This window comes from Dickeya zeae NCPPB 2538, from assembly GCF_000406165.1.
Lineage (GTDB): Bacteria > Pseudomonadota > Gammaproteobacteria > Enterobacterales > Enterobacteriaceae > Dickeya > Dickeya zeae.
Genome location: NZ_CM001977.1, coordinates 1,844,814 through 1,902,484, shown reverse-complemented (window position 1 = coordinate 1,902,484; position 57,671 = coordinate 1,844,814). Strand labels below are relative to the sequence as shown.

The window sequence follows — 57,671 nt, the reverse complement described above, 5'->3', positions numbered from 1 at the left end:
CGGAGTTAATCAAATTATACATTAGGATAGATTTTATGATAAAGACTGATATCCGATGGCGTGTCAATCTCTCCCCATGGATATTCATTCTTAGTTCCAAACACATGATGACCACTATTGATGAGTTTAGAAAATAGATTTGTCATGTCGATGTTCTCTATCTCATGTTGACTCAACGATGAAATGAAATTTTCAATCCAACTCCATGCTTGCGGAGTGATTTTGAAAAGCCCCATGTATTGGCCCTGAACTTCATCAAGACTTTTAATTCGTCCTCCAATGCCTACGATCCTTCCATTATCTATTCTGAAGCTTTCGAGATCAGATAGTGGATCTTCGTTTCGCTTCTTCCATAACTCCACTGCATTCGGATCATAGGTCAGGTTAATATCACCAGTACTTTTTATTAAGGATTCAACCAAATGGTGAGAATAAAAAATATCGCCGTAACTTACAATGCAGGTTTCTGTCTTGAGCCACTCACGGGCGCATAGTAATGAACTAAAAATACTTGTTCTTTCCCAGTTTTCATTGATAAATAACCGGTCTGCGTAAGGTTCAATCATCTCACTGCGATAACCACCTACGGCTGCAATATTATCAACCCCGCCTTTCTTTAAAGAATCGATCGCGCGCTGTAGCAATGATTGACCATTTAGTTCAACCAGTGACTTAGGTTTTTCATTTGTAATATCACCAAGGCGGCTCCCTCGGCCAGCCACTAACAAAATACCTTTCATGCTATTCCGCTCCAAATATATTCTTGATTATTTTAACATCATGAGGCATGGCAATATTTTCTCTCTCAGGGTGCCACATAATAAGATGTATCTTTCTTTTTCTATCACTAACAGATTCAATGGAACCGTCTGCGGTCTTGCTTGTAACAGTGAATCCTTCAGGAATATGTCTAAACCCATAATTATGAAAAGAGTTTACTTCTATTTCTGTATCTATTTCATTATCGTGAATTGAAATCTTATGACGAGTAGCTACGTGTCCAGTAACAGGTATGATGGCACCACCAAAATGGCTTAGTACAGCTTGCATACCCCGGCAAACGCCATATATAGGTTTAGAATATTTAATAGCCCACTCCAGAGCACGAGCTTCAGTCAAATCTCTTGCATCCTGCTCGCCGCTTATTGCGTAACAATCACCGCCGCCGCTGAAAATCACGCCTTCAGGTTGAGATAACAGTAATATTTTTTCTGCTAAATCGGCATCGTTTGGTAGATATAGAGGTATCAGTCCACATGTCTGCATGAGCGACAACCAACGCTGGTCGAGAGCATCTCGCCATTCTTGACGTGAAGGCTCATACAATCGCATCATCGTAATAGCGACATGTTTCATGAGAGTATCTCTACTCGGTTGGCCGCACAGTCCATCAACAACCGTTGCGCACCCGCAAGGCGGTTTAGCGCCCTTTCACCTATACCGATAACGGCAGGAATGCCGAATTCTCTGGCTCGGATAGACATATGTGAATTTTCTCCGCCGTAAGCCGTAATGAACCCACTGATGCGACGGGTGAAAATCCAGTCAAAGCCGGGATCTGCATTTTCAATTAAAACAATAGTCCCCTCTATATCGTCAGAATGTGTATTCCCTGCTTTTAGAACCCGCACAGATGCTTCAGCCCTTTCTTTAGTGATGAAATTAGGTTTGGCAACGTTAATTTCATGGGCGTACAGTGCATTAGCTGAATCAATAATCGAAGGAGATCGTAAGCTACTCTTTGACTGCCAAATACGTTTATTTTCCTTTGCAACTGCATCGATACCATCGATATCACAGTATTTCTCATTGATGAAGTAATTGAGTGGACTGTGACTCAGTGTATCCCGATCAATGCGATGTAGTGCTCCCCATGCAGTAAGCGCGCTCAAGGCTTCAGAGACGAAAGCACCATAAAGATATTTGACCTTTTCTCGTGCCTCTACTGCATTGAGCGCAAAAGTGAAGAATTGTTTTACATGTATGTCCATTCCACAATGATGAAAAGCCTTTTGGATGCTGAGTAACAAGTCACGAGAATCAGATGTATTTTCCACGGTTCTCACTGGTCTGGCTGGTGGCGATAGCCAGTCAAAATATGAATCTGGATTTTCGTCATAGCGAGCAACGCGTATATCATAAGTACCTGGACGAATATGACCATGTTTTCTCAAAAACAGCTGTTTATCTAAAAGGCAGAAATCATCGGATAATTCCTGGCCAACTGTGCGGGCGCGCGATAAGAAATTATCGGTATATCCTTGCGGAACAACATTTTCCTGCTCTAAAGATTTTAATATGCTGGTAGCAATAAAGGCAGCTCGTGCTGAGCCAGCAAATATTTCGCCTATAACACTGGCATTACTGAGTGCGATACGGAAGTGCTGTAATGGGTCTGTATCGCGCAATTCTTTTTCTTTTAACTCATTTAAATTCTGCTCCATTCTGGGGAGCAACCGAAGATCGTTAGCGAATGGACCATTGTCTGAAATGATATGTTCCGTCAACTTCAGTAATTCATCCAGATATAGTGAAACCTCTGCTTTACTTAAATTTTTTAACGCTGGTTGTGACGATGCACTTTTCAATGTGAGAGAAGGTGTAAAGCAAGTTGGTACAATGGCAAACTCAATTTTGTCGTGCAAAGCTGGATGCTGAGCAAGATGATGACAGCTAGCATTTACTACAGAAGAAACGATATCGTGTGGCATTGACGCCGGAATGAATGACTCAATGCTATAGGGAATGGCGATATAGGGTGTACCCGCAAATGATGACATCAGCTTGTGACCCCGCATATCACGGTAACCATAGCGGAAACGCGCTGAAGCCCAATTTAGGTCGGTTATTAAGTATTTATAAAGATCAAACGCCAGTGTACGCGGCTTGACACCAATAATTTCTGCCGGATTCCAGTCGGGCATTATGCCAAACAACGCGATTCTTTCCGTGTGTCCTGCTTGTAAGCGATCACATGCCTCTTTCAGCGACTCCGCCTCTTTTCTAATGAGTTTGAGAAATTCATGGTCTGAGCCAAGAGTGTCAAGCGCTGTCATTGGGCGAACCTGAAACAGCACCGGACCTTCTTTCGTTATTGCAAATTCAATGTCCAGTGCAGTCTGGGTTGTAATCAGTTGTACCTCCTGCAACAACGCTATCATGCCTTTTAATACAGGGGGTTCATTTGCCACTTCATCTTTCAATGCAATCCATGACAATACGTTTTCGCTACCGGAAGTTACACCGTCAGTCTGCCCGTCAACAGTGTAGTTTATGACATAATAGGGCAAGCCGCTTTCAGGATCGCGCGTCATTGCTACACCACAAGCTAAAACATCCTGAGCCATTTGCTGTACTAATACTTCGTCCTCTGCAATGGCACCATTATATGAGGCGATAACGTGAGATATCGCTGAGTATAATTCAGGCTCACCATTCACATTTGCAATAGAGTCATATGCCCCCGCTCCTGACTGCCCAGACCGATCTTCATTTCGGCAACTTGAACGAACAATCAGATTATCAGCCCCCAGGCTATTGACGATATTTTCAATGACCAGTGCTGAGTTTTCTTGCCATTTTCTGACAGTAAAACGGTACAACGGCATTATTGTTGCGCTACTGAGAATTGGCGTGAGTTTTGCCAACGTCCCAGCTTTACCATCAAAAGAGAAGGTGGTTAAACGGGTGGACTCCATTTCTACTTTCCTTTTAATCTCATTGTGAACGTCAGGTGACGGAGGAATAATGGCTTGGCTAATTATTCAAAATACTTTGCGAGTTCAAGACCATAAATTTCATCTAACTCACACAAGAAGCGGTGTCCTTTACGCGCAACTTCATAAGGGTCATCACCAAGAACAATAACATGACCAATAGTGCCAATATTTCCAGTATACACATTGACCTTTTGGCCGGGTTTTACCCATGCTGAGCAGAAATCAATATTGTAAGATTTCAACAGTTTTTCAAAACGAGCCTGGTTATAATCGCTACTGATTGCGCCACCATGACGTGAAGCTATCGTAACAACCGTACCTGCTCGCGTAAGCACACTATCATTAATACTGATAGGTTCATCCAGATGAAGACGGATCAATAACTCGAAGGGATCGATATCTGTAATCATGCGATACATTTGAGGTGCAACACTACCCATCATGCGCGCATTAATTTCAACAAGGCATGGACCTTTTTCATCTCGTAAAAGCTCAACGTGATAAAGACCCACATCCAGTTTTAAAGCGGAAAAAATTGACTGTACATACTCTTTTATTTCATTACGTTCATCAGCATTGAGACCTGACGGCATCGTAGCGGTCATTTCTAGCATTTCACTATAAACGGAACGGAAGCGTACTGTGGTGGCGTAAACCTGCACGATGCCATTTTGTACTATTACTTCAGCGGAATGTAAGCTTCCATCAATATACTCTTCAACCAGATAGTCGCGGCTTACCAGGGTATCGATCATACGATCAGATTCTGCACGACCCTCGCGTAATGTTTTAATGAACGACTCAAAATCTTCGCTGGTATAGCAGATGGCAGAAAATTGTTTTGCAAAACCTCTCGTCGGTTTAACCACGAACGGGAGTTCAATGTGTGGGGTAACACCCGATACCAGTTGTTCTTCACTCAAAACCTGATATTCAGGTGAGCGGATACCATTTTTTTTCAGTGTTTCGCGTAGCTGATTTTTTTGCACTGCATTGTTTAATGCAGAGAGGCTAGGATAGCGTAGATTAAAGTGCTCTGCTTCTCTGGCTACAGGAACAATTCCAGCCTCAGAGGTGCTAAGTAATGCATCGATTGGGCGTTTCTCATTGAGGCGCACCAGCAGATCATGAAACTCCTCGCCATCCAGAGATTCAACTTCCAAAAATTGGTCGACGAATTCTAAGTGTGGTTTGAGCTTACTTTCATCATTACCGATGGAAATAGTCAAAAAAGAGGCATCTTTCTGTCTGATGAATGTGACATAACAGCCCATTCTTTTGGCTGCCTGAAAAGCCAGTAAGCCGCTTACAGTGCTATCTACAAAAATAACATGCTTCATTTAAACGTTTCCTTATAGAGAAATAAAAACTCTTACTGCGACAAAAAGAATCAGGAATACTGAAATTGTCGGTAACGCTGCATATTTTGGTATTCTTACATTGATTATCTGAATCAAAGCAATAAACAGGTTAAGCCAAATAAGATAAGGCAACGCTACTTTATTGTATGCAACTAGCTGGAAAAATAATGAATAAATAACACCTGCATAGGTTGTTGGCAAACCACGATAGCTACCTGGATGACTGCCACTGATCACACTAAATAATGAGAGCCTGAGGCAACCGGACAGCAACAGCATCATTCCCGAAGCAAATGACGCCCAACCTGGAATAATGTGGAAAATAATTAAAGCGGGAGCTACGCTAAAATTTAAAAGATCAGCAAGGCTGTCAAGCTGCTTGCCAAATTCCCTGTTTTGTTTTTTTTCAGTTAACCATGTACGAGCAATATAACCGTCTAGAAAATCTAATACAGCAGCTGAACATAATGCAATAGATGAAAGATAAATATTATCTGTATATGCAAGATAGATTGATGAAAGTGACAATCCCACATTAATAGTGGTCAATAAATTAGCCAAATCCATAAATTTCACAAACGGAAATGCTGACGTTATTGCGCCCATATACTTTATCCTTTATTACTTATAGTAATTTCGCCTGCTTAGAAAAGCAGGCATTGATTTATTTTCTTTCTTTACTGAGTGATACGTAACATAAGAAGTATGCTATCGTAAAAAATATGGCTACTACATAAAGGTGTGAATATTGTGTCAGTACTGACCCAATGAATATTGAAGTGATCATTCCAATATAGACGCCAGCATATTGCATAGCGGCAATCATTGGCATGTCTTTGACATTACTCTTTAAAACGATATCTGCCTGTAATTTAAAAAAAGCAAGTTCAAAAAAGAATATATAGAAGAAATAGCTTAGATAGCTGGTTAACACATTAACACCGAGCGATGTGATAACCATGAATAAGGCACTGATGATTGCCATGTATAACGGATTAAACTTCACTCCCTTTCGATTATAAATGAAGTAAAATACCGCACCAACCAGGGCAGCACCACTATTGACCAACTGAAGATACCCAACAAAATTTTCAGGCAAATTCAAAACATGCGATGGTAATGTAACGCGGGATACATTAAAAAACCCCTGAAAGAAAGTAATAAAAACGATGAAATTAAGGAATGCTTTCTTTAACGGCGCATTATCTGAGAGTAGAGCAACAAACGATTTTAATGATCGAGCCTGTGCTTTCCCTTCCTGATGTAAATTGAGTTTAGGTAAAAGGAATGATGCCAGTACCGAAGCGATGAACAACACTGAAATCATCGACATTGCTAATTGTGGCGACATTTCACCTTTAATACTTCCCATCAACATTCCTGCCAATCCACCAGCGATAAACTGTGCTGTGAGGGTGAGCGGTACTGTGGTTTCGATTTTGTCTCCACTAAAATAATACTTAATGGCAACTATGCGACCGACACGTTGAAGTGCGTCAATTGAACCAATTAATAGTCCCCCAAGCAGTGCGAAGGTTGGTATTCGGTGAATCAAACTGAATATAATGAGTGTACAAATAGCAGCAACAAGATTACTCATCATAAGCAGTTTGCGAGGAGAGGTTTTTTCCGCAATACCCTGTACTTGATTTACAAAAATTACGGGTAAAATCATCGGTGCATAAAGCACAGCCTGTGAAAGTATAATGTTCTCGGTTGCATGATAAATATACCATGAAAGGTATATATAACATAAAGTTGAGGCACTTATTGAGCAGAGATTAACTGCCCAAATTAATCGGCTTATCCATACAGATGAGTACGTTTGCAGTGCGCGTTCTTCCATGGCGGCAATCCTAATCAAATTTCCGCCATGTCATCGAAATGAAACATAAGGCGTTTAAAATTAGAAAATTCAGTTTCGTTAAACTATCTGCTTAAACTTTTTATGTCAATTAATGTAATCATTACATTTTATTATTTTTTATGATAGCAACGCATAATGCTAAAAATTTACCTGATTCTATGATTTAGTCTGAACAAATAATAATCCTAATGATTTTATTCTGACTGGTCAGGTTCTATAAGAACATTACACTTTTCAGGTAGTAAGTCTCCGATACTAATCATAAATTTAATTATGGTGGCCTTATGATTAACCTTACTAATGAGGTCTTTTATCTAATGAATCCATTTGATGCGTATCGTTTCCGTCCTCATAGCATGAAAGAGTGAGTCTAGGGATTTTTGTTAGATGTTTCCCTGAGTGCGTAGAATCAGTCGGCACTGCTAAGTACTCTCAATTTAATACCTTCTTATCAATCAATTACTGTTACTTAGATTGTTATTAAACGTCAATGCTTATTATTTAATAATAAATTACTTTATTATTACTAATACCTTTATAAATAGTCTGTCTCTTGAATAGAATCCAGTCCGAATTATGCGACCCGGTAACCGCATTGAGTTATGCCGACCATAGCAGTTATCCCCGACGGATAACCGTCACCGAGATCACCAGAATGCGTTGCGCTGTGTGTTCCTCCATCGGGAGGATGGATAGGTAGTCATTTCGTTCCCCCTTGAACTTCATCTACAAACTGGCTGGTAGCTTATGGATCGTCTTGCGCGATATAGCGGTACTTGCCATGACCACGAACACTCGATGTACACTGAAGCCGAGCAGTACGGCACAACCGTTGCGGCGGGGGAAGACACGCAAAAAGATGTTGGTACAGCAACCTATGATCCCTTTGTCGATCTAAAGTCGATGCTTAATAAGAAGAAATAGTGCCAGTAACATCCGCTTTTGGCTAAGTCCCACAGGCATTGAAGCAGGGCTACCACGAGCTAACAGCGGAAGTTATCCTCCTACGGATAATGAATTGTTCATAAGTGAACGGTTCGAATTACCGAAACACTTAGCTTTCAAGTGCAGCAAGGATTGTGGCTTCTATTTTCTCTGGGGTGGTGAACGGTGCAAAACGCTTGAGCGGTTTACCGTCGCGACCGATCAGGAACTTAGTGAAGTTCCATTTGATCCGTCCACCCAGCACACCGGGCAATTCTCTTTTCAGATAACGAAACACCGGGTGCGCAGCGGCTCCGTTGACTTCTACTTTCTCGAACATCGGGAAACTCACGCCATAGTTAATGTGACAAGTCTGCGCGATGTCGTCGGCGTTGCCGGGTTCCTGTTTACCGAACTGGTTGCAGGGGAAACCCAGCACTACCAAACCCTGGGCGGCGTATTTCTGATAGAGCGCTTCAAGGCCGCCGTATTGTGGTGTAAAGCCACAATGGCTGGCGGTATTAACGACCAGAACCACCTTACCCGCGTAGTCGGCCATCGAGATCAGTTGGCCGCCCAGACTGGTGGCGGTAAATTGATGAAAGGTAGTCATATCGGAATCCTCAAAGCAGAACCAGTTCGACGTCGACATTGCCACGTAGCGCGTTCCTGTTGGGGCACAGGGCATGGGCAGTGAAGAATAGATCCTGTTCCTGATGTCGTGGCTGGTCTGGAATCGTGTGCGATACATCTTTGCAAAGTCGAACAAAAAGAACAACAAACAGGCGACCTTTACCCTACTCTCCCTGATTAACACACTATGAAGTTCGTTGAGCGCGTTGGGTTAATCAATCACGCTCCTGACTTATACCACGTCCGACTCGCGCGCGTCGTCGAACCGTTTATGTGCTTCAGCGATGGTGAAACGGTTGTCATTTGCCCAATTCACAAGCGCCATCACAGGCACTAACAGCGTCCGGCCCAGTTCGGTGAGTTCGTACTCGACCCGTGGCGGAATGGTCGGATAGACCGTCCGGGTAAGAATCCCATCGCGCTCCATACCTCTCAGGGTCAGCGTCAACATACGCTGGGATATGCCGTCAATTCTGCGCTTCAATTCGTTGAAGCGCAGCTTGCCATTGGCCAGAGAAGCAATGATGTAGAGGCTCCATTTGTCGCCAATGCGATTCAGTATTTCACGGGTGGCCTGGCAACCTTCTGTTTCAGCAACCGGAAGCGCGTCAGGTAAATCGGTGTGACTAAGTGACATAGTTGTGCCTTCTTGTGAAGTTCTGGCAGGAATTTTAGTATCCCAGGTAACGATCAGTAACCAGGAATAGAAGTATTTCCTAGTAACTAATTTATACCCCAAATGGAGCCACTATGCGTAAAATCCTGCTGATTACTTCCAGCCCACGTGGGTCTGAGAGCCTGTCTACCCGCTTTGCCACCGAAATTGCCCATGGACTTCTGGCTCAGGGAAGCAGCTCACTGACTGTTCGTGACCTTGCCGCAAATCCGCCACCACACATTACTGAGGACTATATCAAGGGCCGTACTACCCCCCTGGATTCACGCACAACAGGCCAGAATGTTGCCGTTGAACGCGCCCGTGAGTTGGTTGATGAGTTATGTGCCGCCGACGTAATTGTCCTTGGTTCAGGCATGATGAATTTCGGCCCCTCTTCGCAGCTCAAGGCCTGGATTGACAATGTCATCTGGCCGGGAGTCACCTTCAGTTACGAAACAGGCGTACCCCAGGGCCTGCTTACTGGCAAGAAGGTATATCTGGTCACTGCTGCTGGAGGTGTTTTCTCGCAGGGAGTCTATGCACCTTTCGATTTCCAGACCAACTATCTTCTGCACATGCTCGGCTTCATCGGATTGACCGACGTCGAACTCATCCGCATCGAGGGCACAGTGCACGGCCCAGACGCGGCAAAGGCTGCCATCGCCAATACTGAGGCGGCGGTGAAAAACCTGTTGGCGCAGATGGCATGACCATGACGACGACGAAGACCGTCATCCTGTTGGTGCGGGTAAGGTCCCTGCACGCAACGCTGTCCTCACACTTAACACACAGATTCTGCTGTCGTTACCTGCGGCTTAACGGTGGAGGTGACTCTCATGGGCACATGGACTTTTGATGATATTCCGGCTCAGACCGGCCGTACTGTCATTGTCACTGGCGCGAATACCGATATCGGCTTCGAAACGGCTCGCATGTTTGCTGTCCGCGGCGCGAAAGTCGTGCTTGCATGCCGAAACCCCAGCAAAGGTGAAAGCGCATTCAAGCGAATCGTGGATGAGAAGCCCCCCACGATGCCGACCCTAGAGGCGCTTGATCTTGCGGACCTCGACTCCATTGCAGCCTTTGCAGAGCGGTTCACTGCAACGCATGACAGGCTCGACTGGACACTGGTGAGGATTCCGAATCTCAAGGATGGTCCTGCAAATGGCCAGGTTGATGTGGGTTGGTACGGGCGGACCAGGCTCAGCATGAAGCTGTCCAGAGGCAATCTGGCTAAGTTTCTTGTGGACCAGGTTGCGAGTAAGACGTTCGTGCGCGCCGCGCCGGGTATCGCTAAATAGTCACTAAAGAAGGAAACTGGGATCATGTTGCGAATCGACCTCTATACCGAGATCACTTGCCCTTGGTGTTTCGTGGGCCAGCACCGGCTCGACAAGGTTCTTCAGGAACGCTTCCCCGATCTGGTCACGGATATTCACCATCATCCAGTTCTTTTACTGCCAGACGCGCCAGCGGCCGGACTTTTCATCCCCGATCTGCTACGGACGCGATACGGTGTGACAGATCCGAAGTCGGCGTTCGCTCGCCCTGAAGCTGAGGCCCGTGCATCCGGCTTCAACCTGAACCTTGAGAGCCAGCTCTATGCCTACCCAACACAGGCTGCGCACGCCATCATTCTGGCGGCCAGAGAACGAGGCACACAGCATCAACTCGCCGTGGCCATTACGGATGCTTATTTCCTTGCGGCAAAAAAGATTGCCGATGCCGACGTGTTGGCAGATGTTGCTGCCGCCTATGGATTCAGCAGGGATGAGGCCCGCGCCATCGCTCTCGATCCCACCCAACACAAGCGGATTGAGCAAGAGGTGGAGAACTCCACTGCGGCAGGCGTTCGTTCGGTTCCGCACTTCGTTTTTGAGAACCGTGTTGCAATTAATGGAGGGCGCAGTGAAGACGAAATAGCCACAGCTATTGATAATGTCTTGCACCTCTTCTGTTAATGCGGACTGATGTTAGCAATGTCCCCTCTTAACACGGAGCGGACAGTCTCAAGCAGCCTAACATCAGCCAAGAGTAAAGCGCGGATGTGATTTCTGAAGCAATGCTCTGGCTATGAATATTAGCGGAGCGCAGGTAGACGAAACTATCCGTCGGTGAGGGTCGCCTGAATGACTGCGACCCTCAAATATAGCGTTACTCATTGACCGCAAGGGTATCGTAGCCTTTCCATTTGTAATTCAGCATTGATACCAGCCAGCACAGAATAAATAACCCGACAACAAAGAATCCGGCATTGCCCAAATTATCATTCAGTAGTCCAACCCATTCCCATATTCCGCCATGCAGATCCAGTTTATCCATCAGCAGCCCCATGGCTTCTGTCCCACCAATAAAAAGCGCAACAATGACGGAGGTACCTGTGATGGTCATATTATAATAAAGTTTGCGTTGGGGTTTATTAAATGCCCAGCCGTATGCACCAACCATAACAATATTATCCAGCGTATCAATGAATGCCATCCCTGCGGTGAACAACGCCGGAAACACCAGAATAGACCAGACAGACATGCCGCTGGATGCCCCCGCAGCCGAGATCCCCAGAACGCCAATTTCTGTCGCGGTATCAAAACCCAGGCCAAACAAAAAACCAACCAAATACATCTGCCAACTTTTGGAGACGAGACGGAACGTTTTTTGGAATATCCAGCTCATCAGGCCACCTTGTGACACGGCATAGACATCCTGAGTGACTTTTTCGCCGTTTTTCAGACGCTGGAAAGCGTGCCATACCCCTTTCAAAATCAAAAGATTCGCCAAAGCCATAAGAATCAGAAAGACTGCGGATACCGTCGTCCCGATAACACCACCAGTTTCATGGAGCCAGTCCATTTGATTACTGAATGCCGTTGCTGTCGCCGCAATGGCGATAGTAGCAAGAATGACAATGGTGGAATGCCCCAGTGAAAACCAGGTACCGACACTGCAGGGTGTCTTACCCTGTTGCATCATCTTACGGGTGACATTATCAATTGCCGCAATATGATCCGCATCGACAGCATGCCGCAGGCCATAACACCAGGCGAGCAGGCTTGCAGCCATCAAAGAAGAGCTATGACCAAAAGCGATAAATGCCCATACCCAGGCCGCTATGTTAACGAAGAAAAGAGTAGCCAGTAGTAGGCGCGCATGTAGATTTTGAGACAACCATCCAGACAACATAAAAAAGCCTCGAGAGTGGAATTGACAAATCGCTTTGTGTATCAACCATGTCGTGATTAACGCTTTGTTTTTGTAGATGTTGTTATCACGTAACATGCCAATTTTTCGTCATTTATAGCGATGAGCAGGTGATGCGCTGCGCCTTGCACAGGAAACGGAATGGATCACAATGACAGCATACGTTTACGTTGTTGAGTGGCGATCGTTGTTGAGTGGCGATTCAATTCCCATGCGCAGACTGTGGTTTTAGGCGTTCAGCAAAACTTTTTCAAGTGCAGCGTATGATAAAAGTGTAAATTATCACACAAAAGCGGCCGAAGATTTGTCCTGGCTCGCCTTTTGCCTACCATATTTGCTTACCATACCTGATGTTGCCCGACCGACTGTTGAAGCCATAAAAGCGGCCCGGACTGGCCCGCATTTAGCTGGAACAACATCGTATTACGCCGTCGGTTTGTGACACACAAAAGCTGATGACTTGACAATAAACATCATAAAAAAACCCCTAACCATCAGGTCAGGGGTTTTCGATGCCAACACTCACACCACATTAGAATGCGGCGGCAAAAATCTCGACGATTTCCGCGTGAGTAGCTTTTTTCGGGTTAGTCAGACCGCAGGCATCTTTCAGGGCGTTATCGGCCAGAATATTGAAGTCTTCTTCTTTCACGCCCAGGTCTTTCAGGCCTGCCGGAATACCGACGTCGCTCGCCATTTGGCTGATAGCCTGGATAGCCGCTTCCGCTGCCTGCTGGTCGTTCAGACCCGCGACATCCACACCCAGTGCGACAGCAACGTCTTTCAGACGCGGTGCAGCAACGGTAGCGTTATAACGCTCTACGTGCGGCAACAGTACTGCGTTGCACACCCCGTGCGGCAGGTTGTAGAAACCACCCAGTTGGTGCGCCATCGCATGCACATAACCCAGTGACGCGTTATTGAATGCCATGCCTGCCATGAACTGGGCATAAGCCATCTGTTCACGCGCGACCATGTTTTTACCGTCTTTAACGGCGTCGCGCAGGTGGTCACGAATCAGTTCTATCGCTTTGATCGCAACTGCGTCAGTAATCGGGTTGGCGGCAGTCGACACATAGGCTTCGATAGCGTGGGTCAGTGCATCCATCCCGGTGGCGGCAGTCAGTGATGCCGGCATGCCGACCATCAGTGCCGGATCGTTAACGGACATTACCGGCGTTACGTTTTTATCCACGATCGCCATTTTCACGTGGCGCGCTTCATCGGTGATGATGCAGAAACGGGTCATTTCAGAGGCCGTCCCCGCCGTGGTGTTGATGCCGATCAGCGGCAGCTGCGGTTTGGCAGAGACATCCACGCCTTCATAGTCGGCAATTTCGCCGCCATTGGCCGCCAGCAGGGCAATCCCTTTGGCACAGTCATGGGAAGAGCCGCCACCCAGCGAGACAACGCAATCGCTGTTGTTCGCTTTGAGAATTTTCAGGCCTGCATCCACGTTGGCCACAGTCGGGTTCGGCTGCACACCGTCATACACCTCACTGTCGACCTGATATTTCTTCAGCAGTTGCTGCACGGAAGCCGCAACACCGATTTTGTTCAACACGCCATCCGTTACGATTAACGCGTGTTTGAAACCCTGCAACTGAATCTGCCTTGCCGCTTCCTCTAATGCACCTTCGCCCATCAAATTTAAGGCTGGAATGTAAAATGCGCTGCTCATAGATCACCATCCATTTATTACAGAGTTTTAACTTGAATTCATCCTAGCATTGACATTTTTCAGTAAAATTGACCCAGAACAAATTTCCAACACTCTTTACCTCTGGAGTGAGAAATCATTCTTTTGTTTCATCCGAACTGATAACTGACTGTTATTTTAGTAAATAACCATTTCATATCGTGAAATCGTATTACCGTTGACACAATCCGTTACCAGACTGAGGCAATGTGCGCGTTACAATTCATTCACACAGGAAATGATGCGGGTACGGAACTTTTTCGGGTAAAACGAACGAAGCGAGCGATAACCCCGTGGTGGAAAACCGTTGACGATAAGATTAACGGTAAGTAAGAAAAAATTATTTTGAATCAGTCTGATAGGTGGTTTGGGGGGGCTGATGTATCACACACAGACAACGCCGCCATCGTCAGGCGGCGTTGTTTTGCAGAGAAACAGCTGAATTAGTGGCGGTTTCTGACCAGTTGATAACGGCGGGTCAGATACTCAACCGGCGCACTCCAGATATGTACCAGACGGCAGAATGGGAACAGCAGGAACAGCGTCATCCCCAATACCAGGTGCACACGGAAAATGAAGGCCACATCATCCAGATAGGCGGATGCACCACCGCGGAAGGTGACGACGGCCTGCGCCCAGTTCACCAGCTTCATCATCTCACTGCCATCCATATGCTGGGCAGAGAACGGGATGGTCAATAACCCCAACGCCGCCTGAATCACCAGCAATGTCAGGATCAGAATGTCACCGGTAGTGGAGGTGGCGCGGACACGCGGATTAGTCAGCCGACGTCTTAACAACAAGATACCACCAACCAGCGTCAACAGACCGCAGGCACCACCACCGAACATCGCCATTTTCTGTTTTACGTCCAACGGCAGGAACGACTCGTACATCCAGTGTGGTGTCATCATGCCCACAAAGTGGCCGCCCAGTACGCCCAGAATGCCGATGTGGAACAGGTTCGACGCCAGTCGCATGCCTTTTTTATCCAGCATCTGACTGGAACCAGCACGCCAGCTGTACTGACCGTAGTCATAACGCAGCCAACTGCCGATCAAAAAAACCGCACCGGCGATGTAAGGGTAGATATCGAATAAAAACAGATTGAGGTAATGCATCAGCAATCTCCTTTGACCGGTGAAGCGTCAAGGTTCAGGTAGTGCGGTGCCACCGCGTCGGCGAACCGACGCTGATGACGAGTCTGTTGCGCCGGGGCGCAGCCCGCGTCAGCCAAAAAGCGGACCTGCTCCTCCTCCCATACGGCATCCAGCGCCTGCGGCGTGTCGTCGCGTGCTTCTTGTGCCACTTTCGCCGCCACCGCGTCACTTGACGGCTCGCACGACGCCAGCGTCAGTAACAACTCCAGCAACAAGGCATAGTCACTGTCGCGCTGGCGTAGCCGCTCTGCCAGCAGCGTCAGGATTGGCGCGATATCACGCAGTCCATCACGCGCGGCCTGCGGCTCACGCAACGTCAAATACTCCAGATACAGCGGCAGGAAATCCGGCAGTTCACGGCAATCCAGTTCCAGGCCGACTTCGCGGTATTGCGCCAGCAAGTCCACCATCGCCTGACCACGCTCACGCGACTCACCATGTACGTGTTCAAACAGCAGCAACGACAGCGCGCGACCGCGATCAAACAGCTCGCTGTAGCGCGCCTGCTGGTCCAGCAGGTCGCCCTGATAAAAGTCGCCGATGAACTGCAACAACTGCGCGCTTTGGCGCAGCGGCAGCTCGTCAGCCTGCTCCAGCGCGTCCAGCATGTCCTGACGCTGCTGCCACAGCTCCGCATCCGGGTACTCCAGCAGCCGGGCGATAACGCGAAGGCTGATCATGACTTGTTCTCCTGCATCCGCCGGCTCATGTTCTGGGTTTTGCTGGTGACGTCGATGGCGTCAATGCGGCGACTGTTAAACAGGTTGAACGATGAATCGCTACCGTGGCAGCCGTCGCCAAAACTAAAACCACAGCCATGCGCTTCCGGGAAGGCTTCACGCGCCAGTTCGCGGTGGCTGGACGGCACCACAAAACGATCTTCATAGTTGGCGATCGCCAGATAGCGGTACATCTCTTCAGCCTGCGACGGCGTCAGCCCCACCTGCTCCAGCGCGCTGGTGTCGGTAATCTGCTCGACGGTCTGCGCACGTTTGAAGTGACGCATCGCCAGCATACGCCGCAACGCACGCAGCACCGGACGGGTGTCGCCTGCTGTCAGCAGGTTCGCCAGATACTGCACCGGGATACGCAGGCTTTCGACGTCCGGCAGGACACCGCTGTGCGCCAGACGACCCGCATCGGCCGCTGCCTGAATCGGTGACAACGGCGGCACGTACCATACCATCGGCAGTGTGCGGTATTCCGGATGCAGCGGCAGCGCCAGTTGCCATTCCACCGCCAGTTTGTACACCGGCGATTGCTGTGCGGCTTCAATCACGCTGAGCGGGATGCCGTCACGTTGTGCCTGAGCAATCACCTCGGGGTCGTTCGGGTCGAGGAAAATGTCTAACTGACGACCGTACAGATCAGTTTCATTCTCCGTGGAGGCCGCCTGTTCAATGCGGTCGGCATCGTAGAGCAGTACACCCAGATAGCGGATACGCCCCACGCAGGTTTCCGAGCACAGCGTCGGCATGCCGGATTCAATACGCGGATAACAGAAAATACATTTTTCTGATTTGCCGCTCTTCCAGTTGAAATAGATTTTCTTGTACGGGCAGCCGGTCAGGCACATGCGCCAGCCACGGCATTTATCCTGATCGATCAGCACAATGCCGTCTTCCGCGCGCTTGTAAATCGCCCCACTCGGACAAGTGGCGACACACGCCGGATTCAGGCAGTGCTCACACAATCGCGGCAAGTACATCATGAAGGTGTTTTCGAACTGTCCGTACATGTCTTTTTGCATGTCGTCGAAGTTCTTATCCTGCGAACGTTTGCTGAACTCACCACCCAGATCGTCTTCCCAGTTCGGACCGTTTTCGATCTTCTCCATGCGCTGGCCGGTTATCAGCGAACGCGGGCGAGCCACTGGCTGATGCCGGCTTTCGCCGGCACGTTGCAGGTGTGCGTAGTCGTAGTCAAACGGCTCGTAGTAGTCATCCAGCGCCGGAACATCCGGGTTGGCGAAAATCTTCGACAGCACCCCGACACGGTTACCCATGCGTGGCTCCAGTCGACCGTTGATCTTACGGATCCAGCCGCCCTTCCATTTTTCCTGATCTTCCCAGGCATGCGGGTAACCGGTGCCGGGTTTGGTTTCCACGTTGTTGAACCAGGCGTATTCTACCCCTTCGCGGCTGGTCCAAACGTTTTTACAGGTCACCGAACAGGTGTGGCAGCCAATGCATTTATCCAGATTCAGCACCATGCCGACTTGTGAACGAATTTTCATCAGGCTTTCTCCTGCAGATGAGGTTGCACATGGGAAGACAGGTCGTCATGGCTGTCCTCATCCAGCCAGTCGATACGGTTCATCTTACGCACCACCACGAATTCATCGCGGTTGGAACCGACGGTGCCGTAGTAGTTAAAGCCGTACGCCAGTTGGGCATACCCGCCAATCATATGGGTTGGTTTCGGGCAAACACGCGTCACGGAGTTATGAATACCGCCGCGCTGGCCAGTGATTTCTGAACCTGGCAGGTGCACCAGTCGTTCCTGCGCGTGGTACATCATGGTCATCCCGGCAGGAACACGCTGGCTCACCACCGCACGTGCCGTCAGCGCACCGTTGGCGTTAAACGCTTCTATCCAGTCGTTATCGACGATGTTCAGCTCGCGGGCATCATCCTCGCTCAGCCAGACGATCGGACCACCACGGCTGAGTGTCAGCATCAACAGGTTTTCACTATAAGTAGAGTGAATCCCCCACTTCTGATGCGGCGTCAGGAAGTTGAGCGCCTTCTCCGGGTTACCGTTCGGTTTCTTGTTCAGCAACGGCTGAGCAGCTCGGGTATCTACCGGCGGACGGTAAACCAACAGGCTTTCGCCGAAGGCACGCATCCATTCATGATCCTGATACAGTTGCTGGCGACCGGAGATGGTGCGCCACGGAATCAGCTCATGCACGTTGGTGTAGCAGGCGTTGTAAGACACATGCTCGTCTTCAAGACCAGACCAGGTCGGGCTGGAGATGATCTTGCGTGGCTGAGCCTGAATATCCCGGAAGCGGATTTTCTCTTCCTCTTTCGGGTGCGCCAGATGGGTGTGATCACGGCCGGTAACCTTGCCCAACGCATCCCAGGCCTTCACCGCCACCTGACCGTTGGTTTCCGGTGCCAGCGACAAAATCACCTCAGCGGCGTCGATGGCGCTGTCGATTCTCGGCCGACCGGCCGCTGCGCCCTCTTCCTGCACGCGGTTCAGGCCTTTGAGGAAGTCCACTTCGTTTTGGGTATTCCAGCTAATACCTTTACCGCCGTTGCCAAGTTTATCCAGCAGTGGGCCGAGTGAGGTAAAGCGGGCATACAGGTTCGGGTAATCGCGTTCCACGGTCATGATATGCGGTGCGGTTTTACCCGGAATCAGGTCACATTCGCCTTTTTTCCAGTCTTTCACGCCCAGCGGCTGCGCCAGTTCGGCGGCCGAGTCGTGCTGAATCGGCAGCGTGACCACATCGGTTTCGACCCCAAGGTGACCCTGACACACGCGGGAGAAGGCTTTCGCCAGCCCTTTGTAGATTTCCCAGTCGGTTTTCGATTCCCAGGCCGGGTCGACCGCCGCCGACAACGGATGAATGAACGGATGCATGTCCGAGGTGTTCATGTCGTCTTTTTCATACCAGGTGGCAGTCGGCAACACGATGTCGGAATAGAGGCAGGTACTGGACATACGGAAATCCAGCGTGACGACCAGATCCAGCTTGCCTTCACCGCCTTGTGCGCGCCATTCCACTTCTTCCGGCGTGACCGCACCCTGCTCGCCCAGGTCCTGTCCCTGAATACCGTGCTCGGTACCCAACAGATACTTCAGCATGTACTCATGGCCCTTACCGGAAGAACCCAGCAAGTTGGAACGCCAGATAAACAGGTTACGCGGGAAGTTTTGTGGGCTGTCCGGCTGCTCAGCAGCAAAACGCAGACGACCGGCTTTCAGTTCCGCTGCGGTGAAGTCCTGCGGTGACATACCGGCAGCAGCAGCCTGTTCGGCGATACGCAGCGGGTTAGCCCCCAGTTGCGGTGCGGAAGGCAACCAGCCCATGCGCTCAGCGCGCACGTTAAAATCAATCAAACTGCCGCTAAAGCGTGATGAGTCTGCCAGCGGCGACAACAATTCCTGCGGTGCGACAGTTTCATAACGCCACTGGCTGGAATGGTTATAGAAGAACGAGGTACTGTTCATGTGGCGTGGCGGACGCTGCCAGTCCAGACCGAACGCCAGCGGCAACCAGCCGGTTTGCGGACGCAGTTTCTCCTGGCCGACATAGTGAGCCCAGCCGCCGCCACTCTGCCCGACGCAACCGCAGAAGATCAGCATGTTGATGATCCCGCGGTAGTTCATGTCGAGGTGATACCAGTGGTTCATACCGGCACCGACGATGATCATCGACCGCCCGTGGGTTTTGTCGGCGTTGTCGGCAAACTCACGCGCGATGCGGATGATGTTCTGCCGTGATACGCCGGTAATCTGCTCGGCCCACGCCGGGGTATAGGCTTTGATCTGATCGTAATCATTGCCGCACTGTGCGTCGTTCAAACCACGATCCACACCGTAGTTAGCCAGTGTCAGATCGAAGACGCTGGTCACCAGCCCTTCCTGACCATCTGCCAACGTCAGGCGTTTCACCGGCAACTGATGCAGCAGCACCTCATCCAGTGCAACGCTGGCGAAGTGTTCACTGGTCGCACCGCCAAAATACGGGAAGCCGACGGATACTACTTCGTCATGGTGACCCAGCAGACTCAATTGCAGGTTAACATCACGTTGGGAGCCCCCTTCGCGCTGTTCCAGATTCCATTTGCCTTGCTCACCCCAGCGATAACCGATGGAACCCTGCGGCGCCACCAGCTCGCCTGTGGTTTCATCAATGGCGATGGTTTTCCATTCCGGGTTGTTTTCCTGACCCAGGTTGCCGACCAGATCGGCGGCGCGCAACAAACGCCCGGCGGCGTAGCTGCCATCAGCACGCGGTTCCAGCAATACCAGCATTGGCATGTCGGTATAGCGACGCACGTAGTCGGTGAAATATTGACGCGGCTGCTTGAGATGGAACTCGTTGAGGATCACGTGACCCATTGCCAGCGCCAGCGCACTGTCGGTACCTTGTTTCGGGTTCAGCCACTGATCGCACAGTTTGGCGATTTCTGCGTAATCCGGGGTAATGGCGACCGTTTTGGTGCCTTTGTAACGGACTTCAGCAAAGAAATGCGCATCAGGGGTACGGGTCTGCGGTACGTTGGAACCCCAGGCAATAATGTAGGACGAGTTATACCAGTCGGCAGATTCCGGCACGTCGGTTTGTTCACCCCAGGTCTGCGGTGAGGCCGGTGGCAGGTCGCAATACCAGTCGTAGAAGCTCAGGCACACCCCGCCCATCAGCGACAGGTAACGAGCACCAGCGGCGTAAGACACCATCGACATGGCCGGGATCGGTGAAAAGCCAATCACCCGGTCCGGGCCAAAGGTTTTGGCGGTATAGACGTTAGCGGCAGCGATCAGCTCATTCACTTCCTGCCAGTCGGCACGGACAAAACCACCGCGACCACGTACTTGCTTGTATTCTTTCGTTTTATTGGCATCGTCGACAATTGACGCCCAGGCATCTACTGGGTCGGCATGGTGACGACGCGCTTCACGCCACAGCTTCATCAGGCGCTTACGCATCATCGGGTATTTCAGGCGGTTCGCGCTATAGAGATACCAGGAATAGCTGGCACCGCGTGGGCAGCCGCGCGGTTCATGGTTCGGCAGATCAGGCCGGGTACGGGGGTAATCGGTTTGTTGCGTCTCCCAGGTGACCAGCCCGTTTTTGACGTAAATCTTCCAGCTACATGAACCGGTACAGTTGACGCCATGCGTCGAACGCACCACTTTGTCATGTTGCCAGCGGCTACGGTAGCCATCCTCCCAGTCACGGTTGGTATTCAGCGTCTGGCCGTGATCACCGGAAAACGGTTCGGCCACCTGTTTGAAATAGCGTAACCGGTCAAGAAATTTGCTCATCCGGACTCTCCTGCTGCGGAACCTGACGGCTCCTGTCGTTATAGAAGTACACGTGGGTATTGCTCACTACGATGCAGGGTAGCCAACTGAATAAGTGTCAGAATTGACAGCGATCAAGCCGTTAGGAGCCGGTTTGTGGTGGGATTTGGGAAAATACCACCTTGGTGGTATCAGAAAAAAGTCAGTTAATTAACTGATAAAAAAGGAAATATTGAGGGTTGAAATGATAAGGTCAGGTGACATTTACTGATGAAGACTCTTTGGAGGTAGTAGAATGCCATCGGCCACGTAGCCGGGCGTTTTACCTCCAGTTTGCCTCTGATTCGTCCAGCATCAGCCTGATGCTGATAAATCCTGCACCAGAAAATCCAATAGTGTGCGCAGCGTAGCAGGCATATGACGCCGCGACATGTAACACGCGTAAATACCCAGCGCCTGTGTCTGGTAATCCGCCAGCAACGGCACCAGCTCTCCGACATCCAGCCCGCCACGCACGACAAACTCCGGCAAACAGGCGATACCCTCGCCCGCCCGAGCTGCCGTCAGCAGCACCAGCGTGTCATTGGCCACCACGCGTCCTGACACCATGACACGATGCTGCGCCCCGCTCTCCCGGTGTGTAAAACGCCACTCCCGCCCAAGGCGGATATGGTTAAGGCAATTATGCCGCACCAGATCGTTCGGCGTGGTCGGTGGAACATGATGCGCCAGATAGTCCGGTGATGCGCAGACCACCGATGCACAGCGCCCCAGCGGTTTGGCGATCAGGTTAGGATCCGGTGAGTTCGTCACGTCTACCGCCAGATCGATACGCTCTTCCGCCAGCTTGATGGCGCGATCTGTCAGTATCAGCTCGGTTGTGGTACGAGGATAACGAGCGCGATAGCGTCCCAGCGCGTGCGCCAGATAAGACTGCCCGAACGACACACTGCTGGCGACCCGGATCACGCCGTGCGGTTCCGTATTACCACTGCTGGAAAGTGCCGCCATGTCCTCAGATAACGCTAAAATCTGACGGCAGCGCACCAGCATGTCGTTGCCGACGCTGGTCAATCCCAGACTGCGGGTTGAGCGATGCAGCAACCGCACCCCTAACCAGTGTTCCAGTGCGGCAATGTAACGTGTGGCCATTGAACGCGATATATCCAGTTTATTCGCCGCTGCGGTCAGACTCCCCAAGTCTGCCACCGCCACAAATACCTGCATCGCAATAAGACGATCCATAGCGCCTCTATTGAGCGATATATGCAACAAACTATGGCTGATTCTAGGGTTTATTCGTTCACTTCAGGAAGCAATAATGATCATCAATAATCCAAAATAACCCTATGAGACTGATTATGCTTAAGAAATACCTTGCGTTGTATTTTACCTTCGGGTTGCTGACCACACCGGTCACCGCCACGCTGGCACAAACGTCGCCTTCTTCCAGCACCACCGCCGCATCATCACTGGCAGGTTGCCCATCCGACGCCATTAACGCGCGCTTTGCCGAGTTCGGCCGCACCGGGCGTATGCCACCAGACCTAAACCGTTGGTTAAACGATCCACAAGCTCAGGCGATTACACCGTATAAAGCGTTCGATAATGTCTATTTCGTTGGTGTTTGCTGGGTATCCGCCTGGTTGGTCAAAACCAGTGCAGGCCCGGTATTGATCGATACCCTGCATGAACCCTATGTCGATCAATTACTGGCTAACATCCGTCAGGTTGGCGTTGATCCAGCGGATATCAAATTGGTGTTGATGACGCACGGACATTTCGACCATGTCGGTGGAGCCTATAAGATCAAAGCCCTCAGTCAGGCTCGATTTGTTATGACACAGCCGGGCTGGGACGAAGCAATAAACGGTGCCAAACAATCGCAACACACCCCCCATCCCTGGAAAATGCTTGACCACGCGGATATCGTGGCGCACGACGGGCAAGCCTTCACGGTGGGTGATACGACGTTTTACGCTTATGCCACCCCCGGTCATACCTGGGGGACGACCTCTTACGCCTTTGACGTCAAAGATGGCGACAAGACCTATCGGGCCATCACCATCGGGGGAATGGGGCTGAATGCGATAGAAAACGCCCGGCAGGTCGAAGCCTACCTCGCCAGTATTGAGCGGATAAAACGCCTGATTACCGACCCGCAGCATCCGATCATGGTCCACCTCACTGCTCACCCGTTCAATACCGGGTTAACGGAAGCTAAAGAGCGCCTGAAAACACGCAAGCCAGGCGACCCTCACCCGTTGGTGAATCAGGCGGCGTTGATTAAACAAATGGACAGCGCCTATCTGGAAGCGGAACAGCGACTGGCGAACGAGCAGAAAAAAGAGCAAGGAAACAAGCAGTAAACCGAACAGGCGTATGCCCGATAGCGGCCAGACAGAAAAGCGGGAAGACGACATATTGAAATACACCGAGCCGGGACATCTCACCGGCTCGGTATCATCACCCGCTGGACTACGCGCGGGCTTTACGTCCGTAACACAACCAGGTAATCAATACACAGGCAACATAGAACACCACAAACACCTTCATGGCACCGGCAGGTGAACCGGTCAGCGCCAGCGATGTTCCAAACGCTTTCGGAATGAAAAAGCCGCCGATAGCGCCGATAGCGGAGATAAACCCTAACGCCGCAGCAGTATCGGTCACAGCACTACGCTGCGCTTCCTCAGTACCACCACCTGCGGCCGTTACCCTTTCCATCGTCATACCACGGAAGATAACCGCAATCATCTGGAAGGTGGAACCGCTTCCCAGCCCGGCCGTTAAAAACAGCAGCATGAAAATGCCGAAGAACATCAGGAAGGAACCCGGCTGATTCTGGCCCGGCAGTGCGGTGAACAGCAGCAGTGACAGGATAGCCATCAACACAAAATTAATCAGCGTCACCCGTACACCACCGAAGCGGTCCGATAACATGCCACCCACTGGACGCGCCAGCGCGCCGAGCAACGGGCCGAAAAAGGCGTAATGCAGGATGACCACATCCGGGAACTGGGTTTTCGACAGCATAGCGAAACCGGCAGAAAAGCCGATAAACGAGCCGAACGCTGACAGATACAGTACGCTTAAGATCCACAGATGCGCCCGTTTCAGTACCGGCAACTGCTGGCGCAGTGACGCTCTGGCGGTGGAGAGGTCATTCATACCGAACCAGGCCGCCGCCGAAGCGATAAGCAACAACGGCACCCATACCCAGGGCGCATTCTGCAACCAGACCTGGCTGCCATCCGGCTGAACGATACCTTTACCCGTGAAACTCAGTACTGGCAGAAAGATCACCACTGGTACCAGTAATTGCATCACGCTGACACCCAGGTTCCCAAATCCGCCATTTAACCCTAGCGCACCACCCTGCTGTGCTTTCGGGAAAAAGAAGCTGATATTCGCCATGCTGGAAGCAAAGTTAGCACCGGCAAATCCACACAGCAGCGAGATAATGATAAACACGTTGTACGATGTCTGTGGATCCTGCACGGCAAACCCAAGCCACACACACGGAATCACCAGAATCAACGTACTGAAGGTGGTCCAGCGGCGTCCGCCTGCCAGCGGGATAATAAATGAATACGGTACCCGCAATAACGCCCCGGATACCGATGGCAATGCCGTCAGCATAAACAGTTCATCGGTGGTGAAATGGAAACCGACTTTGTTTAAATTGACGGCCACTGTGCTGAACAACATCCAGACACAGAAAGCCAACAACAGACAAGGAATGGAAATCCACAGGTTACGTTGCGCGATACCACGCCCCTGTTTTTGCCAGAACTGTACATCCTCCGGGCGCCATTCCCGGATAACAGTCTGCCGTGAAGCACCTGGCGTAATGGTTGACTGCGTCATAACAAGCCTCGGTCAGAAAAATACCCCTATCACTACGCGTCACATTAGAGGGTATGACCGAAGCAAACTTGATATACATCAACAGCTTGTTGGGTAAAAAAATGCGCTGATTTAACACCCACTCCCAAATAGGTAAGTCGCCATGACAAGTTAATAGTGTCGTTTCATCATGTTATGACTATTAACTCCGTCACGGTACTCACGACTACCCACCAATGGAAATTGTGGAGTAACCCTTTGTGGGTATGGGGTTACTTCTGGAAATAAGAAAAAATGCCATGGTGTTGCATGAATGGATTTCTACACTGAATCCACGATAGCTAACCGGCGTCGGTCGATAACTCGCCTTGTCGATCGGAATCAAGGTAACCTGTCTGACCCGCAGTCTATTCTTTAGCATACACATGTGTTTCCACTTTCGTCACAGGCGGTTTCCCTCATGTTAAGACGCTTTCGGCTTCCACTCTCACTGGTCAATCAGGTGGCGTTGTCCATGCTGCTGCTTGGCCTGCTGGGTATTGCTGGCATGGCGATATCAAGCTGGATGTCACAAAGCATTCAGGGCAACGCACACGCCATCAATAAAGCCGGTTCTCTGCGCATGCAAAGTTACCGGTTATTGTCGATGGTGCCGCTTACCGCAGGCAGCGACCATTATCTGCAAGAGCTGGAGCGTGATGAAAACGACAACGATCTGCGTCAGGCGGTAATGCGCGAAGGACTAAGCGAGCAACTCACCACGCTGCAACGTTACTGGGTCGATCAATTGAAACCGAGTCTGCGTCAGGCAAAACATCCGGCAGATGCTGCCGACGCCGTCGCGGATTTTGTCCACCATCTGGACGCGCTGGTACTGGCTATCGACCAGAAGACCGAAGCACACCTGCGGCTGGTGACGCTGGTACAGCGCATGTTTATCGTCATCATGCTGTCGCTGCTGGTGCTCACCTTTTTCTATCTGCGTCACCGACTGCTGACTCCCTGGCGTAAGTTGCTGTCGATGGCTCAAGCCATCGGTCAGGGTGAATTTCACCAGCGGGTGACCCCGCACGGCCAGGATGAAATGAGCACGCTGGCGCAGGCGCTGAACAACATGTCAGATGAACTGTCGGCGATGTACCGCGATCTGGAACAGCGCGTAGTAGAAAAGACCGCTGATTTACAACAAAAAAATGACACACTGGCGTTTCTTTATCGCTCCAGTCGCCGCTTACATACCAACGCGCCGCTGTGTAGCCGCTTGCTGCCGGTACTGGATGAGCTCAGCGCGTTGATGCCGCTGACCGGCATTCAATTACAGCTATATGAAGATAACCATCAGGCACATGTCACCCCCTCCAGCCTGACCGTCATTCCCAACCCTGACACCTGCCCGGACAGCGCCTGTCAGCGTTGTGCGCACTTTTCAACCCGGATGACGTATGAAGGCAAACCCGTGAGCTGGAATCTGCATGACAAGCTCGGTCACTACGGTGTGGTGCTGGCACGGCTGCCGGTTCACCAACACCTGACCCCCGACCAACACCAGTTGCTCAATACGTTACTGGAGCAGCTAACCAGCACACTGGCGCTGGAACGGCAGTCCAGCCATCAACAACAACTGATGCTGATGGAAGAACGCGCCACCATTGCGCGGGAGTTACACGACTCGATTGCCCAGTCGCTCTCTTGTCTGAAGATTCAGGTCAGTTGCCTGCAAATGCAGCACACCGCGTTGACGCCGGAAATACAACAGCAACTGGACGCCATGCGCGATGAAATCAATACCGCCTACCGGCAGTTGCGTGAATTACTGACCACTTTCCGTTTGAAGCTGTCAGAATCTGGCCTGCTGGCAGCGTTACGATCCACCGTGGAGGAGTTCAATCAACGGCTCGGCTATGACATCGTGCTGAACTACCACCTCCCGCCGCAGGCCGTCTCTGCCCATCAAGGGATCCACCTGTTGCAGATTGTGCGTGAAGCACTGAGCAACACCTATAAACATGCACAGGCGACGGCAACCAGCATTACCCTGAGTCAACAGCAAGGGTATATCGAGCTGCGTGTGCGTGATAACGGCATCGGCATCAGTGATGACAACCGTCGTACCAACCACTATGGTCTTATCATCATGCGCGACCGCGCCCGAAGCCTCCACGGCGACTGTACTGTTCAACGTCTTGTTTCCGGCGGCACGGAAGTGTATGTCCGTTTTCAGGCCGACTCTCGCCAGCCCCCCGTATTATCAGGAGAAAACCATGACTAATGACGCCTCTACCGTACTGCTTATTGATGACCATCCGATGCTACGCAATGGCGTCAAACAGCTACTCAGTATGGCGCCAGACCTGTGTGTGGTCGGTGAGGCCAGTGAGGGGGAACAGGGTGTGACGCTGGCAGAACAGCTCGACCCGGACCTGATCTTGCTGGATTTGAATATGCCGGGCATGAACGGACTGGAAACGCTGGCCCGTCTGCGCGAAACCTCGTTATCCGGGCGCATCGTGGTATTTACCGTGTCAAACCATGAAGAAGACGTGATCAGCGCCTTTAAAAGCGGAGCCGATGGCTACCTGCTAAAAGACATGGAACCGGAGGACTTGTTGGTTGCGCTTCACCAGGCGGCGGCAGGAAAAATGGTGCTCAGTGATACCCTGACGCCCGTTCTGGCAGCCAGCCTGCGGGAAACACGCAGCACGGATACCCGTGATATCCAGCAATTGACCCCGCGGGAAAAAGATATTCTGAAGCTGATAGCCCAGGGGTTACCCAACAAAGTGATCGCCCGCAAGTTGACGATTACCGAAAGTACGGTAAAAGTACACGTCAAACACCTGTTGAAAAAAATGAAGCTGCGTTCACGCGTAGAAGCGGCAGTCTGGGTAGTACAAGAGAAGATTTTCTAACCAATGGCGGCTTGCGCCGCCAGTCATTCTGTTATCCTCTACCATCCTTCGATGATGTTGCGTTTTACGTTTAGATGTTAAAAATTACAGTAAAATACGCCCACCTACATTTCTATACGTTTGTTTTCAATACGGCTGATAGAGTAACGGCCGTTCATAATTTTTAGTACTTTATCGCCATTTTCCTAGATATTTCCCCATATTCATTTCCTAGACTCACCTCGTTCGGCGTTTCATTGCGCTTTAGCCAGGCTTAACCGGAGGAAAAAGAGAATGAAAGTCAGAGAACGATTTATTGGACTTGAATGGCTCCGATTTTTGCTTGGATGCTATGTGATGGTTTACCACACCGTACATATCTATCCGCAGCGTGACAAGATCCCCTTTCTCAACGAACTGACCAGTATGGGATTCTTCGCCACCAGCACCTTCTTTGTGTTGTCTGGCTTTCTGCTGACGCACGTTTATCTGCGTGACGGACAGTTACGCGAACCCGCCCGGCATTTTCTGGCTAAGCGGCTGTTTAACCTCTACCCAATCCATATTATCGGTCTGGTGTCCTCCATTGTGGTGGTCAGCCTGATGCACTGGCTGGCCATCCCCCCCGAGGGACAAGTCGCCAGCGCCCGTTTCGTCATTTACGACAGTAACGACCCTGGTGTAGCCCCGGAAACCTTGCGCCACTACATGGATAACGTGCAATTGGCTGTGAATGGACTGCTGCAACTGCTGATGTTACAAGCGTGGAACCCCTACTTTTTGACCTTCAACGCGCCGTTGTGGTCGGTCTCGACACTGTTCTTTTTCTATTTACTGTTCCCATTGCTGGCTCCACGTCTGTTGGGTAGCCGCTACCCGCGTCTGTGGCTGGTGGCTCTGTTCCTGTTATATCTGCTGCCGCCGGTATGGGTTATCTGGCATCAATTATATGGCGTGCCCTATACCGGTTTGCTGCAACGTAATCCGCTACTTCGGCTGCCGGAATTTTTAGCTGGGATAGTGGGTTATGCCATTTCCCGACAATATCGGGACGGTAAGATACCGGCGTTGACATGGATGCAAAGTTCGACCCAACGTAAAGCACTGGGCGTGTTTATCGGTCTGAGTTTCATTATCGCGACCTGGTTATTTACGCACGGTGAACACTACTGGTATTTCCTGCTGCACAACGGCCTGCTGTTACCGGCACAAGTTGCACTGGTTTGTTTGTGTGCTCACGCTCGCGAACCAGGCAGCGAGACGCTGAAAACCTGGGCAACCCGCCTGGGGGGCGCATCACTGTCGATTTTCGCCCTACACGTCCCGCTGTTTAATCTGTTCCGTACCTTAGAACAGTTATTACGCGGCAACCCGTTACAATGTTTCACCGACTGGCAGGCGTGCATTGATGCAGCAGGACGTGTGGACGTTTCCATGACTGGCTACGGCGTATTCCTGCTCACAACCGTTACCTTGTGCGTGATATTCCAGGAACAGGTCGTGACCCGCATGAAACAGTCGCTGACCGAACGCTTCCTCACCCGCCGCTTCCAACCTTCCCGCAGCGCGGCCTGATGACAGCGGCTATAACGGTGATGTGATCGCCATCACCGTTATAGCCGTAAATCATTAATCACACGGTTTATAACAATTTCCATTCTAATTATGGGTCACTTATACCTAGAGGCGCGGCACGATTCCTGTTAATGTTGCCTCGCCGGGAAGTAACCGGTATATCGATACATCGGCAAGCCGTTCGAACGGCGTCTTTCACTTTTAGTCATTCACTGTTTTATCTGACATCATGACATATTCCAAACATGCACTTTCGCCGCTGGGGCTGTTCATTGCGCTCAGCGCTGCGGGCATTTCCACCAGCCATGCGGACACCGTCTGGCTAACCAACGGTGACAAGATCAGCGGCCAGATTACGCTGCTGGATAGCGGCAAGTTATTCATCAAAACCGATTATGCCGACACCCTGTCGGTGACCTGGGACAAAGTTAAAACCTTCCAGACCGACCACGGCATGGTGATTCAAGGGCAGCGTTACGAAAAAGGCGTGCTTTACCCGTCTATCAAAGCCTCTGACAGTTCACGTGCTATCGTGGCGCAACCCGCCAGCGTAGACGGACAACAAGTCAGCGCCGGGCAGGAAACGCTACCGTTGTCCGATATCAACTCAATGGTCGTTCCACACCGTTGGGTGGAGGATTTCTCCTGGAAAGGCAATATCGATGTCAGCCTGGCCCACAAGAAAAGCTCCACTGAAACCGACAACCGTGATGCAACGCTGAGCACGCGCCTGCGCCACGGCACATGGCGTCACAACCTGGATGCCAGCTACCACATGACCAAAGAAGACAATGTGGAAAGCACCAAAAACGCCGACGGTGAATACGCGCTGGATAAATTCATCGACGAGCACTGGTTCTGGCAGGGTCGCTATGAATACAAACGCGACTGGATAGAAAACATCAAGATTAACCGCTCTGTGGGTACCGGTCCGGGTTACCAGTTCTGGGATAACGATCTGGGTGCGTTCTCGATTACAACGCTGGTGAACTCCCAGACGTTTACTTATCAGAACAACACCGAAGACAACTTCTACTCCGGTGGCCTGAAGTGGAGCTACGATCGTTTCCTGTTCAGCAAACGTACCGAGCTGTTCAGCGATGGCGAAGTGGGCCGTTCGTTTGACAGCACCACCCCGCTTTATTTCAAAGCCGGTGCAGGTCTGCGTTTCAAAGTTACCGACTGGTCATCCGTCAGTATGAAAGTCTCCCGCAACCGTACCGAAAGCGTACAGGGTAACATCAACGATACCCTGTACTCACTGGGTCTGGGCGTCGGCTGGTAATGTATCGCGTTCTGGTTCCTGTGGTTATCGCAGGAACCGTTTACCTGGCTCACCAGGCATTCCCTTCCGAGAGCACACCCTTGCTTGTGCCACCCTTCCTGAATCCTCGATATCCTACCATGTAGTAATGTGCTGTTTTACAAAAATTGTAGCACTGTCTCGTCAGGGGCGATGAAGCCAATAGATGCCACCCATTGACATGAAACTCCAGGTTCAACCATGCTCAACATCTCGGGCGCGCCATCCTGGCGTGCCGCCGAGCTTTTTCCTCTTCAGACAGACGCTTGTGCTCACGACCTGCTTCCTGGGTGGCCTCGTCACCACCGATCAAACTGGTTTCTCCGCGCATAAGGGCGTCATAACCTTGCCGCGCCACCAAGGCCGGATCGTTCTTCCAACTGTTGTCGCCGAAGCCGGTATTGCCCATGCCGGCACGGGCGTGGAAGTTGGTCGCCGTCGCCCCCGGATGAAAGATCGTCACCTGTACGCCAGTGCCCGACAACTCCTCGCGGATGCTATGTCCGAACGATGACAAGAATGCCTTGGATGGACCGTATACGCTCTCGTAAGGCGTGGGTGTGGTGGCAGACAGGGAACTGACCAACAGGAGTTTGCCGCCACCGTTTGCCACCATACCAGGGATCACCGCATGGGCCAGCCGCACGGGTGAGATGACGTTCAAGGCAATGAGTTGCAGATGCCGTTCCAGGGGAATGTCAATGAACGCGCCACCAATGGCGATACCGGCATTGAGGACTGCGATTCCCAAAGGCCGCCTTGTCGATGCCAGAGCGTCGAGAACAGCGGTATTACCTGCCTCGGTAGATAAATCGGATTGAACCGGGAGCACCTCGACGCCAAACTTGCGCAGTTCCTCTGCCGCCAGGAAGACGCGTTTCTCTCTCCCCGTGATGATAAGGTCGTTACCGTCTTTTGCCAGAAGGCGTGCGATCTCTAGCCCAATTCCGGCTGAGCCGCCGGTGATGAGCGCAAATGGCTTGGTCATTGTCTTTCTCCAGCTTGAAATTACTGATTGATTGAGGATGTACCAAACGATGTGTAGCACTCACTCTGTGCGAGTGCTACACATCATCCGAACACAGCGTATCTACATAGACTTGATGCCCATGGCATAGCGATAACGGGTGCATTTGGGCAAGAACACAGTGGCCGCCTCGTAGTCCTTCAGGATTCGAATGACGACATCCTTGTTGACGGCAGCGCAGGTGGAATATCCACTGTTGGTGCTCAGGCGCTCGGCGTTCACATTCAGGCTCATAGTTCGCGCCGTCATGCTCCCTTCATGAACTCAGCGAACTTCTCGCGCCAGTCGGGATGCCAGCGCGACAACGCTGGCCGATTCTGGATCATGTCATCAGCCGACCACTGCATTCGACGCTGATCCATTTCACGGGTTACGTCGTTGTCTTGGCAGAATATGTAGAAGTCACCGGCATTCAAGCTCTCGATCATCCGCTCTGCGACCTGATCGGCACGCCATGTCCCCGTCGGCTGGAGGGCATCCGCCGACGCATTGGGGAAGTTCATCGGGGTGAATGTCCAGCCAGGAATAAGCAGGTGTGCCGTCACGTGATTTTGCACACGTTCATACAGCTCATGCGCGAGTTGTTCCGTCAGAACACGCACGGCTGCCTTGGACACACTGTAAGCCGCATTACCCGGTGGTGTGGTGATGCCCTCCTTGGAACCCAGATTGACAATGGCACTGACCGAAGCCTGCTCGATCAGGGTGGGCACAAAACGCTGCTGTAGTGCCAGGATGGCCCAGAAGTTGATATCCATGATCCGGTGCCATTGCTCGGTGTCTTCCCAGGGACCCGCGCCTTTGATGATCGCAGCATTGTTGATCAACAGCGCGATCTCGCCGAGCGAGACCGCTTCCTGATACAACCGTTCGATGATGGCGTGGTCGGTCACGTCCCCGACCACGCTACGTTGGGTCAGCGTCGGGAAAGTCGCCTGCAGGCGGTCAGTCGCTGCCATCAGGGCCGTTGCATCCCTGTCCAGTAGCACAAGCTGCATACCTTCCTGAGCAAGTCGATGGGCGATGGCGTAACCTATGCCCACTGCACCACCTGTAATGACTGCGACGCCGTTTCTACGAATTGCTGGATGCATCGTTGTTCTCTCCCAAAATAAAGTGTTAGCGATCGGGCGACCTAAGTGTGATTTCCGTGATCTCGGCGGGTACGCCGAGACGGATCGGGAATCCATTCCAGAGCCCCGTGCCATTGCTGACATACAGGTGCATGTCAGCAACGGAGTAGTAGCCGGAGGCGAAGCCATCATTGAGTGGCGCGACCATTAGGGCATCGAAGCCCCGAATCATTCCGCCGTGAGTGTGCCCCGCCAGTTGAAGATCGACGCCGGACTGCGCGTGCATCGTGGTGTCTACCGGACGGTGGGTCAGCAATACCGTTGCGGCTTCATGAGGCACGTCTTGCAAGGCGTGTGCAGCATCGGGACCTGGTTGACCGTATTCAAGGGCGGCAAGGTCAGCCAGACCCACCACGACAAGCCCAACACCATCTACCGATATACGCTGATGCTGATTAACCAGCACGTGCATACCCAATTGCTCAAACACGTCTGTCCACTGAGCGGCGTTGAAATAGTACTCGTGATTACCCAAGATCGTTACGACGCCATGTCTGGCGCGTAGATCCCTTAGCGGTTTCACATCGTCGTGCCGGGCCGATACTGTGCCGTCGATCAAGTCGCCGGTGATGACAATCAGATCAGGATTCAGGGCGTTAGTGCGCTCGACAACCTGCCGTGCCCACGGGCCGTTCAGCAATCGGCTAATGTGCAGGTCGGTGAGCTGCACCAGACGAAAGCCATCCAGAGTCGGGGGCAGATCGTGCAATGTCAGCTCGATGCGTCGCACCTCCGGAATTTGCATGGACTGATGCACACCGATGGCTGAGAGAACAAGCGCCGCAATTCCCACGATATAGCGGGCCCGTGTACGGAATCGTTCATCAACAGCCCTACCGCGCCGTACCAGCCAAACGACTCCCAGCAGCACGTCGAATACTGCCGTGAGGAAAAATAACAGTACGAAGACGCAGAACAGCCCACCAAATAGTACCACCCATGCACGTGGTATCTCCGGGGAAAACATCGTCCCGAAGACCCATTGCTGGATCAGATGATACTTGGACGTCAGTAGCAGAACGATGGCCAGCAACACGTGGTATCTCATGCGCCAAGGCAGCGGGAACACGAAGCGGCACACCACATAGAGGTAGAGGACAAACAGGACAAAGTGAAACACAGGCCAACAATCACCTTATTGTTGATATTTTTTGTATGATAAGGCCATTAAATAGATAAACAATTGAGTTATATTCAATGATTCGTGAAATTGAATTCATCGATGGGTATTTGTCATGAGTGTTCGCCCCACCGCGCGCTTATCGAGAGCCGACCTGGCCGACCTGAACTCTTTCCTGGTCATCCACCGTTTGCGCAGCTTCACCCAGGCCGCTGTTGAACTGGGTATCACCACCTCGGCACTGAGCCATGCCATACGCAACCTGGAAGCCCGGCTGGGCGTGCGCCTGCTCAACCGCACCAGTCGCACGGTGTCGCCAACCGAGGCGGGTGACAACCTGGCAAAACGGCTGGAAATCGGCTTTCTTGAAATTGGTGGAGCCTTGGCGGACGTGAATCGTCATCGCGACCGGCCAGTGGGCAGGCTGCGGTTGAACGCGCTGCAAGACGGCGCCCGACTCTTGCTGGCCACACACCTGCCGAAGTTCCTGCATAGCTATCCCGACGTCGACGTCGAGGTCGCGGTAGATGACCATATGATTGATATCGTGGCCGCAGGCTTCGATGCCGGTATCCGTTTCGGCGGCACGGTGCCAGAAGACTGCGTTGCGGTCAGGATCGGCTCGCCGCTCAAGTGGGTCGCGGTAGCGTCACCGCGCTACCTTCATCGCAGCGCGCCACTGCACGTCCCCGAAGACCTGAAGTTACACAACTGCATCCAAATCCGTACCGGCCAAGGAGTCATCTACCGATGGGACTTCGAGAAAGATGGCGAACACCGCGCTATTGATGTGCCGGGCCAGCTCTGTGTGAACGAAACGACATTGGGTATCGACATTGCGGTTGCCAGCGGAGGGATCATGTACTGCCTGGAAGATCGTGTCCGCGAGCACTTGCAGTGTGGCGAATTGCAGGTGGTGCTGCCGGATTGGGCACCGGTAGAACCGGCGTTCCACATCTACTATCCCGGTCACCGTCAGGTTCCACCGGGCCTACAGGAGTTGATCGAGATCCTGCGTCAGAGCGGGTGACCTGTAAACAAGAAGCGGCCGCGCGCGATGTTGAACAGGGTTATGCGGTGAATGAAGCCTGTCAGGCACGAAACGATGATATTTGTTTGAGTTGAACCGCTTAGACTGGAACAACTGATTAATCCTGATGTAAGAAGCCCGGCTTTCTCACCGGGCTTTTTGTTTTATGGTTCACCGTGACGCCACGGCACCATTACTGTGATTTCGCTTCCTGCTTAGACAGGTCTTCCGCAATCTGGACGGTCTCATTCAGATACGCATCTGGATCCTGATAATCCTTCGGCAGGTCATCCAGCGACTTCAACGGCGCTTTACCCTGACGTTTCAGTCGATCGTTGATGCGTTGCAGACGCGTCGCCTCGTCTTCGTTGTTTTCTTTCTGGCGCTGCGCCAGATTCAACGACACGTGATTACGTTTCTCTTTCATCTCCTGATAACGCGACACATCCTGCTGGATATACTGGAACTCCGGATCCTTGGCGATACGTGCGTTGTGCTGTTCAATCAGCCACGGCAACAACGGTTTCATGTCGCCCATCACGGTATAACTGGCCGGTTTGATGCTATCCCACGGCAAGGCGTTATCTTCAAACTTCTCGCCGGTATCCACCGCCTCGTTGCCGGTCGGCATCACAACATCAGGCGTGACCCCTTTACGCTGAGTACTGCCGCCGTTAATGCGATAGAACTTCTGGATGGTGTACTGCACCGAACCCAGCGCAGGCCACTCGGGACGCAACATCTGGTCGTAAATACGGTTAAGAGAACGGTATTGCTGCACCGTACCCTTGCCGAAGGTGGGCTCACCCACAATCAGCGCACGGCCATAATCCTGCATCGCGGCAGCAAAAATCTCTGACGCCGAGGCGCTAAACCGATCAACCAGCACCACCAATGGACCTTTGTAATAGATAGTATCATCCGTGTCGCTATCTTCACGAACCTTGCCGTTGTTGTCGCGAACCTGCACCACTGGCCCGGTAGGAATGAATAGCCCCGACAGGCTGACTGCTTCGGTTAACGCACCACCACCGTTGCCACGCAGGTCGATGACGATACTACTGACGTGCTCTTTCTCCAGTTTTTGCAACTGTACTTTCACGTCATCGGTCAACCCAACGTAGAAACCGGGGATATCCAGCACGCCGACTTTGTCTTTGCCGGCATCCTTGATAGACATTTTCACCGCGCGGTCTTCCAGACGGATGCGCTCACGGGTCAGCGTGATGGTTTGCGTTTTGGTGCCTTTACCTGCTGGCAAGACTTCCAAACGCACCTTGCTACCTTTCGGCCCTTTGATCAGCGCCACCACGTCATCAAGACGCCAGCCGATCACATCGACCATCGGCTTACCAGCCTGCCCGACGCCTACGATACGGTCGCCAACGCTAATGCGTTTGCTTTTCGCGGCCGGACCGCCCGGTACCATAGAATTGATGACGGTGTAATCTTCATCCATCTGCAGCACGGCGCCAATACCTTCGAGCGACAGGCTCATTTCAGTATTGAACTGTTCAGTGTTGCGGGGAGACAAGTAACTGGTATGCGGATCGATTTCCCGCGCGAAGGCATTCATAATGATCTGGAACACATCTTCGCTATTGCTCTGGACCAGGCGACGAATCGCAAACTGATAGCGTTTGGTCAAGGTTTCCTTGATTTCCGCATCGGTTTTGCCGGTCAGTTTCAGGCTCAGCCAGTCATATTTGACCTTGGCATCCCACAGTGCGTTGAGTTCGTCTACGCTTTGCGGCCAGGGCGCTTTAGCGCGATCAAGGTCGATGAAATCGTTGCCGTTGAGGTTAATCGGCTTTTCCAGCAGCGTCAGCGCATACTGGTAACGCTCGAAACGGCGCTTCTGAGCCAGGTTGTACATGGCGTATGGCAGGCTGAGCTTGCCATTCTTCAGATTTTCCCCTAACTCGCCCTTCTGACCGGCAAACTGCGCCACGTCTGAAGCCAACAACACGTTATGGCTGTAATCCAGCATGTTGAGATAACGGTCGAAGATCTTGCCGGAAAATTGCGCATCCAGCATGAATTGACGATAGTGAGAACGTAGAAAGCGCGATGCCACGCGCTCACTGACGGTAGAATGCTGCGCTTCTGGCTGCAGTTGGGGAATTTGGTCTGCGCGGGTAATGTTCTCGCTGGCAAAACTGCCCCCGGACAGCAAAAGCCAGGTTAATGCGACTGCTTTAACAAATTTGTTCATGCCCTGGTTGGCCTCCGTATCAGAACTGCAAATGTTCTGCGCGTACGATCATCGCCAGACCAGAAGCCAGTTGTACCCTGACCCCGTCTTTAGCGATCTCCAGCACAGTGGCATCCATGGCGTTTTTGCCAGCCCTGACCTTGATTTCCTGGCCGATTTGCAAGCTGGAAATATCCGTCACCGCTTGCCGTTCCGGTGTTACCGCACGGGCTGCTTTAGGTTGACGAGGTTGGGATTTATCGGATGACGGAGACGCGGTCTGTGTGGAGCGAGGAGTAGACGGACGCGGCTTGCGCGGCGCGGCACCAGCGGCATCACGTTCACGACGCGGGGCATTTTTGCCAGCAGACGGACGCGGACGGGAAGGTTCGGCTTCACCGGACTCGCGTTTCTTCGCCTGTTGCTCGGCACGCTGAGCCTGGACGCGGGCCTTAGCCTCTTCCAGTTGCTTGCGGGCATGCTCCACATGCTGCTGCTCAAGCTCGCCGCACGGGTTGCCATCAAGGTCAACACGTTGAGCGCCGAGTTTAACGCCATACAGATAACGCCAGCTTGACGTATAAAGACGAAGCGCAGAGCGCAACTGCGTCTTGCTAACGTGTTCAGATTCGGACACGCGTTCGACCAGATCCTGAAAAATACCAATCTTTAACGGACGCGCTTCGCCTTCAAGCGTGAAACAAAGCGGGAAACGCTCTGCCAGATAGGCGATCACTTCTTTACTACTGTTCAACTTAGGTTGATTTTCCATGAAATTTCCTGATTACAACGGGTTTGCCAACCAGCGCAGGCATGAACAGGCGTCATTATAATGACGCCATCGGCAATTGCTACGTTATCCTTGTCGCAACATAAGAGAATTGATGAAAGATAGCAGATCGCTCTGTGACAATTGGCGGCATAACACCGCGGCGATAGCCAGTAAACCGGCTTCGTCTTCGGCGTCAAATCGGTCATGGACCGTGCTGTCGATATCCAGTACGCCAATCAATTGACCATCAACCATCAGCGGCAACACGATTTCAGCATTGCTGGAGGCATCGCAGGCGATGTGACCGGGGAACGCATGAACATCGCCAACCCGTTGAACATGGTTTTCCGCAATAGCTCTACCACAGACCCCTTTTCCTGCTGGAATGCGCACACAAGCCGGGCGCCCTTGAAACGGCCCCAGAAACAGCGTGTCGCCTTCCAGCAAATAAAAGCCGGCCCAATTCACACCATCCAATCGTTCAAACAGTAACGCACTGCTGTTTGATAATATCGTGAGGAAGCGATCTTCACCGGCAATCAGCGCGGTCAGGTCGCGTTCCAGTTCATTGTAGAATTGTTCTTTTTTCATCATTTGCATAGGCAGAAATTGTCTTTACGGACCGCCGGGCGGCTGATGTCCGCAGCACATTACATAAAGTCTCGCGTCGGGATGCTACAGGATTTCTCTTGTCAGCCCAACTTTCACCGCACGGGGCGCTCATAAAGCAGCGGTTATTGTGCGTTATACAGCGCCCGACATCGGTAAATGCATGCAGGATACCGTCTGATGACGTCACCATGTGACCTGACAAGAGTAGCAGTGATTTTGTGTCATCCATCATTCAGTTACACTATGATAATACCTGTCCTGTTAACCTGCCCGCAGGAAATATGAAAATTTATAACGCCGCTGCGCCTATCGAGTCGGCCGACTCGCCGCCTGTAGCGCCGCGCCGCTTTCAGCGTTGCCCACAATGCGACCAGCCCTTCATGTTGCCCCGGCTCAAACGCCATCAACACGGCCACTGCCCGCGCTGTGTGGCACACCTTGCCAGCGGCCGCGATTGGTCTATCTCACGGCTGGTATCAATGGCCATCGCCATGCTGCTTCTGATGCCGTTTGCCTATACCGAGCCGCTGCTCAACATTCGCCTGCTGGGTGTGTCCATCAATGCCAGCTTGCTGGAAGGTATCTGGCAAATGACACGCCAGGGCCACCCGGTCACCGCCAGTATCGTGGCATTTTGTACTATCGGGGCTCCACTCACGCTGGTCTTCGCCCTGTTGTATCTGTTTTTCGCTCCACGCGTCGGCATGAACCTGCGTCCGGTATTGCTGCTCTTCGAACGCCTGAAAGAGTGGGTCATGCTGGATGTGTATCTGGTCGGTCTGGCGGTCGCGTCGATTAAAGTGCGTGAATTTTCCGAAGTCCTGCCCGGCAATGGGTTACTGGCGTTTCTGGTGCTGATGGCGCTAAGCCTGCTGACCCTGATTCACCTTAATACCGAGCAACTCTGGCAGCGCTACTATCCACAACGAGACCCACAACACCCACAGCGTGATCCACAACCAGCAACCTCTGCCCCAGCAGAGGCGCTGGTCTGCCTGTCCTGTCATTTTACTGCACAGCCTGACCATCAAGGCCGTTGCCGTCGTTGCCATGTGCCGCTCACGCCGCGCCGTCCTTATAGCCTGCAAAAATCCTGGTCGGCGTTGATTTCCGCCGTTATTCTGCTGTTGCCTGCCAATTTGATGCCGATCTCAATCATTTATGTCAACGGCGTTCGCCGCGAGGACACCATTTTTTCCGGCATTATGTCGCTGGCAACCAGTAATGTCCCGGTGGCGCTGGTGGTTTTTATCGCCAGTATTCTGGTGCCGTTCAGTAAGGTTATCATCACCACATTTCTGCTGGTCAGCATCCATTTTCGGATGAAAACCGGCCGCATGCTCCGTATGCGTCTGCTGCGCCTGATGACCTGGATTGGGCGTTGGTCGATGCTCGACCTGTTCGTTATCGCGCTGACCATGTCGCTGGTTAACCGCGACCAATTGCTTGCTTTTACCATGGGACCTGCGGCGCTTTATTTTGGCGCTGCCGTTATTTTGACCATATTGTCTGTCGAATGGCTGGATAGTCGACTGATATGGGATAATGACTAAATTCATAGGATAACAATGTCGAACTCAACGCCGATGCCCGCCGCTGAAGCCCGCATCAAATCCCGACGCCGCTTGTCGCCTTTCTGGTTACTGCCCGTTGTCGCCCTGCTGATTGCTGGTTGGTTGCTCTACACCAACCAGCAGGAGCGTGGTGCGACGGTAACGATTGATTTCGTCTCAGCGGACGGCATTGTGCCCGGTCGCACCCCGGTGCGTTATCAAGGGGTGGAAGTCGGTACTGTGCGCAACATAAAACTCAGCGATGATTTGCGTACGATTCAGGTCGTCGCCAGCATCCGTAACGACATGAAGGATGCGCTACGCAGCGGTACCCAGTTCTGGCTGGTGACGCCCAAAGCCTCGCTGGCCGGGGTATCGGGGCTAGATGCGCTGGTCGGCGGTAACTATATCGGCATGCTGCCCGGCCGTGGCGACCCGTCGACACACTTCACCGCACAAGATAATCAGCCGAAATATCGCGCTAACAGTGGTGAATTACTGGTGCATCTGCATGCTGACGACCTGGGATCGCTCAATGCCGGTTCGCTGGTCTATTTCCGGAAGATTCCGGTTGGGAAAGTCTACGACTACAGCGTTAATGCCGATCACCGTGGTGTGACGATTGACGTATTGATCGACCGCCGTTTCACCGGGTTGGTGAAAAAGAACAGCCGCTTTTGGAACGTTTCCGGGCTAAAAGCCGATGTCAGTTTCAGCGGGGCGACCGTTGAAATGCAAAATCTATCGGCACTGGTTAACGGTGCTATCGCCTTTGATTCGCCCGAACAGAGCGAGCCTGCCTCTGCGGACCAAATTTATGATTTGTATCCGGATCTGGCACACAGCCAGCGTGGCGTGTCGATAACACTGGACTTGCCTTCTGGCGATAAACTGCAAGCCGGGCATACTCCCTTGCTGTATCAAGGGTTGGAGGTGGGGACACTGCAACGACTCACCCTGGAAGCCAACCAGCGCGTCACCGGTGAATTAATTGTCGACCCGTCCGTGGTGCCGCTGATGCGCGACAACACCCGCATTGAACTGGCCGCACCGCGTTTATCGCTCAGTGATCTCAACCTGCCCAGCCTGTTAGGGGGGACGACACTGACGCTCATCCCCGGCGAGGGCGAACCGAAGCAACACTTTACCGTGGCTGACGCGACACAACAGCAGTTGCAACAGCCCGGTGCGCTTAACATCGAATTAACGGCCGACCAGAGTTACGGTATCGACAGCGGCCAGCCGATTATGTTGCACGGTGTGCAAATTGGTCGCATTGTTCAACGCACGCTGACCGATAACGGTGTGAGTTTTACCGCCGTTATCGACCGCCAATACCGCCACCTGCTGCATAAAGACAGTCAATTTGTCGCCAGTAGCCGGGTCAATGTCAAACTCGGGCTGGACGGCGTACAGATGCTGGGCGCCAGCGCGCAAGAGTGGCTTAACGGTGGTGTCACCGTGTTACCGGGCTCGACTGGTGAGGCACAATCACGTTACCCGCTCTATAGCGATCGGGAAAAAGCCGGTGCCGGTATTCAGGGGACAATGCCCCCCACCACGCTGACGTTATTGGCCGACAGCCTGCCAGATATTCAGGATGGATCCGTCGTGCTGTATCGAAAATTTCAGGTCGGTGAAATTACCCGTATTCGCCCCAAAGCCGACACCTTCGAAATCGATGTTTATATTCGGCCGGAATACCGCAAACTGCTCACCGATAACAGCGTATTCTGGGCCGAGGGCGGCGCACGCGTGCAACTGAACGGTGCTGGGTTGACGGTGCAGGCGTCTCCGCTCAGCCGCGCGCTGAAAGGGGCGATTAGTTTTGACAATGTGGAGGGCGCTGCCGATGTGCAAGGTGGCAAACGCCCGTTGTACAGCAATGAAACCGCCGCCAGAGCCATTGGCAGCCGAATCACATTACGCACCTACGATGCCAGCAAGCTCTCCGCCGGTATGCCAATCCGTTATCTTGGCATCGACATCGGCCAACTGGAGTCACTCAAACTGGCGGAGCAACGCGACGAAGTGCGAGTACAGGCGGTGCTATACCCGGAATACGTTCGCCATTTTGCCCGTGCGGGTACCCGTTTTTCGGTGGTGACACCCGAAATCTCCGCCGCTGGGGTCAACCACCTGGAAACGCTGATCCAGCCCTATATCAACGTCGAACCGGGTAACGGTGCCGTTACCCGCAGTTTTGAACTGCAAAAAGCCACGATTTCCGACTCACGCTATCAGGACGGGCTCAATATCAGCGTGGATACCGCTGAAGCCGGATCGCTACAGATTGGCACCCCGGTACTGTTTCGCGGTATTGAGGTCGGCACGGTGACCGGCCTGTCGCTCGGCACCTTGTCCGACCGAGTCTCTGTCGCGCTGCGTATCAGTAAACGCCATGCTCATCTGGTACGCGATAACTCGGTATTCTGGCTGGCTTCCGGCTATAACCTGCAATTTGGCCTGACCGGCGGTGTTATCAAGAGCGGGACGTTCCAGCAATTCATTCGTGGCGGCATCGCCTTTGCCACCCCTCCCACCACACCGCTGGCACCGACAGCACAGGCCGGTAAACACTTCCTGTTGCATAGCGAAGAACCCAGTGGCTGGCGTGACTGGGGAACCGCCCTGCCGGAACGATAAGTACAGGCGGCGGCTCACTGCATCTGAAGCGACGAGCCGCCATCCCTTCCCATCACTGGGATATGGTAAGATTCACACTTTGATTGTTGTAACGGAAACGCTGCTGTGGCTAAACCTATTCCTGCTTCCCTCACTCCCGATTTTCTGACCGCTATGCAAGCCATCATGCCTGCGCACCTGAACATGGATGACTTCATCGATACCTGCCAGCGGCCATTACGCCGTAGTATCCGCGTCAACACATTGAAAATCAGCGTGCCTGATTTTCTCACGCTGGTCGCCCCCTACGGTTGGGAAATGGAAGCAGTACCCTGGTGTCACGACGGTTTTTGGCTGCTCAACGCAGATGAAGAAGTGATGCGGCTGGGTAATGCGCTCGAACACCTGAGCGGCCTGTTTTATATCCAGGAAGCCAGTTCGATGTTACCGGTCAGTGCGCTGTTCATGGGGCATGATACCCCAGAGCGGGTGTTGGATATGGCCGCCGCCCCCGGTTCTAAAACCACCCAGATTGCCGCCCATCTCAACAATCAGGGATTGATTGTCGCCAACGAATACTCCGCCAGTCGGGTAAAAGTTCTGCACGCCAACCTGCATCGTTGTGGCGTGAGCAATACTACGCTGACACACTTTGACGGCCGGGTCTTCGGCAACGCCTTGCCTGAAACCTTTGACGCCATCCTGCTGGATGCCCCTTGCTCTGGCGAAGGTGTGGTCAGGAAAGATCCTGCTGCCATGAGTCACTGGTCGCTGGAAAGCATCGCTGATATCGCTACCACTCAACGCGACCTGATACTCAGCGCCTTCCATGCATTGAAACCGGGCGGGGTGCTGATTTATTCCACCTGTACCCTGAATCATCAGGAAAACCAGCAGGTGTGCCATTGGTTAATGCAACAATTCCCCGGTGCGTGTGAAATCGAGTCGCTAAAAGATCTGTTCCCACAAGCGCATCAGGCTCTGACGGACGAGGGATTCCTGCACGTCTTCCCACAGATTTATGACAGTGAAGGTTTTTTTGTGGCGCGCTTGCGTAAAACTGCGAGCGTACCGCCGCTGGCACCGCCGGATTACAAACCGGGCAAGCTGCCATTTACACCACTCAGCAATAAAGACGCACAGTTGATTAGCCAAAGCGCCCGACGGTTGGGTTTGCGATGGTCAGATCAGCAGTTACAGCTATGGCAGCGTGACGACGAGATCTGGTTGTTTCCAACCGCACTGCAACCCATGCTGGGTAAAATGCGCTTCTCCCGCATCGGCATCAAACTGGCGGAGCGTTTTGCCAAAGGGTATCGCTGGCAGCATGAAGCCATTGTGGCACTGGGCGACCCACAGAGCCCGAACGCCTTCGAGCTTACTGCAGAACAGGCCGTGGACTGGTTCCGGGGAAAAGACATTTATCCTCCCGCCTTCAGCGACCATGACGACATGTTACTGACCTGGCAGCAGACCCCGCTGGGGCTCAGCAAACGTGTTGGTCGGCGGCTGAAAAACACCCTGCCTCGCGATCTGGTTCGCGATGGTGCCAATCTTGTGCTTGCTATCGATTAATCTTCAATTTCATCGATTAATCTTTGACCGGGTCGCCGCTTGCGGCGTTCCCGATCGGCGTTTTTCATCTACACTCACAATCAAGGCGTAGTAACCTGTTGAGGAATCTATGTTCGCACTGGTGATCTTTGTCTGTTACCTGGGGGGTAACTGCGAGAGTCTGGTCGCGGGAACCTATATCAATGAACCACAGTGTCTGAGCGCCATGGAGGAGCAACAAATCCGTAATGGCGGCTGCTTTCCGATTGACGATTTTCGCAGCGGGTACTGGAAACCGGCCCACGAATACCGTGACCGCTAATCCACTAGCGCTTCGTCCAATGTTCTTGACTCACTCTACACATGATGCGACAGACAGATGTTCAACACACGTCCCCAATAAACGACCTTCCATAACCCAGATCGCATAAAAAAAGGGCAATGCCGTAACGGTAACGACATTGCCCAAACTGATGTAATAAAGACCGACTATTATGGACAGACTTTCCTTTCACTACTCATCAAAACGTCACTCACTCATCAAAACGTCACTCACCCATCAAAACTTCACCCACTCATCTTTGTCAGAATGGTGTTTAGCACTACCAGACGACTTATCCGTCTTCGCGGTGTGTTTGCGTCCTGACTGACTCGATTTACCGGACGACGGTTTACCCAGCAATAGCGCCTGACTGGTTGCAGCACCGGAAGTATGGGTATGGTGGTGTGTATGGGAATCGTCACCTAAATGGAACGCCGATACCGCCTGCATCAGTAACTGCGACTGCTCTTCCAACGCATTGGCCGCCGAGGAGGACTCTTCCACCAGCGCGGCGTTTTGCTGCGTGGTGCTATCCAGCTCAGTCACTGCCTGGGCGATTTGACTAATCCCGCGACTTTGCTCATCAGATGCCGAAGCAATTTCCCCCATGATGTCAAATACATGGGTAATTGAGCGGACGATATCCTGCATGGTTTTACCTGCATCATCCACCAGCTCTGAGCCGGTATTCACCCGCGATACCGACTCCTGAATCAGCCCTTCAATTTCTTTTGCCGCCTGTGAACTACGCTGCGCCAGATTACGCACCTCGCTGGCGACGACAGCAAAACCACGCCCTTGCTCGCCCGCTCTTGCCGCCTCAACCGCCGCATTCAGCGCCAGAATGTTGGTCTGGAACGCAATACTATTGATAACCGAGGTAATTTCGGAAATGCGCTTAGAACTGCTGGAGATATCATTCATGGTTTTCACCACGTTACTGACAATCTCACCGCCTTTAATGGCATTTTGTGAGGCTTCTGAGGCCAGCTGTGAGGCATGATGCGCGTTTTCCGAGTTCTGTTTTACCGTTGAGGTCAGCTGTTCCATACTAGCAGCAGTCTCCACCACGGCTGCCGACTGCTGCTCCGTGCGGGACGACAAGTCTGTATTACCGGCCGCGATCTCGGCCGACGCCGATGCCACATTTCCGACCCCTTCGCGAATATCCCGAATCATGGTGCGTAATTTGTCATTCATATTCGCCATGGCAGTGATCAACATACCTAGCTCATCACGGCGTGAAGAACTCACTGATGATGAAAGATCACCATCGGCGATACGTTCAGCCACCGACAGCCCTTGTTTAAGCGGCGTCACAATCTGCACCGAAATACGCCATGCCATGATGATGCCAAACAGCACCACCGTCAGCCCGGTCACCATCATTTTTAATTCCGATGAACGAGTGGTTTGAGTGGAGTTAGTCAGTTGCTGGCTAAACAGGGCCGCGACATCTTTATTCAGTTTATCCGCCGATGCCGTCATGGCCTGACTGGCACGGGTTTCATCCTGAAATGCTGCCAAATAGGCACCGGCAGATTGACGATATACCAGGAAATAATCCCAGGCCGTTTTCAGGCTGGCTTGTATCGCTGCTGGCAACTGCCCGGCTTTTTCTTTAATGGCTTTTTCCGCCGTATCAATACTCTTTAGCGTCACGGCCAGCGTGTTATCAGACGGTGCCAGCAACAAATCATGGGCTACATCACGAATATCCGACATGCGTTCACCCAGTTGATACAGTACCACCTGGGTATCAGAAGGGAGCCCGGTTACCTGCTGCCATTGGCTCTGGAACGCTTCCAGCACTTTTTCACTGTCGTCCTGGCTGATTGCCAATCCTGCGGTATCGCGCTTTTTACTGGCCGCAATAAACGCTTCTCGTGTCGCGCTATAAGCCTTCAAATCCTGATCGATACGTTCGACATCATCCAGGGTATTCTTATCCCAGCTCAGATTTTTAGCCTGAGTGAGGATGTCGACCATTTTATTAACCAGCACCCCATTCTTCTCAATAACATTGTAATCGTGCGTGAACTGGAATTGCGTACGCAACACGCGCGCTTGCGCCAGTGTGGCATTAAGATCATTCGTCACCTGCACCTTAGTATTACTATCATCGATGGTTCGGAATCCGACGACGCCGGATATCAATACCACTAGCGACAATAGCAGCACTAAGCCAAACCCTAATGACAGCCGGGTTCCCACTTTAAGATTATCGTATTTTTCACCCAAAATACTCATAGCATCACCTGTTTATGATTATCGTAATCTGCTCACCAGCGTATTTATTTCTGCCATCACCAGACTGCAAGCCTATTGATTCTCCTGCAGCCCAAGCACAAGGCGTAACGCATAGCAACGATGACGGATAAAAACATCGTCACGTAATAATTCAGAGATTCACTACCATCCAGGTTTTATGACCCCGCATCCCAACTTAAAAATTATCGGCCTGTATAAAGCGTAGTTTAATAAAAACACCCAAGAACACCGAATAATTAGACAACTATCACAACTCATCTTTTTTCAATCAAATATTCAATAAATCACAATAATGTAGAATAAATAAATCTTTACCCTAAAAATGAGCACAAACAATAATGTGAAAAATAAAAAAACAACATAATAATAATTAGCTATAATTCGCCGTTTCATTCCACTGTGATAACCACAGCAATTAATGTAATTACAATGTTAACGCCATGACGATTATTTGATGGTGAATTTTTATAGGTGTGTAATATTGGCGTGATGCCGTTACGATGGGCAGGAAACCGCAGGCACACGCTGCTGACAGCTGCACAATCACCGCCGCCGCGACAGATTTACAAGGATAATGACGAAGAGAGAACACATACGGCGCACCTCAGCACGCCATATGTGTTGATGTTGATTTTAGAGACTGGGCGTTAACGTCAGCACCACCACCCCACGGGGAGTGACCTCGTCGACTCCACACTGGAATTGCGAGCCGCCGCCTTCAACCTGCATTTTGCGCCCCGGCAGCAGAGCTACATCATAGATATCGTTTTTACCGTCAATATCCAGCAACCAACGCCCATTGCTGATGCTGGTAATACCGGTATCCACCAGCCAGGAAGCGGTGCTCCCCTCTACCAGCAACGGCGCATGCAAGCCAGCAGGAATGCATTGCGGGTCAGCTTTCCACTCCCCTGCTTCCTGCAATTTACCCGTTTTTAGTACATTGCGTGGAATCAGGGTAATACCCGCGTCATCATGACGGCTCACCGGCGTATCATGCTGTTGCGGCGATCCTTTACCGGTCGCCAGCCACGCCAGTGACACCCCGGTATCCAGCGCGCAGGTAACGACCACATCCCCAGGAAAGAAATCTCGACGAATCCAGGTACTGATCGTCCCGGGTGCAATGCCCAGTAAGTCGCCCAACTCTTTTTGCGTACTAAAGCCATAGGCATCAAGCATACGACGCAGTACCGCCTTACCACCCGATGATAGAATTTGCTCATAAAGCGCTTTACCTTTCAGCGGTGATTTATGAGCAAAGACATTCGCATTTGCAAACTCACCAGTTACCAGCCATCCTGCTTCGGCTCCAGTATCTAGCGCACATTTAAGAATAATGTTACCCGGCACGTTCCCTCGCTGAACCCAGTTACTGATTGTATTGGTAGGTATTTCAGTTACCTCGCTCAGTTCCTTCTGAGTCTTTACTCCATAGCTTGACATGATGCGCTCAAGCACGGAGGCCGCAGACACGGCATCACTATTTGTATTCAAAAACACCTCACGAGTATTTACATATACACGTTACGTGTTTTATAGTGTCTACATAGCACATGTAACACCATAGAACACCCTGGCCTGGGGGAGATATTGCTTTATGTCGGACGAGATTTCAATTCTATCGCTCATTTCTGAGGAAAATCCTACGTCAGTGAGTGCTTTTTGTGTCATCGCAACGCCGGTAGCCATAGATTATCGAATGCATCATTTTATGCCTGCCCAGGTAACAGCGACTTTCACCTGCTTGCACAACGCGATGCAAACGGTATCGGCAATAGCTGCTCTCTGGCACTATCCACCTGTTACAGGGAATAGATACCGTGCCGCAATCAATCTCCCCAGTTCCAATTATTTTGCAAATGCAAAAACGCCGTTCACTCCTGATTGGAAACCGGACGCATTTTCACTTGTTGCAACGTTACAGCCACTGCCAAATTGGCACTGCCATTTAGCCGTTGTGAATGGTACTAATGACTTTACCACGAAATTCGGAAATTCGAACTCTACTAAAGTTCAGTACCCACACCCTCAGTTCGGTAGCCGACCAAACGGCCGTGACGGCCAGCGGGTGTCATCATGAAACCGCATTATGCCTTTACCGCCAATCACCTGCAGGCTCTACCGCCTAATTTGCGGGCGTTGCTTGGAAAACATTTTGCTGATTCGCGCTGGGAACAGACGTGCCTGTTTTACCAACGGCTTTCGGAACGCTATCGGCGCACGCTGTGTTTTCATGCTGCCTTGCACCAACGTTGGTGTGTCTATCTGCTAGATGAAATGGATGAAATGGCAAGAGAAAGGGTTGTCAGTGCGTTAAATGAACTACGCAACGCATTTGGCGGGTCGGACGTGAAGGCAAGAAATGATGTATTGCCACTGGTTACCCGCTTACGCCTGAGCGAGCGCCGCACACTGTTTTTCCACGCCGGGCTCACAGCGCGGGAATTCAACCACCCGTTGCGGCGTATCGATGAGCCAGATTGCCAATGGACAGATGCACTGGTTCGCGCTGCCGGTGAATTACACAGCCTGTTTAGCGATGCCCCCGACATTCTGTCCAGTATCAAACCCGAACATTATTTTCGCTAGCACCCGTTTTTACCGCTGACGGCAGATTTCATCAGAAAACTATCGCCGTTAACTCAACCGCCGCCAGACAGGCCGCCATTTTGGCTGGCAGGACTTGTTGCGGCTTATTATCAGGAGAATGTATGAAAAACAACCAAAAAAGGCACTACACAAGCGTCATCCCACCGGGTAGCCGCCCACAGGATAGCTGGCGCACCGACCTCGCTCATCGCTACAGCGAGCATCTGGATAATCTGGCGCAACACGCCTGTCAGGAGCATTTATCTGCACAGGAACTGGTAGCGCTCTTGCAACAGGAAGCAGAAAACATGCGGCACCAGCTGTGGGAGGCGCACTGATGGCAGACAGTATGGACATCTCTCAGGAGCAGCAAGCGTTGCTGCTGGATGCACAAATTGCGCATGCACGCACCGCGCCCGTCATCCCATCGGCATTAGTCTGTGAGGATTGCGAGGCACCGATTCCCGAGGCTCGTCGGCTGGCGATTCCCGGTGTGGTGTGCTGCGTATCCTGTCAGGAAATCCGTGAACAGCGGCTACGCCATTACCGGCCGCTGTCCTGATGACAACATTCACGAACTGACAGACCGGAAACGGTACGGCGATTTGTGCCGATCATTCGGCAAACATGCATTGGGTAAACAACACGCGGGCTGGTTATGACGTCTGACAACAGCGAAAAAAGTGCCGATAGCGGGGAACAACGCTGGGCATATGCCTGGAATACCCCCCGTACGGCTATTCTGCCCGAATCCAGTACGCTGTCCTCGGATACCCTGCGACAGGGGCAGGCAGTCTTGTATCAACTGGCGCTGTTACCGCGTTTCCTCGCTGATCACTTTCGGCGACGCTTCGAGTATCTCAAGCAACATCAGGGGCTACAGGCCGCGTTTAACTACCTGTTAGCGGTGGTTCATCGCCGACTGTGGCCCCGAATCGACGCCGTTAATTCCCGTTACCGGATGAACACTCGCCGTTCTTCGCACTTCATCAGTGAGGCAGAACAATACCACCTACTGCCGGACATGCCGGACCGGGTGCTGTCTGCATTTGCCAGCCGTATCGCCGGTCACATGAATGATGCCTACAACGCGCGTTGCGATCAGTACTTGCAGGCGTGCAGTGGCAGCCATCACATGCCGCTATTCAGTGATGAAGTACAAACGCGTCTCTATGGCCAATTGGCGATGCTGGCACAGGCTCTGAACGTAACACCGGCGCACTGGCATCGCCACCAGAGTGGAACGCTTACGCTAGAACAAGCCTGCGCCGGTATCATGCGGCTGGTGACCCCGCGCTGGTGGGAGCGCCAGTTAAAAATTCAGCGTGCCCGCTGGCGTGAAGCGTTATGGATTGCCAGCGGCGAAGTCAGCCGGGCGGCATCGCCATTTCTCAGCCGTCAGGCCTGGCAGGAGAGTCACTACCGCCGACTGGCGACACTCGATTTCCTAAAAAGCCGTGATCTGGAAAATATCCACAGCGGTGAGCGCGTGGATCTGATCGATAAAGTCATGTCCAGTATCGCTAACCCCAGTATTCGCCGTATGGAGCTGATGGCGATGCTGGCAGGCATTGAACGTTATGCCACCGCTCATCAACACATCGGTATGCTGGTCACGCTAACGGCCCCTGGGCATTACCACCCCACCCGTACCCGTAATCACGACCAGGTATTGCCCAACACCGGATGGATGCCGGATTGCCCATCGCCCAAAATGACTCAACATTATTTGGTCAAGCTGTGGAGCAAAATTCGTACGGCACTCAAAGACCGTAAATTATCCGTTTACGGTTTGCGGGTCGTCGAACCGCATCATGATGGTACCCCGCACTGGCACCTGATGCTGTATTGCGAGCGAGCTCAGCGTCAGGCGATTGTCGATGTCCTGCGGCGTTATGTGCTGCAACAGGAAAACAGCGGCGCAGCGCAACGCTTGTTTGACTGCAAACACATCAACAAAGGCGGTGCCACAGCGTATGTCGCCAAATATATTGCCAAAAATATCGACGGCTACGCACTGGACGATGAAACAGACCATGAAACGGGAAAGCCATTGAAAGATATGGCGGCCGCCGCCTCTGCATGGGCATCGCTGTGGCGCATCCCCCAGTTTCATTTTATTGGCCTGCCTACCGTCGGTGCCTATCGTGAATGTCGACGCATTCGTAGCCGCTCTCTGGCGGGTTCATTGGGTGAACAGGCCGAACGGGTGAGATATGCCGCCGACCACGGTGACTTTGCAGCCTACATTGAAGCACAAGGAGGAGCCAACGTTGCCCGAAAATGCCAGTCGGTTCGCGTCGCCAGGGCCGCCAGCGAACGACTGAACGCTTATGATGAAACGATCGTTCGTACTGTCGGTGTCTTTTCTGTCCAGTGCGGCAATGAGCATGTCTTCCCCACCCGACCAGATGAATGGCGTATCGTGGCGAAAAATCGTACTGCTCACCACGACGAAACCGACAGGCATCGCCCTGCTCTCCCTTGGAGTTCTGTCAATAACTGTGGGGAGGGGATTTCACCCGCCGCACTCCCACCGTCATGCCGTGATATTCCTCGTGTTCCTTCAGCACGATTAACCTATTTCCAGCGTGACAAATTGGCGTCGTTAGGCCCCTGGCTCAGACAACAAGGCCTTCACCTTTCACGCTGGGAACGGGAGGCGCTGGTTCGCGGCGCCAGGGTAAGCATTGACGGGCAACTGATTGATGAAATTAGGAATAAAGCTATATCCGGCGTTGATGGAAAGCGCATCATGGACACACAGGTCCTGCACTTATGAGTTGACGAATATTACTGAATAAAGTACTGTATATAAATACAGTCTCACAATGGAAGAGGTACCGTGGAACAGACTGAAAGCAGAGAGCTGACCTTGTCAAGGATTCGATTAATTGCCGATATGTCTTTGATATCACAATGCAATCCTGAAGAAATGAAAATCGCCATGTCGCTAATCGCCGACTTATCTCACGGCGAGCTCCCTCATAGTGATTATCAGCAATTTCTAAAGAGCAGTGGTGATGGGCAACAGCTAAAGGCATGGTTAGAGCAACAATCGTTGTGAGGGATTGCGATGGATAATAACGACCGGCATGAAACGCCTGGTTATTTAACCAGATGCACGGGCAAATTAATGGATTTTCTCTGTGGCCAATGTGCCAGACTTATACACAGCAACATTTTTTTTCGTATCCAGACCGTTTGATAATAACGGCCAATCCGACTAAACCCGGAATATACGTTTTTGGCATGAATTGTAATAACTGACTCAGTGCAGACCTGTTCGTTGGTAATATTTTTTTCGTTTTATACAGCAAGGTAAAATTAAGAACCTATCCCAACTGGCGCGATAATGGAGGAAATAGCCTGGTGGGATAGGTTCTGTCATATCCGCCCAAACACACCCGATCTTCCCTTTCAATAATTCACGGCGTGCTTATGTGTTGTTGTGCTATCAGCACCACACCGCGCCTGCATTGCAGTTGAGGCTGATCCTCGGGAGGATAACGAATCAGAAACGACCCGTTTTATTCGGCCTTATTTTATCTGCACTCAAAGGTGTCACATGAAAGTCTACGCTCATCAGGACGACTCGCTGGATGCGCTCTGTTACCGCTATTACGGCCGTACGCAGGGCGTAGTTGAAACCGTCATGCAGTCCAACCCGGGACTGGCAGATCTTGGCCCCATTCTGCCACACGGCACTGCCATTACCCTGCCCGATATCAGCGTGTCCAGTTCTCAGGAAAGTATCAATATTTGGGAATAATCAGCCTACGCTGACGATCGCCGCCACACCAGGAACCTTACTATGCAAAAACCGCAAAGCCTCAGACTTGCACTGACCACAGCATTACCGTCATTGAGTAATGCATTACAGTTTCGGATCCAGGAAGGTGAAATTGCTGCGTTGCAGGAACCCTCTCTGTCATTCGAATACCGTTATCAGCTGCTGCTGACGCTGAATAATTTCGCTGATAACCCCGATACACTTTTCGTCACGCTGTTACTTTGGGTTCGCCAAAACCAGCCCGATTTACTGACGCGGGAAAGCATTCGCAATAAGGGTATTAGTTTCACCGTTGATAATAATGCCGATAATACCAGCACGCTGTCTATTCGTCTTAACCTGACAGAACGCAATCGCGTCAGCGAACTAAACCAGACCGTGCAGGTCAATTACGAACCGGAACCTACGCCGCCTGAACCGGTTAGCCGACCCACCGCGCTCTATATCGCTGGGGAATTGATCAGTCAATGGAAAGGCAACTGATCGTTTGAAATAACACTATCTCTATAAAGGCCGTTGTGAAAGCGGCCTATTTTTTACTATTATCTCAATTCTGCCTCAGACACATCCCCCCTCTGTCATATAGTGATTCCGGATATTACTCTCTTATTATTTTATTTATCTCCAATTTGTCATCACCATTCTATCGGCGTTTTTTTCGTATTCATTTTCCCTTATCTCTCACGCCTGGTTATTCAGCGATAACTCACGACATGTTATTCAGCGTTTACCTCGCAACGAATAATGCAACTACCGGTGGTATCCGTAGCCACACAACCGCGGACAATTGTCTCATTCACTGGGAAGACGCATGCTTCCCACCATGAATACATACGAATATCTCTCCGAAATCCAGCGTGCGCTGCGTAACCTGATTCGTATCGGCGTCGTTACTGAAGTTGATACCCAACAGGCGCGCTGTCGCGTGCAGACCGGTGGCATGGTCACCGGATGGCTCCACTGGCTGTCCCGTCGCGCGGGGAGTTCCCGCGAATGGTGGGCACCGTCGGTGGGTGAACAGGTACTCATACTTGCTATAGGAGGCGAGCTCAACACGGCTTTTGTCGTACCGGGTATTTATAGCGATAACCACCCTGCACCATCGGTTTCTGCGGATGCCTGCCACATCCGTTTTCCCGATGGTGCTGTGATGGAATATGAACCAGCGAACGGCGCACTGACCGTCACCGGCATCAAAACCGCCACTGTCGTTGCGGCAGAATCCGTGTCCGTTACCACAAAAAACGTCACCATCAACGCCAGCGAACGCATCACGCTGGATACTCCGGAAGTCGTCTGTACGCATAAGCTGATTACTCAGACCATCGAAGTACAGCAAGGCGGCAGCATCACAGGCAGCGTCACCCATTCAGGGGGCAGTTTCTCCTCCAATGGCGTGGTGGTCCATACCCATCAACACGGCGGCGTACAAAGTGGCGGCGGCACAACAGGAGGACCTTTATGACCAGCGCATCGTACACCGGCATGAATCGCAACACCGGCGTCAGCCTGAGCGATCTGGAACATTTGCGCCAGAGCGTGCGCGATATTCTGACCACCCCACAAGGCAGCCGGGTCATGCGGCGCGATTATGGCTCGCTGCTGTCCACGCTTATCGACCAACCGCAGACACCCGCCCTGAAGCTACAGGTTCAGGCTGCCTGCTATGTCGCGCTGTTGAAGTGGGAACCCCGCCTGACGCTGACGTCCATCTCCATGGAAAGCCACTACGACGGCCAGTTGATTGTGGATATTTCCGGCACGTTGTCCGGCAACAGCACATCCCTTTCGTTAACCATTCCTGTGAGCTGAGATCATGCCCATTATCGATTTAAGTCAGTTACCCGCCCCAAGCGTCGTGGAAACGCTGGATTATGAAACCCTGTTCGCCTCGCGCAAGGAAACGCTGTTATCGCTTTACAGTGACGATGAACGTGCCGCCATTGCACGTACCCTGACCCTGGAGTCAGAGCCGTTGGTAAAACTGCTGCAGGAAAACGCCTATCGCGAACTCCTGTTACGCCAACGCATCAATGAAGCCGCTCAGGCTGGGATGCTGGCGTTTTCCCGTGGCAACGACCTGGATCAGTTGGGTGCTAACGTTAACGTATCGCGACTGGTGATCACCCCGGCCGACGCGACCACCGTTCCCCCGACCGCCGCAGTAATGGAGTCGGATACCGATTTTCGCCTGCGTATCCAACAGGCTTATGAAGGCCTGAGTGTGGCGGGTTCCATCGGCGCATACCAGTTTCATGGACGCAGCGCCAGCGGCCAGGTCGCCGATATTTCGGTTATCAGCCCCGGTCCTGCCGAGGTACTGGTATCGGTCCTGTCTCGGGAAAATGACGGTACCGCCAGCGACGCGCTCATCGCCACCGTTAACGCCGCACTCAACGCCGAAGATGTCAGGCCGGTGGCAGATCGGGTCACCGTTAAATCGGCGGTGATCGTTCCTTACGACATCAATGCCACGCTGTATTTGTACCCCGGACCGGAAGCCGAACCGATACGTGCTGCTGCCGAGAAGAAGCTACAGAGTTACGTCACCACCCAGCACCGTCTGGGGCGCGACATCCGCCGATCTGCCATTTACGCGGCATTGCATGTGGAAGGCGTTCAGCGGGTAGAGTTAGCCAGTCCGGCAGCAGACATCGTACTGGATGATACCCAGGCGTCGCATTGCACTGGCTACACCCTGATATTGGGGGGCACGGATGAATAAAAGCCCCCTGCTTCCCCCCGGTTCATCCACACTGGAGCATGCGGTCGCGACGACTGGCGCCAGTGTGGAAAACGTGCCGATTCCCCTGCGCCAGATCTGGAATCCCGACACCTGCCCGGTCGAGCTGTTGCCCTATCTGGCCTGGACATGGTCGGTTGATCGCTGGGATGAAAGCTGGTCGGAAGCCGTCAAACGAAAAGTCATCAAAGATGCGTTTTTTATCCATCGGCATAAGGGCACTATCGGCGCACTGCGCCGGGTGGTTGAACCGCTGGGTTACCTGATTCGCATCAAAGAGTGGTGGCAAACCGGCGACGTTCCCGGCACCTTCCGGCTGGATATCGGCATCCAGGAATCGGGCATTACCGAGGAGTCCTTTCAGGAACTGGAACGCCTGATTGCCGATGCCAAACCCGTCAGCCGTCAGATGTTAGGGCTGAATATCAATCTGGATACGCAAGGTACCGTCTCGCTGGGCGCCAGCTCTTACAGCGGTGACGAGTTAACCATCTACCCCTACTTCCCGGAAACCATCAGTATTTCGGGCGAAGAATTCACCGGTGGTGCGATTCATCTGATTGACGACCTGAACGTCGGCGGTTAATCCACGCTCCTCGCCAAGCCAGCCTGCGCTGGCTTTTTTTATGTCCCCCTCCCCGATGTTGTCTGCGCCTTGCGCCAACACCCACCAGATGCGGCCTGGCAGACACTCTCGCATACTACCGTGACGCAATCACAGCCGGGGTTCAGCCGGCTGGCTATCACCAGTCAGCACCCCAGCATCCCCGATGCCACAACGGCATCCTACCCTGTTAACCGTATGAGTAATCTGCATGAGTACAAAATACTTTGCTTTACTGACGAATATCGGCGCGGCGAAGTTGGCCAACGCCACCGCGTTGGGTAGCCATCTGGCTATCACGCAAATGGCCGTGGGCGATGGCGGCGGCAGCCTGCCAACCCCAACGCCAGCCCAAACCAAGTTGGTCAACGAGAAACGTCGTGCGCCGCTCAATGCACTGAGTGTCGATCCCCAAAACACGAACCAAATCATTGCCGAGCAGGTTATCCCTGAAACTGAAGGCGGCTGGTGGATTCGCGAAATCGGCCTGTATGACAGCGACGGCGACCTGATTGCCGTAGCAAACTGCGCCGACACCTATAAACCGCAGTTGCAAGAAGGTTCGGGCCGGGTGCAAACCGTCCGCATGATCCTGATTGTGAATAGCGCTGACGCCATCACCCTGAAAATCGACCCGGCGGTCGTGCTGGCAACACGACAATACGTTGACGATAAAGCGATTGAGGTAAAAGCGTACGCCGATAGCCAGCTCAACGCACATATCACCGCCGCCAACCCTCACCCACAGTATGCACCGCTCAACAGCCCTGCACTGACTGGCGTGCCCAGTGCCCCGACGGCAGACAAAAGCACAAACTCCACCCAACTGGCCACCACCGCATTTGTCAAAAACACCGCCTTGCTCAAAGAGCAAAACGGCGCCGATATCGCCGATAAATCGGCTTTT

51 protein-coding genes and 1 pseudogene are annotated in these 57,671 nt (G+C 52.1%); 27 read left to right on the top strand and 25 right to left on the bottom strand.

Going from position 1 to position 57,671, the window contains the following annotated elements; genetic code table 11:
• Window positions 1-14 precede the first annotated feature (14 nt).
• The 6 genes from DZE2538_RS08305 to DZE2538_RS08280 all read right to left on the bottom strand — a co-directional run bounded on the left by DZE2538_RS08305 (window position 15) and on the right by DZE2538_RS08280 (window position 6,926).
• Complete coding sequence (locus tag DZE2538_RS08305; protein ID WP_038916073.1) at window positions 15-740, bottom strand: phosphocholine cytidylyltransferase family protein; 726 nt, start codon at window positions 738-740, stop codon at window positions 15-17.
• 1 nt (window position 741) lies between these two features.
• Window positions 742-1,356 carry a gamma-glutamyl-gamma-aminobutyrate hydrolase family protein gene (locus DZE2538_RS08300; protein ID WP_038916072.1) on the bottom strand — a complete coding sequence of 205 codons (615 nt, stop codon included), beginning with the start codon at window positions 1,354-1,356 and terminating at the stop codon, window positions 742-744.
• A complete protein-coding gene (locus DZE2538_RS08295; protein WP_038916071.1) occupies window positions 1,353-3,698 on the bottom strand; it encodes a PEP-utilizing enzyme in 2,346 nt (781 codons plus the stop codon). Before DZE2538_RS08295 ends, DZE2538_RS08300 begins: the two co-directional genes overlap by 4 nt.
• Window positions 3,699-3,760: 62 nt before the next feature.
• Window positions 3,761-5,059, bottom strand: a complete 1,299-nt coding sequence (locus DZE2538_RS08290; RefSeq protein WP_038916070.1) for an ATP-grasp domain-containing protein — start codon at window positions 5,057-5,059, stop codon at window positions 3,761-3,763.
• 12 nt (window positions 5,060-5,071) lie between these two features.
• The gene (locus DZE2538_RS08285; protein ID WP_038916069.1) at window positions 5,072-5,686 is read right to left on the bottom strand and encodes a CDP-alcohol phosphatidyltransferase family protein; all 615 of its coding nucleotides are present in this window, start codon (window positions 5,684-5,686) and stop codon (window positions 5,072-5,074) included.
• A gap of 58 nt (window positions 5,687-5,744) precedes the next feature.
• The gene (locus DZE2538_RS08280; RefSeq protein ID WP_038916067.1) at window positions 5,745-6,926 is read right to left on the bottom strand and encodes an MFS transporter; all 1,182 of its coding nucleotides are present in this window, start codon (window positions 6,924-6,926) and stop codon (window positions 5,745-5,747) included.
• A 798-nt stretch (window positions 6,927-7,724) separates the two neighbouring features.
• On the opposite strand from DZE2538_RS08280, the pseudogene DZE2538_RS20300 reads away from it, so the two are divergent.
• Window positions 7,725-7,871 (top strand): annotated as a pseudogene (locus DZE2538_RS20300) (HNH endonuclease family protein); the annotation flags it as partial.
• Window positions 7,872-8,001: 130 nt separating this feature from the next.
• On the opposite strand, the gene DZE2538_RS08275 reads toward DZE2538_RS20300, so the two are convergent.
• Both DZE2538_RS08275 and DZE2538_RS08270 read right to left on the bottom strand, forming a co-directional pair.
• Window positions 8,002-8,484, bottom strand: a complete 483-nt coding sequence (locus tag DZE2538_RS08275; protein ID WP_038917139.1) for a glutathione peroxidase — start codon at window positions 8,482-8,484, stop codon at window positions 8,002-8,004.
• 252 nt (window positions 8,485-8,736) lie between these two features.
• Window positions 8,737-9,141, bottom strand: a complete 405-nt coding sequence (locus DZE2538_RS08270; RefSeq protein ID WP_038913843.1) for a winged helix-turn-helix transcriptional regulator — start codon at window positions 9,139-9,141, stop codon at window positions 8,737-8,739.
• Between the two features lie 113 nt (window positions 9,142-9,254).
• Here DZE2538_RS08270 and DZE2538_RS08265 point away from each other — a divergent pair, with 113 nt between their 5' ends.
• The 3 genes from DZE2538_RS08265 to DZE2538_RS08255 all read left to right on the top strand — a co-directional run bounded on the left by DZE2538_RS08265 (window position 9,255) and on the right by DZE2538_RS08255 (window position 11,123).
• On the top strand, window positions 9,255-9,872 hold the full coding sequence (locus DZE2538_RS08265; protein ID WP_038916066.1) for an FMN-dependent NADH-azoreductase: 618 nt from the start codon (window positions 9,255-9,257) through the stop codon (window positions 9,870-9,872).
• A gap of 126 nt (window positions 9,873-9,998) precedes the next feature.
• Complete coding sequence (locus tag DZE2538_RS08260; protein ID WP_038916065.1) at window positions 9,999-10,463, top strand: SDR family NAD(P)-dependent oxidoreductase; 465 nt, start codon at window positions 9,999-10,001, stop codon at window positions 10,461-10,463.
• Between the two features lie 24 nt (window positions 10,464-10,487).
• Entirely contained in the window at window positions 10,488-11,123 is a 636-nt protein-coding gene (locus DZE2538_RS08255; RefSeq protein ID WP_080638970.1) for a DsbA family protein, read from the top strand.
• A gap of 193 nt (window positions 11,124-11,316) precedes the next feature.
• Here DZE2538_RS08255 and DZE2538_RS08250 read toward each other — a convergent pair whose 3' ends face one another.
• The 7 genes from DZE2538_RS08250 to DZE2538_RS08220 all read right to left on the bottom strand — a co-directional run bounded on the left by DZE2538_RS08250 (window position 11,317) and on the right by DZE2538_RS08220 (window position 22,449).
• A complete protein-coding gene (locus DZE2538_RS08250) occupies window positions 11,317-12,342 on the bottom strand; it encodes a HoxN/HupN/NixA family nickel/cobalt transporter (protein ID WP_023639509.1) in 1,026 nt (341 codons plus the stop codon).
• Window positions 12,343-12,892: 550 nt separating this feature from the next.
• Window positions 12,893-14,041: an L-threonine dehydrogenase gene (yiaY, locus tag DZE2538_RS08245; protein WP_023639508.1), complete on the bottom strand. Its 1,149-nt coding sequence runs from the start codon at window positions 14,039-14,041 to the stop codon at window positions 12,893-12,895.
• A 461-nt stretch (window positions 14,042-14,502) separates the two neighbouring features.
• Window positions 14,503-15,180, bottom strand: a complete 678-nt coding sequence (gene narI, locus DZE2538_RS08240) for a respiratory nitrate reductase subunit gamma (RefSeq protein ID WP_012884506.1) — start codon at window positions 15,178-15,180, stop codon at window positions 14,503-14,505.
• Window positions 15,180-15,899 carry a nitrate reductase molybdenum cofactor assembly chaperone gene (gene narJ, locus DZE2538_RS08235; RefSeq protein WP_012884505.1) on the bottom strand — a complete coding sequence of 240 codons (720 nt, stop codon included), beginning with the start codon at window positions 15,897-15,899 and terminating at the stop codon, window positions 15,180-15,182. Before narJ ends, narI begins: the two co-directional genes overlap by 1 nt.
• Window positions 15,896-17,455, bottom strand: coding sequence for a nitrate reductase subunit beta (gene narH / locus DZE2538_RS08230; protein ID WP_038916061.1), 1,560 nt, complete (start codon window positions 17,453-17,455; stop codon window positions 15,896-15,898). The genes narJ and narH overlap by 4 nt, the downstream gene beginning before the upstream one ends.
• Window positions 17,455-21,225, bottom strand: a complete 3,771-nt coding sequence (locus DZE2538_RS08225) for a nitrate reductase subunit alpha (RefSeq protein WP_038916060.1) — start codon at window positions 21,223-21,225, stop codon at window positions 17,455-17,457. The genes narH and DZE2538_RS08225 overlap by 1 nt, the downstream gene beginning before the upstream one ends.
• A gap of 333 nt (window positions 21,226-21,558) precedes the next feature.
• Window positions 21,559-22,449, bottom strand: coding sequence for a LysR family transcriptional regulator (locus DZE2538_RS08220; RefSeq protein ID WP_038916059.1), 891 nt, complete (start codon window positions 22,447-22,449; stop codon window positions 21,559-21,561).
• 116 nt (window positions 22,450-22,565) lie between these two features.
• Between DZE2538_RS08220 and blaCAR the strand changes: the two genes are divergently transcribed.
• Entirely contained in the window at window positions 22,566-23,573 is a 1,008-nt protein-coding gene (gene blaCAR / locus DZE2538_RS08215) for a CAR family subclass B3 metallo-beta-lactamase (protein WP_023639505.1), read from the top strand.
• Window positions 23,574-23,682: 109 nt separating this feature from the next.
• Here the strand turns inward: blaCAR and DZE2538_RS08210 are convergent, their stop codons facing one another.
• Window positions 23,683-25,074: a NarK family nitrate/nitrite MFS transporter gene (locus DZE2538_RS08210; RefSeq protein ID WP_023639504.1), complete on the bottom strand. Its 1,392-nt coding sequence runs from the start codon at window positions 25,072-25,074 to the stop codon at window positions 23,683-23,685.
• 439 nt (window positions 25,075-25,513) lie between these two features.
• Here DZE2538_RS08210 and narX point away from each other — a divergent pair, with 439 nt between their 5' ends.
• From narX to DZE2538_RS08190, 4 genes are all read left to right on the top strand, one after another.
• On the top strand, window positions 25,514-27,322 hold the full coding sequence (gene narX / locus DZE2538_RS08205) for a nitrate/nitrite two-component system sensor histidine kinase NarX (RefSeq protein ID WP_038916057.1): 1,809 nt from the start codon (window positions 25,514-25,516) through the stop codon (window positions 27,320-27,322).
• Window positions 27,315-27,962 (top strand): two-component system response regulator NarL, encoded by a 648-nt coding sequence (narL, locus tag DZE2538_RS08200; RefSeq protein ID WP_012884498.1) that lies wholly within the window; start codon window positions 27,315-27,317, stop codon window positions 27,960-27,962. The genes narX and narL overlap by 8 nt, the downstream gene beginning before the upstream one ends.
• Window positions 27,963-28,235: 273 nt before the next feature.
• The gene (locus DZE2538_RS08195; protein WP_038916056.1) at window positions 28,236-29,516 is read left to right on the top strand and encodes an acyltransferase family protein; all 1,281 of its coding nucleotides are present in this window, start codon (window positions 28,236-28,238) and stop codon (window positions 29,514-29,516) included.
• A 229-nt stretch (window positions 29,517-29,745) separates the two neighbouring features.
• Window positions 29,746-30,801 (top strand): DUF481 domain-containing protein, encoded by a 1,056-nt coding sequence (locus DZE2538_RS08190; protein WP_038916055.1) that lies wholly within the window; start codon window positions 29,746-29,748, stop codon window positions 30,799-30,801.
• A gap of 223 nt (window positions 30,802-31,024) precedes the next feature.
• Here the strand turns inward: DZE2538_RS08190 and DZE2538_RS08185 are convergent, their stop codons facing one another.
• The 4 genes from DZE2538_RS08185 to DZE2538_RS08170 form a co-directional block, all read right to left on the bottom strand.
• Complete coding sequence (locus tag DZE2538_RS08185) at window positions 31,025-31,807, bottom strand: SDR family NAD(P)-dependent oxidoreductase (RefSeq protein WP_023639500.1); 783 nt, start codon at window positions 31,805-31,807, stop codon at window positions 31,025-31,027.
• Window positions 31,808-31,909: 102 nt separating this feature from the next.
• On the bottom strand, window positions 31,910-32,095 hold the full coding sequence (locus tag DZE2538_RS08180; RefSeq protein WP_023639499.1) for a hypothetical protein: 186 nt from the start codon (window positions 32,093-32,095) through the stop codon (window positions 31,910-31,912).
• Window positions 32,092-32,940, bottom strand: a complete 849-nt coding sequence (locus DZE2538_RS08175) for an SDR family NAD(P)-dependent oxidoreductase (RefSeq protein ID WP_023639498.1) — start codon at window positions 32,938-32,940, stop codon at window positions 32,092-32,094. Before DZE2538_RS08175 ends, DZE2538_RS08180 begins: the two co-directional genes overlap by 4 nt.
• A gap of 25 nt (window positions 32,941-32,965) precedes the next feature.
• Window positions 32,966-34,099 carry a metallophosphoesterase gene (locus DZE2538_RS08170; protein ID WP_023639497.1) on the bottom strand — a complete coding sequence of 378 codons (1,134 nt, stop codon included), beginning with the start codon at window positions 34,097-34,099 and terminating at the stop codon, window positions 32,966-32,968.
• A 115-nt stretch (window positions 34,100-34,214) separates the two neighbouring features.
• On the opposite strand from DZE2538_RS08170, the gene DZE2538_RS08165 reads away from it, so the two are divergent.
• Window positions 34,215-35,129: a LysR family transcriptional regulator gene (locus DZE2538_RS08165; RefSeq protein ID WP_028085612.1), complete on the top strand. Its 915-nt coding sequence runs from the start codon at window positions 34,215-34,217 to the stop codon at window positions 35,127-35,129.
• A gap of 193 nt (window positions 35,130-35,322) precedes the next feature.
• On the opposite strand, the gene prc is transcribed toward DZE2538_RS08165, so the two are convergent.
• From prc to DZE2538_RS08150, 3 genes are all read right to left on the bottom strand, one after another.
• The gene (prc, locus tag DZE2538_RS08160; protein ID WP_038916054.1) at window positions 35,323-37,344 is read right to left on the bottom strand and encodes a carboxy terminal-processing peptidase; all 2,022 of its coding nucleotides are present in this window, start codon (window positions 37,342-37,344) and stop codon (window positions 35,323-35,325) included.
• 19 nt (window positions 37,345-37,363) lie between these two features.
• The gene (gene proQ, locus DZE2538_RS08155; protein ID WP_019845991.1) at window positions 37,364-38,095 is read right to left on the bottom strand and encodes an RNA chaperone ProQ; all 732 of its coding nucleotides are present in this window, start codon (window positions 38,093-38,095) and stop codon (window positions 37,364-37,366) included.
• Window positions 38,096-38,179: 84 nt separating this feature from the next.
• Window positions 38,180-38,686, bottom strand: coding sequence for a GAF domain-containing protein (locus DZE2538_RS08150; protein ID WP_038915090.1), 507 nt, complete (start codon window positions 38,684-38,686; stop codon window positions 38,180-38,182).
• 302 nt (window positions 38,687-38,988) lie between these two features.
• Here DZE2538_RS08150 and yebS point away from each other — a divergent pair, with 302 nt between their 5' ends.
• The 4 genes from yebS to DZE2538_RS08130 all read left to right on the top strand — a co-directional run bounded on the left by yebS (window position 38,989) and on the right by DZE2538_RS08130 (window position 44,761).
• On the top strand, window positions 38,989-40,260 hold the full coding sequence (gene yebS / locus DZE2538_RS08145) for a membrane integrity lipid transport subunit YebS (RefSeq protein WP_038916053.1): 1,272 nt from the start codon (window positions 38,989-38,991) through the stop codon (window positions 40,258-40,260).
• A 15-nt stretch (window positions 40,261-40,275) separates the two neighbouring features.
• Window positions 40,276-42,906, top strand: coding sequence for a PqiB family protein (locus tag DZE2538_RS08140; protein WP_038916052.1), 2,631 nt, complete (start codon window positions 40,276-40,278; stop codon window positions 42,904-42,906).
• Between the two features lie 105 nt (window positions 42,907-43,011).
• Entirely contained in the window at window positions 43,012-44,460 is a 1,449-nt protein-coding gene (rsmF, locus tag DZE2538_RS08135; protein ID WP_038916051.1) for a 16S rRNA (cytosine(1407)-C(5))-methyltransferase RsmF, read from the top strand.
• A 109-nt stretch (window positions 44,461-44,569) separates the two neighbouring features.
• Entirely contained in the window at window positions 44,570-44,761 is a 192-nt protein-coding gene (locus DZE2538_RS08130; protein ID WP_012769560.1) for a YdfD/YebW family protein, read from the top strand.
• Window positions 44,762-44,998: 237 nt separating this feature from the next.
• Here DZE2538_RS08130 and DZE2538_RS08125 read toward each other — a convergent pair whose 3' ends face one another.
• Both DZE2538_RS08125 and DZE2538_RS08120 read right to left on the bottom strand, forming a co-directional pair.
• Window positions 44,999-47,011 carry a methyl-accepting chemotaxis protein gene (locus DZE2538_RS08125; protein WP_038916050.1) on the bottom strand — a complete coding sequence of 671 codons (2,013 nt, stop codon included), beginning with the start codon at window positions 47,009-47,011 and terminating at the stop codon, window positions 44,999-45,001.
• Window positions 47,012-47,665: 654 nt separating this feature from the next.
• A complete protein-coding gene (locus tag DZE2538_RS08120; RefSeq protein WP_019845996.1) occupies window positions 47,666-48,508 on the bottom strand; it encodes a phage repressor protein CI in 843 nt (280 codons plus the stop codon).
• Between the two features lie 124 nt (window positions 48,509-48,632).
• Here DZE2538_RS08120 and DZE2538_RS20840 point away from each other — a divergent pair, with 124 nt between their 5' ends.
• The 13 genes from DZE2538_RS20840 to DZE2538_RS08060 all read left to right on the top strand — a co-directional run.
• The gene (locus DZE2538_RS20840) at window positions 48,633-49,115 is read left to right on the top strand and encodes a hypothetical protein (protein ID WP_146214197.1); all 483 of its coding nucleotides are present in this window, start codon (window positions 48,633-48,635) and stop codon (window positions 49,113-49,115) included.
• Entirely contained in the window at window positions 49,112-49,624 is a 513-nt protein-coding gene (locus DZE2538_RS08115; RefSeq protein ID WP_019845997.1) for a hypothetical protein, read from the top strand. The genes DZE2538_RS20840 and DZE2538_RS08115 overlap by 4 nt, the downstream gene beginning before the upstream one ends.
• A 122-nt stretch (window positions 49,625-49,746) precedes the next feature.
• On the top strand, window positions 49,747-49,962 hold the full coding sequence (locus DZE2538_RS08110) for a DUF2732 family protein (protein ID WP_038916049.1): 216 nt from the start codon (window positions 49,747-49,749) through the stop codon (window positions 49,960-49,962).
• Window positions 49,962-50,186, top strand: coding sequence for a TraR/DksA family transcriptional regulator (locus DZE2538_RS08105; protein WP_012884484.1), 225 nt, complete (start codon window positions 49,962-49,964; stop codon window positions 50,184-50,186). The genes DZE2538_RS08110 and DZE2538_RS08105 overlap by 1 nt, the downstream gene beginning before the upstream one ends.
• A gap of 96 nt (window positions 50,187-50,282) precedes the next feature.
• Window positions 50,283-52,406 carry a replication endonuclease gene (locus DZE2538_RS08100; protein ID WP_038916048.1) on the top strand — a complete coding sequence of 708 codons (2,124 nt, stop codon included), beginning with the start codon at window positions 50,283-50,285 and terminating at the stop codon, window positions 52,404-52,406.
• Between the two features lie 63 nt (window positions 52,407-52,469).
• Entirely contained in the window at window positions 52,470-52,691 is a 222-nt protein-coding gene (locus tag DZE2538_RS08095; RefSeq protein ID WP_012884482.1) for a hypothetical protein, read from the top strand.
• 501 nt (window positions 52,692-53,192) lie between these two features.
• The gene (locus DZE2538_RS08090) at window positions 53,193-53,396 is read left to right on the top strand and encodes a tail protein X (RefSeq protein ID WP_038916047.1); all 204 of its coding nucleotides are present in this window, start codon (window positions 53,193-53,195) and stop codon (window positions 53,394-53,396) included.
• Between the two features lie 42 nt (window positions 53,397-53,438).
• Entirely contained in the window at window positions 53,439-53,900 is a 462-nt protein-coding gene (locus DZE2538_RS08085; protein ID WP_019846000.1) for a phage tail protein, read from the top strand.
• A 340-nt stretch (window positions 53,901-54,240) separates the two neighbouring features.
• Complete coding sequence (locus DZE2538_RS08080) at window positions 54,241-54,882, top strand: phage baseplate assembly protein V (protein WP_023639486.1); 642 nt, start codon at window positions 54,241-54,243, stop codon at window positions 54,880-54,882.
• Window positions 54,879-55,229, top strand: a complete 351-nt coding sequence (locus tag DZE2538_RS08075; protein ID WP_019846002.1) for a GPW/gp25 family protein — start codon at window positions 54,879-54,881, stop codon at window positions 55,227-55,229. Before DZE2538_RS08080 ends, DZE2538_RS08075 begins: the two co-directional genes overlap by 4 nt.
• A gap of 4 nt (window positions 55,230-55,233) precedes the next feature.
• The gene (locus DZE2538_RS08070) at window positions 55,234-56,142 is read left to right on the top strand and encodes a baseplate assembly protein (protein ID WP_012884475.1); all 909 of its coding nucleotides are present in this window, start codon (window positions 55,234-55,236) and stop codon (window positions 56,140-56,142) included.
• The gene (locus tag DZE2538_RS08065; protein ID WP_019846003.1) at window positions 56,135-56,746 is read left to right on the top strand and encodes a phage tail protein I; all 612 of its coding nucleotides are present in this window, start codon (window positions 56,135-56,137) and stop codon (window positions 56,744-56,746) included. The genes DZE2538_RS08070 and DZE2538_RS08065 overlap by 8 nt, the downstream gene beginning before the upstream one ends.
• A gap of 229 nt (window positions 56,747-56,975) precedes the next feature.
• Window positions 56,976-57,671 (top strand): phage tail protein (locus DZE2538_RS08060; protein ID WP_038916046.1); only part of this gene is annotated, 696 nt, incomplete at its 3' end.

Bases quoted from the DNA above. Each gene is read 5' to 3' on its own strand.
- DZE2538_RS08225 (WP_038916060.1), bottom strand. From the start codon at position 21,225: ATGAGCAAATTTCTTGACCGGTTACGCTATTTCAAACAGGTGGCCGAA.
- DZE2538_RS08070 (WP_012884475.1), top strand. From the start codon at position 55,234: ATGCCCATTATCGATTTAAGTCAGTTACCCGCCCCAAGCGTCGTGGAA.
- DZE2538_RS08195 (WP_038916056.1), top strand. From the start codon at position 28,236: ATGAAAGTCAGAGAACGATTTATTGGACTTGAATGGCTCCGATTTTTG.
- prc (WP_038916054.1), bottom strand. From the start codon at position 37,344: ATGAACAAATTTGTTAAAGCAGTCGCATTAACCTGGCTTTTGCTGTCC.
- DZE2538_RS20840 (WP_146214197.1), top strand. From the start codon at position 48,633: ATGTCGGACGAGATTTCAATTCTATCGCTCATTTCTGAGGAAAATCCT.
- DZE2538_RS08105 (WP_012884484.1), top strand. From the start codon at position 49,962: ATGGCAGACAGTATGGACATCTCTCAGGAGCAGCAAGCGTTGCTGCTG.
- narI (WP_012884506.1), bottom strand. From the start codon at position 15,180: ATGCATTACCTCAATCTGTTTTTATTCGATATCTACCCTTACATCGCC.
- DZE2538_RS08300 (WP_038916072.1), bottom strand. From the start codon at position 1,356: ATGAAACATGTCGCTATTACGATGATGCGATTGTATGAGCCTTCACGT.
- DZE2538_RS08165 (WP_028085612.1), top strand. From the start codon at position 34,215: ATGAGTGTTCGCCCCACCGCGCGCTTATCGAGAGCCGACCTGGCCGAC.
- DZE2538_RS08130 (WP_012769560.1), top strand. From the start codon at position 44,570: ATGTTCGCACTGGTGATCTTTGTCTGTTACCTGGGGGGTAACTGCGAG.
- DZE2538_RS08270 (WP_038913843.1), bottom strand. From the start codon at position 9,141: ATGTCACTTAGTCACACCGATTTACCTGACGCGCTTCCGGTTGCTGAA.
- DZE2538_RS08065 (WP_019846003.1), top strand. From the start codon at position 56,135: ATGAATAAAAGCCCCCTGCTTCCCCCCGGTTCATCCACACTGGAGCAT.
- DZE2538_RS08250 (WP_023639509.1), bottom strand. From the start codon at position 12,342: ATGTTGTCTGGATGGTTGTCTCAAAATCTACATGCGCGCCTACTACTG.
- DZE2538_RS08265 (WP_038916066.1), top strand. From the start codon at position 9,255: ATGCGTAAAATCCTGCTGATTACTTCCAGCCCACGTGGGTCTGAGAGC.
- DZE2538_RS08115 (WP_019845997.1), top strand. From the start codon at position 49,112: ATGAAACCGCATTATGCCTTTACCGCCAATCACCTGCAGGCTCTACCG.
- DZE2538_RS08290 (WP_038916070.1), bottom strand. From the start codon at position 5,059: ATGAAGCATGTTATTTTTGTAGATAGCACTGTAAGCGGCTTACTGGCT.
- DZE2538_RS08295 (WP_038916071.1), bottom strand. From the start codon at position 3,698: ATGGAGTCCACCCGTTTAACCACCTTCTCTTTTGATGGTAAAGCTGGG.
- DZE2538_RS08220 (WP_038916059.1), bottom strand. From the start codon at position 22,449: ATGGATCGTCTTATTGCGATGCAGGTATTTGTGGCGGTGGCAGACTTG.
- narJ (WP_012884505.1), bottom strand. From the start codon at position 15,899: ATGATCAGCCTTCGCGTTATCGCCCGGCTGCTGGAGTACCCGGATGCG.
- DZE2538_RS08100 (WP_038916048.1), top strand. From the start codon at position 50,283: ATGACGTCTGACAACAGCGAAAAAAGTGCCGATAGCGGGGAACAACGC.
- DZE2538_RS08255 (WP_080638970.1), top strand. From the start codon at position 10,488: ATGTTGCGAATCGACCTCTATACCGAGATCACTTGCCCTTGGTGTTTC.
- DZE2538_RS08285 (WP_038916069.1), bottom strand. From the start codon at position 5,686: ATGGGCGCAATAACGTCAGCATTTCCGTTTGTGAAATTTATGGATTTG.
- DZE2538_RS08125 (WP_038916050.1), bottom strand. From the start codon at position 47,011: ATGAGTATTTTGGGTGAAAAATACGATAATCTTAAAGTGGGAACCCGG.
- DZE2538_RS08075 (WP_019846002.1), top strand. From the start codon at position 54,879: ATGACCAGCGCATCGTACACCGGCATGAATCGCAACACCGGCGTCAGC.
- DZE2538_RS08190 (WP_038916055.1), top strand. From the start codon at position 29,746: ATGACATATTCCAAACATGCACTTTCGCCGCTGGGGCTGTTCATTGCG.
- DZE2538_RS08260 (WP_038916065.1), top strand. From the start codon at position 9,999: ATGGGCACATGGACTTTTGATGATATTCCGGCTCAGACCGGCCGTACT.
- yiaY (WP_023639508.1), bottom strand. From the start codon at position 14,041: ATGAGCAGCGCATTTTACATTCCAGCCTTAAATTTGATGGGCGAAGGT.
- DZE2538_RS08090 (WP_038916047.1), top strand. From the start codon at position 53,193: ATGAAAGTCTACGCTCATCAGGACGACTCGCTGGATGCGCTCTGTTAC.
- DZE2538_RS08150 (WP_038915090.1), bottom strand. From the start codon at position 38,686: ATGAAAAAAGAACAATTCTACAATGAACTGGAACGCGACCTGACCGCG.
- DZE2538_RS08110 (WP_038916049.1), top strand. From the start codon at position 49,747: ATGAAAAACAACCAAAAAAGGCACTACACAAGCGTCATCCCACCGGGT.
- DZE2538_RS08280 (WP_038916067.1), bottom strand. From the start codon at position 6,926: ATGGAAGAACGCGCACTGCAAACGTACTCATCTGTATGGATAAGCCGA.
- narL (WP_012884498.1), top strand. From the start codon at position 27,315: ATGACTAATGACGCCTCTACCGTACTGCTTATTGATGACCATCCGATG.
- DZE2538_RS08275 (WP_038917139.1), bottom strand. From the start codon at position 8,484: ATGACTACCTTTCATCAATTTACCGCCACCAGTCTGGGCGGCCAACTG.
- DZE2538_RS08085 (WP_019846000.1), top strand. From the start codon at position 53,439: ATGCAAAAACCGCAAAGCCTCAGACTTGCACTGACCACAGCATTACCG.
- DZE2538_RS08080 (WP_023639486.1), top strand. From the start codon at position 54,241: ATGAATACATACGAATATCTCTCCGAAATCCAGCGTGCGCTGCGTAAC.
- yebS (WP_038916053.1), top strand. From the start codon at position 38,989: ATGAAAATTTATAACGCCGCTGCGCCTATCGAGTCGGCCGACTCGCCG.
- narH (WP_038916061.1), bottom strand. From the start codon at position 17,455: ATGAAAATTCGTTCACAAGTCGGCATGGTGCTGAATCTGGATAAATGC.
- DZE2538_RS08140 (WP_038916052.1), top strand. From the start codon at position 40,276: ATGTCGAACTCAACGCCGATGCCCGCCGCTGAAGCCCGCATCAAATCC.
- proQ (WP_019845991.1), bottom strand. From the start codon at position 38,095: ATGGAAAATCAACCTAAGTTGAACAGTAGTAAAGAAGTGATCGCCTAT.
- DZE2538_RS08180 (WP_023639499.1), bottom strand. From the start codon at position 32,095: ATGACGGCGCGAACTATGAGCCTGAATGTGAACGCCGAGCGCCTGAGC.
- DZE2538_RS08185 (WP_023639500.1), bottom strand. From the start codon at position 31,807: ATGACCAAGCCATTTGCGCTCATCACCGGCGGCTCAGCCGGAATTGGG.
- DZE2538_RS08305 (WP_038916073.1), bottom strand. From the start codon at position 740: ATGAAAGGTATTTTGTTAGTGGCTGGCCGAGGGAGCCGCCTTGGTGAT.
- narX (WP_038916057.1), top strand. From the start codon at position 25,514: ATGTTAAGACGCTTTCGGCTTCCACTCTCACTGGTCAATCAGGTGGCG.
- blaCAR (WP_023639505.1), top strand. From the start codon at position 22,566: ATGCTTAAGAAATACCTTGCGTTGTATTTTACCTTCGGGTTGCTGACC.
- DZE2538_RS08175 (WP_023639498.1), bottom strand. From the start codon at position 32,940: ATGCATCCAGCAATTCGTAGAAACGGCGTCGCAGTCATTACAGGTGGT.
- DZE2538_RS08210 (WP_023639504.1), bottom strand. From the start codon at position 25,074: ATGACGCAGTCAACCATTACGCCAGGTGCTTCACGGCAGACTGTTATC.